The sequence below is a fragment of the Lysinibacillus sp. 10T31 genome (assembly GCF_056394365.1).
This window is the reverse complement of sequence record NZ_JBFTHS010000013.1, coordinates 1-57,671: the sequence shown is the minus strand read 5'-3', so window position 1 is coordinate 57,671 and position 57,671 is coordinate 1. Positions and strand designations below refer to the sequence as shown.

Sequence of the window (57,671 nt, the reverse complement as noted above, 5' to 3'; positions counted from 1 at the left end):
CGGAAAACTGATTAATTTTGAACCGGTTGTTATTTTGGAGCTGGAGGTGACGGAAACCCGTGGCAGCCGTTATACGAAAACGCTCGAAACGCTTGTATCCAAATTACAGGTGCCACGGGCCGGGGATCACATCGGACTCGGACAGCATCCGGCCAATCCGGCGGAACTCATCTATGTTGGCCCCATGACTTGAATCTGACCGAGGAGGGATAATGATGCAAAAAATCTTAACATCACTTGGCATGATTACCGTGCTTGGCGTTTGCTTTTCCCCGCTGCTGGCTAATTGGATATGGGACGATCCCTTTATCATTATAGGTTCTCCTTGGTTTGTGCCAGCCATCTTTTCCGGCATTACCCTGTTGATTCTTCCACCCATATTGAGTAACGTCTTTGGTGTGGGTACCGTCAAGAAGGGGCAGTCAGCAGTGGGACTAATCACGAATATCCAGCAAACCGGAACGGTCATTAACAATAAACCGGAAGTCAAGCTGGAGCTGATGGTAACAAGACAGGGCCACGACAAATACCCGGCCAAGCTGCGGATGATTGTTCCTGTCGCGAATTTACCACAATTTCAGCCTGGATTCATTATTCCCTTACTGGTCTCGGAGAAAAATCCCTACAAGATCGGTTTTGATGCCAAAGGTCATATGCATCAAAATGATCTTCAATCGCTTTTTAATGAACAGCTTGTTAAACAAGGTTTGAGTCCGGACCTAGCGGATATTGCGCAAACCGGGGAGAAAGGTCTAGCTAAAGTAATGGATGTGGTACCACTGGGTATGGCCGCATCCGGAAAAATTCAACTGCAGCTTACTCTCGCCGTTACCAAACTAAACGGGGAAACATTCAAGGTGACGGTACAAAAAGATCTGCTTGTCATGAATGTTGCCCGGGTGCAGCAAGGTCAAATCATCAATGTCATCTATTCCCCGCAGGACCCTGCGAAGCTGACGATCGTGCTGCCGGTCACGGAGCAGGAAATCCGGCAGACGTTCGGTACATAAACATGGAAAAGCGTTAGCCTCCGGGTTGCAGCCAGACCTCTTCATTGTTAACTTTATTTATGGTTGAATGAAACACTAATCAAAAACAACTATGGAAAAATTAGTAAAAACCCAATCGACATGCAAATAGAAACAACCTTTCATTTATGGTACTATACACAAAATATTAGAGAAAGAAGTGAGGAAACTGAATTACGGAAAAACGATGGTTGAATTTTTTTCTAGCGTGGAAGAACTTAAACAGCTTCACAAAATAATTAATGATTACAACTTACCTATTAAAAGTGAAGATACTTTTGAAAAACAAGTGGTGGGGGTTAGTGAATATTTAAATGAACCTACTTTTATCGAAGCTCGGAATAAAAAACGATCTTTAAACATTATCTCGGGTGTTATTGCATTACCAATCGTTGTCTTTATTGTTTATATGATATTAGGAAAGCTAAAAGTAATAGATCGAGAGGACATCTTTAAAAATGTACTTGATTGGTTTTTAGCTTATCCATGGGCGTTTATTCTGTACGCTTTTGTATTTGCTTCTATTGTAATTGCACATAAATTAATAGAAAAGAAAATGTATTATAAAATATATCCTAATTTAAAGTTTAAATTATTGGAACAATTAAACTAAAATATTGAAAAGCAGTTTTTAACTAACTTTCTCTCCAAATCAATTAAAAAATACCTTTAAGGAGATAGGAAAGGGTGAGCGCTCTTTCCTATCTCTCATAATTCCAGTACTTCCTTTTACAAACTCACCATTTAGTGAAATATCTTTTAAGTCTGATTCACACTTAAACCATTCATTTATTTTTGCGTATAATGACCAATGATCATTATTATGATTGGAATGATGGCCAATAGTATTTTAAATCGTTCTGTTCCTGTATCCAAACAAAAGAAAACAGCATAGTTTTCCTTTCCCCAAGTAGCATTTTACATTAAGAGCGTGTTTTAAAACGAAAACTGATTGAACACGCTCAATTGAATTATTCATTTATAACGATGTTTAATAAAAGGCTTTAGGATAAATTAAAAACATAAGATAAGAAAAACAAAATCCCGAATAACGTTCAATATTCGGGATTTTTCTTATTTATAAAGTTAAACCACCATCAACAAGAACTATTGATCCTGTCATATAACTAGCGCGTTCAGATGCTAAGAAAGCAACCATTTCTGCTAACTCTTCTGGTGCTGCATAACGTCCCATTCGCATGTTCGGAAGTTCATCTGGAATATAGCCAGTTGTTTCAAACATTTCTGTAACACTATTTGTTAACGCTGTTTGAACACCGCCTGGACAAATAGCATTAATGCGAATGCCTTTTTTAACGTATTCTAACGAAGCTGATTTAGTCAAACCAACGACAGCATGTTTACTTGCAGAGTATGCAGCCATACTGTGTTCGCTTCGGATACCTGCTGTTGAAGCTGTATTAATGATTGAACCACTACCTTGACCTTCCATTACTTTCAAAACATGTTTTAAGCCAAGGAATACGCCTTTTACATTGATGGACATAATACGATCATATTCAGCATCATCAATCTCAGTAAGTGGTGAAATTTTTTGAATAATCCCAGCATTATTGAAAAATACATCGATACGTCCATATGTTTCAATTGTAGCATTTACATATTTCTGAACATCTTCACTTTTCGAAACATCGGCTTGAACGAAGATACCTTCGCCACCCTGTTCCTTAATCAGGCTTAAAGTTTCTTCACCTGTTTCCTTATTGAAATCGACCACTACAACTTTTGCCCCATTACTAGCAAGTTTAATACTGCTGGCTCTGCCAATACCGCTTCCAGCTCCAGTTACGACTGCAATTTTATTTAAAAGATCCATACTTTATTTCCCCCTTGATATATTTAATTCACTGTCTATTTTATTGCCAAATCAACAATTTTTATTGTATTATTCTACACAAAATAGTATTTTCTCATTGTATTTAGCCAAAAATATTACTACTTTCATGGTGATTATTAAAAATAGAAATGGGGTTAGAAAGATGAAAATCTCCTCAATCGATCTTCAATATATTTGTCAGCTAATTTATGAAACACATAATCTTTCTGTTTTTTATATCAATCAATTTGGAGAAATTACTTTTGAGTACACTTCAAAACATTTCCAAGAAAACTCACATTTTGCTCCTTTAAAAGATCACATTCGAGCATATCCATTTCATACTACTCCAAGTGATTTCCCGATTTTTTTCTCTAAAGGTAAATTAAATTTTTTCTATATTAATTTGAAAATGGATCAGCAATTTTTAGGTTCAATCATAGTGGGACCTTCACTTTCCTCAGAAATGTCTGATGAAAAAATAAATTTCTATGATGGCGATCAACCCATCCCGTCTCTCCATTACCAACAATTTTTATCAATTAGTTTATTCGTTTACTATCTTATTTATCGACAAAAACTAAACAAAACGATGGTTATACATAACAACCAAGCATTAAAGCCGATTATTATCCAGGAAGAAAATACGATTCTTGAACTTTCAAATGCAAGAAGAAACTATATTGTTCATACAAACCTTTATTATGAAAAAATATTGTTAGACTATGTGAAAAACGGGCGTAAGGATAAATTAACTGAGGTGCTGAACTACTCTATCGTCGGAGAAGCTGAACTTGGCGTACTATCTAAACATAGTCGGCTAAGAAGTTTACAGAATCTAATGATAACCGGAATAGCCCTTACTTGTCGTGCAGCCATAGAAGGTGGATTAAATGAAGAAACCGCACTTACATTAAGTGATTTCTATATTCAAAAACTCGAGGAACAAGATAGTTGGCATACAATACTCGCTTTAACAGAGGAAGCCATTTACGACTTTACTAATCGAGTATCTAAAGCAAATAAAGAAATGTTTTCTGCGACAATCACAACTTGTCATCATTATATTGATAATCACATTTATGGTGAAGTTACTTTGGATCAACTTGCAGATATCTGCCACTTAAGTCCCAATTATCTTTCATCTTTATTTAAAAAGGAAGTCGGCATTTCAATCAGTGAATATATTCAACAACAACGTATCGATGAAGCAAAGAGACTATTAACTTTCACAAATTATCCAATCTTAGATATTGGTTCATTGCTAAATTTCACTGATCAAAGCTATTTCATTAAAATCTTTAAAAAATTCACAGGCATCACACCAAAACAGTATAGAAATGAGCACTATAATAAGTAATCGACAGCCAAATTAAAGAGAAGGGGAAATTATCGCTAAGATAACAATTTCACCTTCTCTTTTAAGTTTTTTCAACACATAGCAATAGGCATAGTTTTTTTACGGAAACGGCGTTACTATCCATCCTAAGCCGAAAAAAATGACTGTAAATATCATAATAAATAATTCAATACTTAACCCCCATAGACCTAATGAACGACTTTTTTTAGAAAATAACGCAATAACGCTAAGGGGGGCTGTCAAATAAATAAACAGAAAGAGGTTATTAGACGTTATATCAATATTCGTTAATAGCGTAATATTAAGTAATAGCAGTAGACATAAGCCACTAATGACTCCAAACCATCCAGCTGTGACGAATCCCTTTTCAAATCGTTTTAACGTGACCAGTTCCATAATTTCACCTCACCTACTTTTAAATACCGTACACTATTATTCATTTTTTCTAATGATGCAAGGACCTCTTTTTTCGGTCCTGTTACTACAACCCCATAAGTCTTTACGCCATGTTTATTAATGTAAGCAATACGCTCTGGCAATGCTAAATTTTTCGCGCTAGATATCGCTGTCGCAAGCTCTTCATGGTTCTCCATAGTCTTTAAAATATCTTTAAATACTTCTTCATTTGACGCTGAATCTCGAAATGGTGACCAAGTAGAATTATCACGTTGCACAGGATAGCCAATTGGTGAAACAACGTTGCCATCTTTACTTAAATTTGTTTTTTCTACACCGGTATCGACAGCAGCCCACACGACATCGACATTAGGCATTGCATCTTCAACTTCCTTAACTGTCATAAGATCAAAAAATGAAATATAAGCTTCCACAACTGTTTCATCTGGTAAACCATTAAGCACCCGCAATTCTCGACCCGTATCCATCTTCAAATTCCTGTTTTCAGGATGTATTAGCCAAGGATTAGTTTCTGTTGGGTTTTTTGGAGCTACTTTTTCTAAAGATGTTGTCACTTCTTTTTTAGATAAGCCACCAAGGAAAAAACGTAAATCATACGTGTTCGCTTTATAGTCTTCCTCTCCTATTCGCTTATATTGCTCAAAAGCAAGCTTCATCGAAAATGGCGTAAAGGACATATCAAACTCCATTTCTTCTAATGATGTATTAGGCTCTGTAACATACAACGTTTTACTTGCTACTTCCATTAATGTTGTAGACTTTGTACCGAAGGCGTAATACATTAATGTCAACATAAAACTAATTGGCACAATCAATAATATCATCGTTAAAGTTGCAAAAATCAACTTCGATTTTGACGTAAAAATTGTTCTTTTAATAGCTTTTTGAAATTTACTTTGATCTTTTATATTTGCGATTTCTGCTTTGGAGTTGGCTATTAATTTTTCATAATCATCCATATTGTTGTCTCTCCTTTTCTATTAAAATTCTCATCTTTTTTCGACCACGTAATAAATGGCTTTTGAGCGTATTTAATTTTAAATCTAAAATATTTGACGCTTGCTCATAAGTACAATCGTGCAGATCACACAACATAATTGCCTGCTTTTCATAAGGCGATAGCTGATCGAGTAAAGAAATTAACGAATGGAAGGATTCCTCATATACCGCAATGGTTTCAGGTGTCATATGTGTTGATCGTTCAAGATTATTCGTAAGGTCCACACGGTGCTCTTTTCGTATGTAATCGATATGGGTATAATAAGCTACTTTAAATAACCATGGTTTAATGTCTTGGACCGTATTAGAAAGTAATGTAAGGTGCGCTTTATAAAAAGTATCCTGCATTAAATCCTCTGCTAATGTTGGGTTTTTGCATAAGGAATATAAATACCGATAGATATCGTTTATATAGCGCAAATAAAGCTGTTCAATGTCCATCTCTTCCCACCTTTCAATCTATCCTCGTTTCAGCAATAAGAAAAGTTGCACTAAATTCTTTTTTTTGCAATTTTATCATCTTTTGGTTAGATCTAAGAATTTCTGTGAAATATCTATGTAGTAAACGTATAAGACGATACGAGAAATCGTTTTGCTTACTTTTGCATGCACCGATAAACTTTTCCAATAGTCACAAAAAAGTCATATCGAATTCATAAGGTCGTCATAACAAAGCATTATCTTATGAATTGTTAGCATATAAGTCTTAAAAAAAAGAGGAGAAATAATTATGAAAAAAACAACTAAGCAAGCTTGGATGATTGCATCAGCACTAACAATAGGAATGGCTGTCTTCACACCGTATCAAGCTGGAGCTAAATCAGTAAAAACAACAAACGAAATAACAGTTCAAGCTGAGCAACAAATTAAAGGAACTATTAAAAGCATTGATGGAGACGGACTAAATATTAAAGGTAAAGACGGTAAAAACTACTATATCGGAATTCAGAAATTTTCAGATGCGCAAATAGAAAAAATGAAGTTAGTAGAAGGTCAGGAAATCTCTGTAGAAGGTAGCTTAGTAGAAGATTATTCAGACTTCTATACGTTTGATGTATATAAGAAAAGCTTACCTAAAGAAATAACAAAAGAAGATTTAGCAAAATTAGAAAAAATGTTTAATCAAATGAAAAAGTTAGAGAAAGGAGAGAAATATGATGAAGCAGAAAAAATTAATCTAGCAATGGATAAAATCACAAAGCCGTATATTTTAGCTAGCTGGGTACCTGTATCCTTTGAAGAGTTCATTGAAGAGTATGGATTTGGTGAAAAAAATATAGTTATTAAAGAAAAAGATAAAAAGCAGCTGAAAGATATTTATCAACAGTGGGTAAAACTAGAAAAAGCCGGTAAAGAAGAAAAAGCACAAGAAAAATTCGATGAATTCCAGAAGATTCTTCAACCTTATTTAGATGCACTATATCCACCAGTAACATTTGAAGAATACATTTCAGATATGGAATTAAATATTTCAGCTGAAGCAATGCCAAAACTAAAAACACTTTATAAAGATGCTCAAAAAGCAGATGCAGATAAAAATGATCAATTATCTGAAAAGCTATGGAATGACTTCAATGAAAAGATTAATCCTTACATGAAGCCACTTAGCTTTGAAGAATACTTATCTAACTTTGATTTCGAAATCAAAGCAACAGATAAAAAACAATTAAAAAAACTTTATGAAGAAGCAACAGCTCTTGATAAAAAAGGTGACTCTGAAAAATCTAGTGAAAAATGGGCTGCTTTCGATAAAATTTTAAATCCATATTATGAAGCAAATAAAGAAATTCTAATCTCAGCTTCTAAAGTAACGATAAAAGGCAAGGTATACCAACCATAATATAAAGACTTCTCTCTATAACGTAGGGTTGATTTTTGTTCCGACTAGGCGCTTTCCTTGGGGCTTCCGATGAGTAGATATAAATAATAGAAAGTTTAAGGGAGTTATTCCACAAGTCATGTGGAATAACTCCCTTTCTTTTGTAGTCAAACAATAAGTTCAGGTCAAACTTTTAAATCGATATCCTTCTCCATTAGTCACAAAAAAGTCATAAGGTATTCATAAGGCCATCATAACCAACCATTATCATAGACAACAATTAGAAGAGATGGAGTGGTTCAATGATAGAAATTAGAAATGTTAGTAAAACCTATTATCCCGATAAATCAACCCCAATCCCTGCATTAAAAAATGTAAATTTAATGTTAGATCACGGTGAGTTCGTTGCGATTGTAGGAGCTTCTGGCTCTGGAAAGTCTACACTTCTCAACACACTTGGAGGGCTGGATAAACCCGATTCCGGAGAGGTGTACATAAATAAAACACCTATGTCGACGTTTAACGATCATCAGTATTCTGATTACCGTAAAGATAATGTCGGATTTGTGTTTCAACATTTCCATCTAATTCCTCATCTGACTGTGTTGGAAAATGTAGAATTGGCTTTGGCTATGAGCTCGTATGAGAAAAAGGAAGCTCACCAAAAATGTGTACACGCCCTTCGAGAAGTTGGTCTGGAAAAAGCGATTCACCAAAAGGCTAATGAATTGTCGGGAGGACAGCAGCAAAGAGTTGCGATTGCAAGAGCGTTAGTTAAGTCGCCTAACATCATATTGGCTGATGAACCTACGGGTGCCTTAGATTCCCATACTTCTCAAGAAATAATTGATTTATTGAAAAGTATTTCTGAGCAAGGCCGCTTGGTCGTTGTAGTCACCCACGATGAGGCGGTTGCTGAGCAAGCTTCAAGAATCGTTCGAGTGAAAGACGGAGAGATCATCGAGGACAGGAAACAAAGTAAACGGGATTCTGTTCAAATGGAGATACCAGAAGAACCATCCCGGAAACGTTCTTTTCAACTAAAATCAGCATTTAGACTTTCTTATCACAGGATTAAGGAAAAAAGGTGGCGCTATTTCCTTGTATCCATAGGTATCTCTATCGGGATATGTGGATTTTTACTGGCTCTGGCGTTCGGGAGTGGAATAGACAACTATATACAGTATTCATCTGATAAAGTAATAGACAGTAAAAAGCTAGATTTTAAAAAGGAACAAGATTATATGGTTAGTTCCGATTATTATGAACTCAAGAAAAATGAGCATATCAAATTAGTGCAGCCTGAATTCGAGCTTTCGGCAAGAATTGAGAAAAAAGATATCATCGGCTTTGATGTCAAACCTTTGCATAAAGAAAAAAATAGAAACGATTACGCCTTGCCGAAAGTATTATATGGCCAACTTCCAAAAGATGAGGAGCACGGAATTGCCTTGTCAGAAAGCACAGCCAAAAAATTGCTAAAAGAAGACGGCAAGCTGGAAGATTTAATCGGCAAAGAGATTACTGTTAAATTTTTGTCCATGGATGAAATTACGAGCTATCCCTCTCGATGGGACACGCAAAAGCTGAAGATCTCTGCCATTACGGAACAATCTTTTATCGGAAAAGAATATTCATATATTCCATACGATTTCCACACAGAGGTTGTTAAACGTTCAAGATTTATCGGAAAAGACTCAGAAATAACGACTAACAAGTATGAAGTGTATGTGGATGATAAAAGTTCAATCAAATCCGTTGTCAACCAGTTTAAACAAAGCTATACCATTACAACACCTGAAAACGTATTGAAAGAGTTAACTAAAACATTTAAAAATATAGAGCTTGCTATTACTGGCGTTTCTATGCTAATTCTCTTAATCTCCTCTATTATGGTAGGAATTATTCTTTATATCAGTGTTTTAGAGCGAAGAAAAGAAATTGGTTTGTTCAAAGCAATTGGCGGCAGAAATAGAGAAGTTCGCTGGATCTTCTTTTCGGAAGCGATTTTATTGGGAGGCATGGCTTCTATCAATGGTACAGTGCTGGGCATTGTGGTTCAGGTTATTTTGAACCGTGTACTGGAAGCTAAAATTCATTTCGAGCTGTTACATATAGATGTATTTACAGTCCTGCTAACTATAGGATTTGGCATCATAATTAATGTATTGGCATGTATGATTCCTGCTAACCAAGCAGCAAAGTTAAATCCGATTCAACTACTTAAACAGGATTAATTATTAAAAGAAGGATGATAATTATGTTAAAAACAATACGTTTAATGTTTATGATTTTGATCATCACCATATTAACGGCATGCAACAATAATAATCAGGAACCGACAGAAAAGCCTGAAAACAAGAAGGTTGAAGACTCCCAGAAGACGAACGAAGATTCGATGGACAGCAACCCGATTGAAAATAGTAAAAAAATTAGAGAAATAACACCTGAATTAGTGAAAGATATAAAAAAGATTTTAATAGACGATGCAAGCAAGCTATGGCCATCGTTCAATAATGAGGATAAACAAATATTATTGTTAAATCCTTCAAATAAAATGGCCTATTTAATTAACAACCAGAAAACCGATATTGGACCTAAAGACGAAGTGATTGAGTATAGTACGGATTCCATAAAGGATACCCAATTGTTGGTGACGCCATTCCAACTTACGACATTCAACGGTCACCCTACCTATGTATTTAACCTTGATTTTGCGTCAGACTTGATTTCTGGCGCAGATGAGAAAGCATATGAAAATGTATTTAAGTTTATTGTCCATGAAGGGATTCATATTCTACTACAGTCTGGAGGCACTGTGGAAGGTCTTGGTACAAGAGCTGAAACATATCCCGAAGATATCGACAGTAGATATTACCGAAATGAAATGTACCAATACCTAAAAAAAGCTATTGAATCCAAGAAGAAAGATGAGAAAATCGATCAGATTCAAAAAGCGGTATATTTTTATGAATTATATTTAAATAGTAACAAAAAGAATAAGGACCAAGACGGCTACGATAATATTGAAGGAATGGCTACTTATCTAGAGTCAAAAGCATATCAGATGCTCAAACATCCAGACGCATCTGTAAAAGAATTAAATGAGTTGACTGAACAAAATATTATAGATAATTCTAATCAAGAGCAAGAAGAAGTACTCTTGATGAAGGACCGAGAATTTTATGATATCGGAGCTTTAGCCATTGCTTCTGCAGTTGACTTGAACCTTAATGACAAAACCATATTAACAGCTTCTCCTTTAGGATTGTTGAAATCTGAATTTGGCAGTAAAAAAGCTGAAGGTCATCAAAATATTAAAAAAGCGAACGATGATTATTACAATTCTTATAATAGTAAGCTAAAATCTTATGTAGATGATATAGCATCCAAACAGAAGGATAACCAGTATGCAGCAGTCAGAATCCCTGTGACGATCCAAAACTCCTCAGCTATGTTTGAGGTTATGATGGTGGAATATCAATATAAAGGGATTCCAGCAGAAATACAGACAACGACAAGAGAAATAGTCCTTCCAGATACTCGGATCAAACTTAACAAAATGAAATCTCTTTTCATAGAAGCTCCTATGGAAGGTTTGGAAGATCCGACGAAGATGAATCCAAATACGATAATGGGTTACACGATTGTATATATTCCTAAAAAGGAGATCAAATTCTCTAAAGACAAACTACTTACGATTCAAAGAAATGATTTATTAATCTTTGATGCCAAGTATGAGGAAAAAGACGGAGAATATCAAATATTGATGAAATAACGAACCCATATATTTAGCAGGCATCCTTCTTCTTTACGGTAAATAATTTTACTAAGAAGATGCCTGCTTTATTAAATAAGGAGATTTTAATGAAGCGAACGATTTTAATTATAGAAGATGAACTGAAAATTGCTAATATAATAGCTGACTATTTTACAATGAACGAATACAAAATCCTAATTGCGACGAATGGTAAGGTTGGTCTGCAAATGTTTGAAGAAGAAACAGTCGATTTAATCATTCTCGACATCATGCTACCAGAAATCGACGGATTCTCCGTGTGCAGAAGAATTAGAAAAAAATCAGATATTCCTATCATCATGCTGACAGCACGATCAGAAGTAGAAGATCAGTTGATGGGCTATGAATTTAAAGTGGACGATTATATGACTAAGCCGTTTAATCCTGAGATTCTAGTAGCTAAATCTAAAGTTCTTCTCGATAGAATCTATACTGTTAAAAAAGAAGATAGAGACAAAGAAACCTTGCAGCTAAAAGGAGTCACGATTAACAAACTTACACGTGAAGTATGGATAGATAGCACGTCCATTGAATTAGAGCCAAAACAATTTGATCTTTTACTGTATTTGATGGAAAACAAGCATATTGTCTTGTCCAGAGATCAAATATTAAATGAAGTATGGGGATATGATTATTTCGGAAGCGCAAGAGTAGTTGATGCGCAAGTCAAAAAACTTAGAAAAAACTTACAGCATAAAGCCTACCTTATTAAAACTGTATTTGGTTTAGGGTATAAATTCGAGGTGGAATAATGCGAAAAAGAGGGATTGCCTACAAGCTTTTTTTAATTCATATCTTATTATTTACTGCTATATTTATAGTCCAAATCGTCTTTCAATCGATTTATTTCGAACCTTACTATATCCATAATAAGAAACAAAATATGGAAGAGTTTGCCCATACAATAGAATCAAAGATTAAAAACCATGAGTCGACTGACACAATTAATCAGTATATCACTGAAATGTCAGAGAGTAACAATGCTATTATTTCGGTTATCAATAATCAACTTCAGGCTCATTACGGAGCGTCTTTAAACAATAATTACTCGCAATTCGTGATCAGAACGAAGGACAACAAGGAGTATAAAATCGTAGATGACTTTATGTCTATTGACTATAAAGAAATAAATAAAGAGAACAATATCTCAATCGAGGGTCTGCTATTAGATGATAAGGAATCCTTAGTTCTCCCGAAAAAAATCAAAATTGGTACTCGAATTTTAGAGCCAACCGATGCATCTACGATATTTTTTGAAGGAATCACTATAAGTGACAATGAAATGATGAATGAACAGCCTAAGCCCATTACAATTGAAGGGAAAGTGATTTCTAAACCAACTGAAAGTAAATCCTTCACAGCACAAAAAAATGTCCTCATTCAAGAAATGATTGTCATGACAAATAAAAATGAAGGTCAAACGTTACCTAATCAAATATATCCGGTACGGGACACACAGACAGACATTAATAATTTGATGTTAATTGAAAATGTGGAAGGAACAGATTTGGTAATACTTGCTGTCACTTCTCTTCAATCTGTGGATGAGGTTATTGGCAATTTAAATCAGTACTATATTATTTTATTTGTTTTTACGATGATCATCGTTATTATAATAGCTATTATTTTTTCCAAGACATTATCTAAACCTCTTGTTAAAATGAGCACGATCGCGAATCAGATTGCACATCAAAATTTCAGTGAAAAATATTTTGTCAAGTCCAAAGACGAACTTGGACAAATGGGTGAAGCATTAAACAAAATTTCTACAAACCTAGAACAGAAAATTACGGAATTAGTCCATGCCAATGAAAAACTTGCACAAGATTATGAATTACAGTTGAAGTTGAAGGAAAAAGAAAAAGAGTTTGTTGCCAACGTGTCTCATGAATTAAAGACTCCTTTAACCGTAATAAACGGTTATATTAAAGGCATAAAAAACGGTGTATATGAGCAAAACGACTTAAAATATTGTGATGTTATTTTGGATGAAGTCGATCGAATGACGGAAATGGTACAAGAAATGCTTGATATTTCGAGACTAGAGTCCCCTATTTATCAGCTTACTGAAAGCACCTTTGACTTATGGCATACATTTTTAAAGGTGTACGATAAATTCAAAGCAATGGCTGACGAAAAAGGCTTGCAGGTTCTGTTTGAAATTGATGAGGAAGCTTATGTAAATGGAGATATAAAAAGAATCGAGCAAGTCATTACCAACCTATTTGTCAACGCTGTAAAATATACGCCAAAACATAACCGTATCAACATCAAAATTGTCTATCTAGAGGGTTTAAATAAATATATGTTTAAAATTGAAAATGAAAATATTTTCATTCCCTATGATGAAATCGAACAAATTTGGGATCCATTTTACAGAATAGAAAAATCAAGAAGCAAAGAATTTGGTGGTTCTGGCTTAGGTTTAGCTATTGTAAAACAAATATTGGAACGTCATATATAGTAGCTTCGGCGTAAATAACACTGAAAACGGAGTTGAATTTTACTTTGACTTGAGAGCAGTTAGTACAGATTATTTGGACTACTAAGGAAGAATATTAGAGTTAACGTAGGGATGATATAGGTTCATTGCTAAACTTCACAGATCAAAGCTATTTCCACGCCAAAACAGTATAGAAATGAGCAATATAACAAGTCATACGGTAGCCAAATTAAAGAGAAGGTGAAAATATTTACTAAACAACATTTCACCTTCTCTTTTAAGTTCTTTCAACCCTCATAACTTCATCACTAAAATCCAATGTGCTAATGCGTACTCGTTAGATACTGAAAATAAATCACCTTTCATTTCGATGTATTTCATTTTGTCCCTTCCTTTCCCTACATTTAACCAATTATAATTCCTATCCTTCAATTTAAACATGTAATGTATTTCAAAAAAAACAATTATCTTCATGCTTAAAATTATCATTTAAAAGTTCTTACACTTGAAATGCTTTTCAAAAATCTAATGTATTGTGTAATACCTAGTTGTCCTTTTACATAGTTTATATTAAAACGGAATCATTACAGTTTACAAAGATAATGACTTCAGGGAGGTAAATGTGGAACGTCTTTATATTCCTAAATATCTATTTAATTTTTGGTTCATTTTCATTTTATTTTTATTCTTTATTCAACCATTCTTAATAGTCTACTCAACATTTGAGACTCTCGCTTCGTCCATTATGAATCTTAATACTATATTTATTAGTATTTTAATTGAGGCTCTCCCCTTTGTGCTAATTGGAGTCCTTATTGCAGGATTTATTCAAATTTTTATAACTGAAGATCATATTCAAAAGTGGATTCCTAAAAATAAATTTATGGCAGTTTTAATGAGTTGCATTGTTGGGGCATTATTTCCTGCTTGCGAGTGTGGAATAGTACCTATTGTTAGAAGGCTGATTTCAAAAGGAGTACCTATACATGCCGCAATAGGATTTATGTTAACTGGCCCTCTTATTAATCCGATCGTTATTCTCTCTACCTATATGGCATTTGGCAATGACTTAAAAATAGCAGGCCTACGAATGATTTTAGGCTTCTTCATTGCTATTATCATATCTTTAATAATTAGCTTACTTTTTAAGGGGACACAATTCAAACGAGGGATTCAAACAGATTCATCACGTAAAGACGTAATAAAAACTTCATTCATAAGAAAGTTATTTAATATGTTACAACACTCTATAGATGAATTTTTTGACATGGGAAAATATTTAATAATAGGGGCATTTTTAGCTGCAATTGTACAAACGTATGTGTCGACAAAAACATTAGTCGAAATAGGAAATGATGTATCCTCTTCAATAGTCGTAATGATGGGCTTAGCATTTATTTTATCACTTTGCTCTGAAGCGGATGCATTTATAGGGGCTTCTTTTAGCTCTATTTTCTCCACACCTTCCATTCTAGCATTTTTAATTTTAGGACCTATGATTGATCTGAAAAATACAATTATGTTGATAGGAGTATTTCGCTTTAAGTTTGTAATGTGTTTATTAATATTAATTGCCGCTGTTGTCTATTTTAGTTTATTTATACTTTCAAGTTATATATAAGGGGGAAAACATGAAATTTCACTTTCAACAAGCAGTAAGAGCTATCATTTTATTAGCTTTTTCTGCCATGATTTTCAACCTACATTGGACTGGAGAAATAACAAAATTCATTAATCCAAAATACGAAAATTTAAGTAAAACAGTTGCTATTTTATTCTTACTTTTATTTTTTGTTCAATTGACAAGGATTTTTTCTTTTTCAACTAAAAAACAACATTGTCACAGTACTGAACAAGCTTGTTGTACTCAACACGACCACGGAGATTCACCTATTAATAAAAAAAAGGTATTTTCTTATCTAGTTATCATTACTCCATTACTTACTGGTTTCTTTATGCCTGCGAAAGTACTGGACGCTTCTATAGCTGACAAAAAAGGTGCTTCTTTAATTCTCACTAAACAATCCCAAACATCTAAAATAGAAGACTATATCACTTCAAATAGAACCGTTAACGAAAATATATATGACGAACATGCTCAAGATCCAATGTTGATGGAAGAAAGGCAGGAGATGCCTAAAAAAGAATACGAACATTTAAAGGAACAGCTCTCACAAAATCAAACTATTAAAATGACAGATAAGGATTACACTATTTATTATGAGGATATTAATAAAGATTTATCAAAATATCTAGGGAAAAAGATACAATTGAAAGGTTTTGTTTTAAATGAAGATAGCTTTCCTCAGAATCAATTGGTCATTTCAAGATTTCTCATTACTCACTGTATTGCTGACGCAAGTATAGTAGGCTTTCTAGTAGAATTTCCAGAAAGTAATACTCTAGATAATGATACATGGATTGAAGTAATTGGAACAATCGAAATTACAACATACAATGGAGAAAGCTTACCCGTTATTAAAGTGGATAATTGGGTGAAAATAGAAGAGCCTGAAAAACCTTATCTATATCCAATTGATATTCTCATAAGCTTTTAACATAATATTGACAAAAGGCAATGAGGGATCACCTTCATTGCCTTTTGCCACATATGATAGATTTGAACATTCCAACTCATTCGAAGATACAGACTTTTTTATTTATTGTACACCAATATAGAATGCAATAATTAAACCGATTAAAGCAATAACCATCCAAATCAAAATTAATTTCCAAACGAATTTAACCCATTTGTCATATGGTATACCTGCAATACCAAGGTAGCCCATAAGCGCTGCTGAAGTAGGAATAATTGAGTTACTAATTGCATCACCATATTGGAAGGCAAGAACAGCTAATTGACGAGGCATATCGAGAATATCCGCCAACGGAACCATGATTGGCATCGTTGTTGCAGCTTGACCACTTCCAGATGGTATAAAGAAGTTAGTAAATGTTTGTGCAATGTACATTCCTATGACGCCAAATACAGGTGGCAATTGGCTAATAGTATGTGATAAGCCATAAACGACCGAATCTATAATCGCTCCGTTATCCATTACAACCAAAATTGTACGAGCGAAACCTACTATTAATGCACCAAATGCAACAAGTTTCATCCCTTCAACAAACGCGGCGAATGTTTTATTGACACCTAATTTTCCAACAATCCCTGCTAAAAATCCAATAATCATAAATGATGCGGCTAATTCGTTCAAAAACCAATCCTGCTTGATTACCCCGTACATATTAACGCCAATTCCGCCGAAAAGAATAACTAATACAAGTTTTCGATTCCAAGTAAATTCAGGAATTTCGTTATCATCTGTACGTACAGTACGATCAATTTTTTCTCCATATAGGACAGAAGCTTTAGGATCAGCCTTTACTTTTGCGGCGTATCGCATTACATAAAAAATTGCCGCTGCTAAAATAAAGACATACACACAAGAACGGAATAAGAACCCTGAGAATAGTGGTATTTCTGCAATCCCTTGTGCAACCCCTACTGTAAATGGGTTTAACATACCACCAATGAATCCACTTGCTGCACCTAGTGTAATCATTGCGGTACCAACAATGGCATCATAGCCAAGTGCAATAGCGATACCAATACCAATTGGTACAAAAATAATGTTCTCTTCTGATGTCCCTGTCGTAAAACCAAGAATTGAAAAGATAATCATAATTAAAGGTATAAGTAATTTATCTTTTGATTTTAATTTTGAAACAACTACATTAATCCCAGCATCAATGGCCCCTGTTGTTTTAATAATCCCAAATGCTCCTCCAAGTAGGAAAATGTAGAAAATTATTTGTGATCCAGCTTGCATCCCTGCAGGAATCGAAGTAAATAATTCGAATAATCCGACTGGATTCTGCTCTACCGAATGGTAACTACCATCGACTACGTATAGCTTGCCATCAATCTCTTCTTTGTCATATTTACCAGCTGGTATAATATAAGTTCCGATTGCAGCAATAAGTATGACTATAAATATAATTGCATATGTATGCGGTACTTTCATCATTTTTTTCACAAGCAAATCTCCTCCCTTGTTAATGCGAATAATTATACTATACAGGAATACAGCAGAGAGTTGTATATTGTTTTTTCTCGAAAAAACATTAAAATTATCTTAAAATCACAATTTATCTCTCTGCATAACTATTAAAAGTTGGGAATATATTAGTTTAGAAAACAATAAAATTATATAAAAATATTAATTTCATCGACTGTTAATTGTATTGGAAAGGGGAGATAACAAACAATTATTTACTATTTCGAAAATCTATAATGAATAAAAATAAAAAGTAATTAAATCAAACACTCAGAAAATGCTTCACTTTTTTCTATCCGTACTTTTCTTCATTTGAACTAAATACTATTGATTGGATAAATGTAAATGTCTATTGCCTAGATAATTACTTTCTATCGAGTTTCCCTTTAGCTCGCACATCCTTTCGTCTTTGAATTTTTTCATGTGTTAGTTGTAAAGAGTGTTTTAGTGTCTGTGTCCTCTTAGTTTGTTGCAGTGCAATAATCATTGCTGGAATTAAGCTAGCTTCAGAAACGGGTTTAACTAGATAGCCCATAATATTATCTTGCCTAGACTTTTCTATAAATTCTTTTTGGCTATAAGCAGTAATCAGCAGCACTGGTATATCTAGCTGACGACCAATAACCTCGCTTGCTTTTAAACCATTAATTTTTGGCATTTCAATATCCATTAACACAAGGTCCGGTTTTAACTTAAAAGCGAGTTCAATCGCACGATCCCCATCCCTTGCTTCCCCAACTACCTCATAGCCGTTATGTCGAAGCATCATTTTTAAGTCCATTCTAATAATTGGTTCATCCTCAGCAATCAGAATCCGTTTTTTCATAAAACATCACAACCTTTCTGGACAGGGAGAATACTACATTTATAAATTTCTTTGTTGAGCAAAAGACACTCCTGTACACTTTGCATGAAGCATTTGTTCGATTAAATCAGATAGATAGGCACCCGCTTCAACTGAAGTCAATCCATCTTTATGGATATTTGAAATGACCGTCCGATCCGCTTCAACTGTTTTTTCAGTAGGCCTATAAATCATGTATGCGCTCAAGCTTTCATCTGTATTTAGACCTGGCCTTTCACCAATCAATGAAATGACAAGGTCACAATTAACAATAGCCGCTACTTCGTCTTGCACCCATACACGACCTCGCTTAATAAAAAACGGCTTTGCGACGCTTATATTTTTTAATTTTAGCCCTTGTATTAAAGCAGGCAGTAAATCAACTACATTGGCTTCTACCGCAGAGGAGCTCAATCCATCACAAACAATAATTTGAACTTCTTTGCCCTTATCCCCGTTCTTTTCAAGATACTTAATAGATTCATCCGATAACTTTCGACCAGCATCTAAATCCATTAAGTAAGTTTTCATATCACTAGCTTTCGTCTCCAGCTTATGCAACCCCATATTCTGAAGAAAATTATCACTTACATCTCTTAAAACAGCATCCTGTGCAGCTGCATGATCAATTAAAAATTGTAAATAGCTCGTCGTCAACATACGAGTTCCAGTTCGACCAATACCAATACGGGCAGGTGTAATACTTTGTGCTCGTTCTATAGATGCAGTATTATGCGGCTTGTCTACCCCTTTTATACGATCTTCCGGAAAATATATGATTTCTTCTTTATTTTGATCGGTATCGTTTTTTGGTGAATTCATGTTTTTCTTCACTTCTTCTACTACTCTTTGAACTATTTCTTGAATATCCATTTTGCTCCTCCCTCCTCAATCAAAAATTGATAAATCTCCTGCACGTTTTGTCAACTTTCCATTTTCCATTAGGCCCATATTCTCTAACCATTTTTCAAATTCCCGAAGTGGTCTTAAGCCTAGAATCTCACGCAAACTAGCATCATCGTGATAGCTTGTATCTTGATAATTCAGCATGACATCATCTCCACCTGGTACTCCCATGTAAAAATTCGCTCCTGCTACTGCCGTTATGATACCGGCAACTTCCTGATCATTTTGATCGGCATCCATATGATTTGTGTAAGTTGGGGCAATTCCCATTGGTAATCCATGTAATTTCCCCATAAATCCATCTTCAAGATCTGCTCTAATTAATTGGCGTCCATCATAAAGTGTCTCCGGTCCAATAAAGCCAGAAACGGTATTCACCATGAAAGGCTTCCAGTGACGTGCGAAACCGTAGCTTCTTGATTCAAGAGTTTGCATATCTACACCAAAATCAGCATTTAAAGATACCTCCGAACCTTGTCCTGTTTCAAAATACATAAAGTTTGGACCTGAAGAAGTACCATATCGAGCCATCATCTCATAGCCCTCATCAAGAATTTTTTTAGATATACCGAACGCTTCATTCCCTTTTTGTGTACCTGCTAAACTTTGAAACATAAGAGCGATAGGTGCCCCCTGCTTTAAAGCTTCCATTTGTGTTGTTATATGGGCCAAAACACAATTTTGAGTTGGAATTTGCCATTTCTCAATAAATTCATGAGAAAGTGTTAAAAGTTTTTTGACCGATTCAATCGTATCCACATTCGGATTGATACCAATAACCGCATCACCCGCTCCGTAGGACAACCCTTCCTTTATTGAATACAAAATGCCTTCTGGAACATCATTTGGATGGTTAGGCTGACAACGAAATGCTAAGCGACCGGGCTCTCCAATTGTAGTATTGCAATGTGCTTGATATTTCATTTTCTGTGAAGCAAGAACTAGATCAATGCTTGACATCAGTTTGGCAACAGCTGAAATCATTTCACTTGTTAGTCCCCTTGAAAGTTTCAATAATTGATCTCTACCTGTATCTGATGACAAAATATAATTTCTCAGTTCACCGACAGTCCAACTTTGAATATCTTTGTAAATCGTGTCGCTAATATCATCATAAATCAAGCGTGTTACTTCATCGATCTCATACGGAATAACCGGATTCTCATAAATTTCTTTCAGCTGCATCTCGCTAAGTACTACTTTTGCTGCCATGCGCTCAAGCGATGATTCCGCTGCTACCCGCGCCATCACATCCCCAGATTTCGCTTCACTCGCTTTTGCAAGTACCTCCCTTACCGACGAAAACGTATAATGATTTCCTTTTACTACACAAGACAATTTCATCATTTAACACCCCTTTTTATATGCTAAAGATTGCAATCAAACGAAAAAAAAGCGCTTTCACTTATCCCTGAAGAAATTTTTTCTTCGGGCGTGAAAGGCGCCTTTGCCTCAGTTATATTTTAATTCATTCTACACTACTAGCAAATATTTTGTAAATAGTTTGAAAACAATAACAACATCAAATAAAAGTGTCATTAGTATTCATTAACTTCGGTAGATACTATCGGAAAGGTTATTGAAACTTTTGTCCCTTCCTCAGAAATAGGGAATGAAAAAACTCCTTGTAGCTTCTCTTCAACTAACATTTCTACAAGCTGTAATCCTAAAGACGACAGATCACCTATCGAAAAAGAATCACCAATTCCACATCCATCATCCGTTACTGTAATCGTAACCATTTGCTTTCGTTGCCTCAAATTTATAGCAATTTTCCCGTAATTTCGTGAAGGAAAGGCATGCTTAATGCTATTTTGAACTAACTCATTAACAATCAGTGCTACGGCAGTTGCTTGATCTGAAGGACAGCATACAGATTCCCCTTCTACAGACACAGTAATATGTTGACCTGGAATAATGGACGAGGAAACTAACAAAGTGGAAATTTGTTGTATTAAAAGTTTAATATCTGCTTCATCAATTCCACGCTGAGCCAAATAATCATGCACTAAAGCCATACTAGATATACGAGATATACTGTCATGAAATACCTCAGCCACTTCTTCCAAGTGAGTACGTTGCATTTGTAACCGCAACAAACTTGAAATAACCTGTAAATTATTTTTAACACGATGATGAATTTCCTGAACGACAATAGCTTGAAATACACGTTGCTTGTCTTCACTATTAGTCGCTTTTATAAGCTGCTCTATATTTCTTTCGTTCTGCACTAATTGTGAGATATCTCTTTCCTTAATTAATACCGCAATAGTATCCCCATACTGGTCATTTATAGGAACAATATCTTGTTGCATGATTCCGCGCTCTTCCGTAATGCCTCTCGAACCAAAAAGTGGTTTTCCGGTTTTTAAACTAAATAAAACACCCGGCTCCATTTCTTCAAATGCTATCTGCCCTAGCAAACTTTCTTTATATAAAGATGCTATAGTAGTAGGCTTTGCCTCAGCTACAATTAAAGAGGCGTTATCTTCTTGCAAAAGACAATCTATAAAAATATCTGCTTGAGAAAGGTCAGCTATTATTTGTAGGTTTTGGGCCATACCTAAAATAATTTCACACTGTTCATTTGATAAATTTGTCAATCGTTCTAAATCTAAAATTCCCATCATGATATGCGCTCCCCTCGCCCTAGTTTTCCAAACACTATAGCAAAAATAAAAAGTGTGTTCAATATGATACATAATCTCTATATCTAATTAAGTGATTACAGGACAAGTTGAAATATCAACATATAGAAACAAAAAACAAGTTTTTCTTTGTATTTGAATATGATATATATTACAACCCTAATCGAAAATGAAAATCATTATTAATTATAGAAATGATGACTAAAAAGTATTTACTATTATTCTTCACAATATTTGCAGCGCTATTTGTATTAGCAGCATGTGGAGATAAAGCATCAGACAACAAAGAGGGAGCATATTTTTTCTTTAATAAAAAATATGCTCCCTTTAATATATTATTATAGTTTTATCAAATAGACTTTATTAATATGATAAACTTCCTGCTATAATTAATCCTACCGTAATGCCCACTGCAAATAAACTGAAGCCTACTGCAGTATTTCCTTCTTCCACTTTTTTCTCCAAGCTTGTTTTTGGTGTTAACACGTATTCAATAATCAAATACACAACTACTTGTGTGGCAATACCGATTAACCCCCAAAGAATAGCATCAAGTATATGAACACTTGAAGACCATACTGTATATAATGTGATGCCTAATCCAATCACTTTTCCCCATAGCTTTAACGCAACAGCCATATTGCCTTCTTTAATTAAGTTCCACTCTGAAAATTTTGTTGTAAAAGCAAATGCAACAATACCAATCAAAATGAGAATAAGCCCGGTTCCTGTATATAATAAAAAACTTAAAAAACTATCTAATGAGAAATATCCCATTCCAATACACACTCCTTTTATGGTAGCTTCAGTTTGATTCACTTTGCTCTCTTAAATTCTTACAATTTTCTAATATCCTATTGGTAGAAAATAAGATCCGTTATCTGTAATTTGTCCCCCTGCACGAATACCAATTGCACTTGCCATTCCATTAATATAAAAGCAACCATACATATAATGAGCTCGTTTTGGACCTTGTTCTGTTTGAATCATAGTTTGTGGTAGCTCTATAAATTGTTGATAAACAGGAAGTTCATCTTTATATGTTTTATGAAAATCTTCCGCAATTTTTTTACCTGTATTTGAAAAAATCTCGACTGTGTCTCCTTCGCGACCAAATGTAGGCTTTTTAACAAAACTTTGTCCATGTTGTAAAAAAGCATCTGGATCTAAGTAGGTTGGTAAAAAATATTTATGTATTGCGTTATGTTCTTCAGGCGTATAAAAAGAATGTTGTTCCTCATGTAGCCCCCATATGAGCGCCATTATTGCCTTAGATTGTAGTAAAAAAGCAGAAGGAGGATTCACAATGGCTAATTGTTGTTGTTCCACAAGCTTCATTAACGCTTGACCTACTTTTTCTTTCGTTATGGGATCTACATCATATATTAAATGTTCAATTGGATACGTTTGTCGATATAAAACATCGATTTTTTCTCCGTACATATCATAAAGACCTTGTGATAGGACAACCTCTTCACTTTCTATAATCGGCTCATCTACAAGTTGTAGCTGACTAAAGTCCATATAATGACTTTTTAATCCAGCAAGTTCCTTTAAATACATTGTTGTAAGTTTATCTTCTTCATGTTCTGAGTGTGCTGCGAAAACAATATTGCGAGCTCCAGATCTTCCTCTCAAACGAAGCGAAGACGTTACAGCTTTCAAAATTGCTTGTTTTAACTGGTCTTCGCATCCTTCGTTTGGATTTTCCAGCTCAAACTGTTCACACACTTTTCCATTCACAAAAAAGGTTTCTTTTATAAATGTAGGTGTATCAGCGTTTATTTCAAGCAATTTTACTTGTTCATCTGTTACTACTAAATCTAAACGAGCAATGACACTTTCTACCGGAAGTGTTTGCAAACGAATGAAAGAATGCGTTTCAGTTGGGAATCCAAGACGCAAAAGTGTCTCATCATCTAACATACGAAGCAAAGGAGCAGACTTATAAAAAATATGGCCAATATGTTCGGTTGCTTGGCGAATCTTTTTAATCGTTTCAGCACTTTCTCTCTTAATATCAAATAGAGCATATTCCATACCATATATGTCATGCCAAAAATCCTTGATCTGGCTAAAAAATTGTTGTCGATTCTCACGAAATCGGTTCATCTTTACCCTCCAAAACCGCCTTTTGAACCACTACCTATTCCTGATTTGTAATTCGACGTATAAGTTTTGTAGTCAGCACTTTTTTGTAATGAATTTTTTGAGTTATAATAATTTCCTCCATAATAATAACTCCCGGCATGCGTTGAATGATTATCATCGCAATAATACGTGCCCGTCTCCTTATCCCAATCCCAATCATCGCAATCCGTTCCAGTCGGTTCTGCATATCCCCTTTCTTCCCCACAAGCAGTTAACGTTACCAAAGCCGCAGCTGCTAATGCTCCTGTCATCATCTTCTTTGTTTTCTTCATGCTAAAAATCCCCCTCCCTATGTTGCAAGCGTATAACCTGTTGACGTAACATATAAAACATACACACCTCTATCTTCATCAATTTCAGCAGAGTCACGCTCCCATTCCTTGCCTTCGATATATGTATATATATTGCCGATAACGCTTAAAATATCTAAATGATTCGTCATATATTCAAATGTTATAAGTGGATGATTTTTATAGGCATTTAATTCACGAAATTCAAGTTTTATACCTTCTTGCAAGTGTTCATTAATTTCAATTGGTGTTTCTTCATATAATTTTACATAAATGACGAATAGCTCCCCCTCAATAGCAGAAGACAATTGTTGATAAGTCTTACCTTCTTTAATAAAAAATTCACATTCTCTTCTTGTTAAAATTTGTGGTAAATCAATATTAGTATAATAATATATTGGTTCAAACTTGTCTTTACCATTTTGCAAACGATATTCTAACATCGCACCTTCAAATTTCATAACGCACTTCCCTTTGTAAATATTGATTTTATAATCATCGTAGATTTTTCTATCCATAATCTCCTATTTTTTATACGACTGAGAATTAGAAACAGTTTCATATTATTCTTCTAAACTGCACCTTAGGTATTTTAGTAGAGAGAGAATGAACTGAACCCTGAATAGTGACTTAAAAAAAGTGCCTCTATTAGTGCTTCACCAATAGAGACTTTCTAGTATATTGAAATTCCCTTATCGCCGTAAATCCGTATTTTCCTGACTTTCCCTCTTTACTGTATAAAAAAATTGAACATTTTAATCCTTCTCTTTTTAATTTTAAATTTGAATAGTTGTTATTTTGCTTTGATTTTTACCTTTATTAATGAAAGCCGGTTTTCAAATAAAAAATAAAGGTGGAATTTTAAATGAGCGTAAAAGGTAAATCATTCATTATTGATGCAGGGCATGGCGGTAAATACGATGGAACAACATCAGGTTCTCGAAAAGAAAAAGTAGTGACTTTAAACATGTCTAAAATTCTTGAAAAGAAATTAAAAGCTAAAGGGGCTACTGTTTACATGACTCGTACCACAGACAAAGATTTTGGTGGTTCTAATGCAGATGAGGATGTAAATAAACGTGTAGCGTATATTAATAAAACTTTCCCGAAGGTTAGTGGATTGGCTAGTATTCACGTTAATACTGCTTGGACAGGACGAATTGGCCCATTTTATCAAAAGGATAAAACTACATCCAAGAATTTTTCCCAAGCTATTGCGAGTCGTTACGGAACAGTTCCACACGAAGGAGATTTTGCGATTATACGTGATACTACACGTACAGCAGCTACTACTCTAATCGAGCTCGGCCAGATTAATGAAGGGTGGTTAGACAAAACGGCTAGTCTTGAAAGCACTGCTGATTTCATTATCAAAGGAATGGAAGACTATTTCGCATAATAAATTCAAATAAAAAAACCTAGCTAAATTTAAAGTGTGCCCTTTGTAATGGACATTTTGAAAAAAAGCTAGGCTACCTTTTCCTTTTGAAGCTGCTGTCTGTATTTTGCAGGCGGCAGCTTTTTCAAGTTCCATTGCCCTCGATAATGGTTGTAATACATCATATAACTTTTCACTTCTCATTTTACTTTTTCTAATGTTTCGCACGCTTTCAGATTGGTTTCATCTTTAAAATGACCGAAGAAGGATTCCTGAGGGGCGTTAGTTTATTAAACGTTTTAGTTTATATTTTTGAATCGTTTTACTGATTAATTCAAACTTTAGTCCATTGCGATTGTTATTTCTTCTTTAACATCTGCCTTTCGAGTAGATCGAGTTTTTTTAAAAGTTCATTCTCCGCTTGTAATAATCGATTTTTTGCTTCTAATCGTGCAATTTTTCTTCTAAACTTAATTCCCGTTCCAATGGACAACCTGAATTCGTTTTACGTGTATCTTGTAGACCAGCTACTCCAGTTGTGCGATAAGCTGCACACCAACGCTTTCCCGCTGAACTAATGCGCTTCAAACCAATCAGTTCTACATCTAAACCAGCCTCTTCAAAAATCGTTCTTAGGAGTTTCCCTTTTTCATTTTCTGCAATAAAATGGCGTTTAAACTCCTCAGTATAAGTAATTGCTTTATCACTAATAGCCTGGATATTAGGATTACATTTTAATTGTTCTTGCTCTTTTTTAGTAAATAATCTTTTCGTCATTTATTCCGCTCCGACATCTTTTTTCTCATTATAAACAAAAGTACCCTATAGGATAGACTTTTTTCAAAGTGTCTATCTTATAGGGTACAGTTTAAATGTCCTAGGTTTTTATTCATCTTCAACAAGTCGATTATTTACAGTTTTCAATTCATCGAAATTTTCTATTTCCAATTTAGGCTCTGCACCTTCTTTAGAATTAGGAACGTAGTAAATTTTATAAATAAGAGGAATCATAGTATCAATTTCTGCAATTGCTTTATGGTATTTTTCTTTATCCTGTTCAGTGAATTGTTTGTTTTTATAATATCTATTCTCTAAATCATTCATTATTTTTAATAAATTATTGGCAATAGGACTAAGTAATTCTTGCCCTACAGCTAAGTCAACAACACCCGAACTAACTTCAATCGAAGTCAAATTTTTATCAATTTCTTTTATAGAGTCAATTGATAATTCTTTTGTTGAAAGAATAGCATCATAGTTATCCAACAGTTTAAAAAGAGAGTTACCTACAACACTTTCTAATGTTACTCTTGCTTCTTCTCCCTCTGTTTTGTGGCTGTAAATAATTAATATTGTAATTATCACTAAAATTAAAGCCATAAAAATCATATAAAATTTTTTCATCTCATTCCCCCTCAATATATGGCTAATAAAGAATTTTTGCTTATATAAATAATACATTAGTAATTACAAATAGTGAAATTTTGTTATCTACTCATTTTGAGAAAGAACGTATACAGTAGATAGTAACGAGTCTTTTTGTAAACTTTATTACCTTATAGTTTAATAAAATTTTTTTTTCGTTGTTATAATGTCTTTATTTTTACCTTTATGGTAGGAGGGGTTATATGAGACAAAAACATAGCACGACTCTTTTTGAGCATTATAGACAGGAAATAAAAAGAATTGCTTGAAGATTGCAATACAAAGAAAAGGTAAAGAGAAGAAAAGAAGTATTTGGTGATGATAATTTTTCATTTAAAACATCCAATTTTGCGCCTACTGTAGAAAGTGAAATTTTTCTTTTCCAACTAATAAATACACTACCGTCTGAAACAGGTCGAAATGTTATTAAAGGTATTTATATAGAAGGTAAGACTGAAAAGGAATTAGCGAAAGATTTAAAAATGTCACAGCAAGGGGTGAATAAATGGAAACGAAATATGTTGAAGCAATTATATCAAATGATGAATTAGCAAAGTTAATTATTATGGCTAAAGGTGGTGATAAGGTTGCAATGACTGAAATTATTAATTTGTATCATGAGGAAATCCAAAATAATAGTAAGTATATAAAAATGAGTAAGGAAGATGCTTTTCAAAGTATTATTACTGATTTTATTGAGCTTATAACTAAGGATGATAATGGATTGGAATATCATAATAAGAGGGAGCTTGACGTATGGAAGGAGTAATTCAAGCTATTTCAACCGTGGGATTTCCTATAGTGGCGTTTTTGCTGATCTTTTGGAAGTTTGATAAATCTCTTGGACTTTTAACCGAAGCGGTAAATAACAATACTACCGCTGTTCAGTTATTGCTTCAAAAAGAGAATGAAGATAAAGACAAAAATAAATAACCCCTCATGAATGACCTGTTCGCCTTTTAATAACAAATAGAAAACTCCATTTTGAAAAAAGATTGATCAAAATGGAGTTTCGCGATTGCTTTAAATTGCTGTCTAAATAGAGTGGTATAGTTGTATATATGCCACTACATTTAACAGAGCCTTATAAATAAGTTTAAATGCTTAGAAGTTGATTGAGCTAGCAAGAAAACAACAAACCTTCTAACATTAGACAGCCTGCCGTAATTCTTCTTCCTCTTGTATAACCTGCGGACTCGTGTTTTCTTCTCTACGCTGACATATGTTATTCCAAATAAGAGCTGAAATAACAAGTAGGGTCCCTGCTATATCAAAGATTGTTATTTTATATCCTTGTAACATCATAATGACTAATGTAGTAATTGGCACGAAATTAATAAATAAAATTCCATTAATGGATGATAGGATTTTCACACCATAATTCCAACTAAGCAATGCTACAATACCTGGCAGTGTCATCATAAACAATAAATCATATTTAATAGCGAAAATTGTTTCCATACTTGGGACTGAGACATACCCTTGCATCGTGATGATCATTGTGATGATACCTGTTACAGCAGTGCCAAATACACATGTTAATGTTGAATAGCGGAGAGTAGACCAATCATTAAATGTTTGACCGCCCATTGTATAAATGACCCATCCTACAACTCCAATTAAAATGAAGGCTAGCGGAACTAGATTATGTTTCAGTGTAAGAAAGAAACTCATATCGCCTTTTGTAATAACAAAAATAGCTCCAACAAAAGCAATGATCATGCTGCTAATCATATACTTCTTCGGTTTCACTTGTTTATAACCCCAGAGAATAGCAATCGAAATCATCGGCATGAGTGCTTCCATAATCGATGCTACCATAACGCCAGATTTCCCCATTAACATCTGACCTAAGAAAACAAGCACGTTGTAAACAGTAAATGCCATAATCCCAAAAAAGACGAGTAGCTTACCTTTCCCTTCTAAACGAAACGCTTTTTTACCTTCTCTCATCCATAATAAAATGACTAATACAATCGATACTGCCCCATATCGAATAATAGAAAAATAGAATGGATTTATATATTCAAGTGCATGATCTGCAACTGGAAACATGGCTCCCCATGACATACTTGCAATTAAACATGCCAGCATGCCTACTATTATTTGACTTTTTCTCACTGTTTTTTCCTCGTTTCTATACAACTCTAACAATTATGCCTCGGCATATACCCACTGAAAGAAGTTAAAATTCACAATGAGAATTATAAAAAAGAAAATACATCACGTAAAATGATTGAAAGTGATATTAACTATCATTTATAATGATAGTTTTTAAGGGGGGCTACTCAATGGAACTGCGAGATTTACAGATTTTCAAAAGCGTTGCAAATCATGGGAGCGTCAGCCATGCTGCAAAAGAATTAAATTATGTACAATCCAATGTAACTGCACGTATTAAGCTATTAGAAAAGGAACTCCAAACTCCCCTATTTTATCGCCATAAAAAAGGGATGACATTAAATCCAGAAGGCCGAAAAATGCTTGCTTACGTTAATAAAATTTTGCAAGATGTCGAGGAAATGAAACAAGTATTTTTAGATAGTGATACACCGACAGGTACATTAAAAATCGGTACAGTCGAAACTGTGAGTATATTACCAACCATTCTAGCGTCTTACTATAAGGGGTATCCGAATGTAGACTTAACACTACAAGCTGGTTTAACTGAGGAACTTATTAAAGAAGTAGCAGATCACCAATTAGATGGGGCTTTTATAACTGGACCGATTAAACATCCAGTTTTAGAACAATATGATGTATTCACCGAAAACCTCGTTCTCCTTTCACAAAACAAATCCTTTCGTATCGAGGAATTTATGTCTACACCAATCCTTGTTTCTAATCAAGGTTGCGGATATCGTTCCAAGCTAGAACTCTGGCTCAAAGATGAAGGTTTACTGCCAAAAAGAATCATGGAATTTAATATATTAGAGACAATTTTAAACAGTGTTGCCATTGGTCTTGGCGTTACACTTGTACCGCAATCGGCTGCGGAACATCTTTCTACAACAGGTAAGGTTTATTGTCATCCAATTCCAAAAAAATACGGTACGATTTCAACCGTCTTTATACGACGAAAAGATGCATACATGACAAATTCGATGGAATGTTTTTTAAAAACAATTGCTGAGCATCAGCATTCATAGGATTATTTAGTCCGTAGAAAGCGCCAACTCGGAGTCACTTTGTTATTTTTCTAAAAGCTAAACGCTTGGTTTTAGTCCCAAACGTTCTGTTTCCTATCAATCAAATGAAGGTAAAAATTAAAAGACCTAGGCCGGTACAATACCAACCTCAGGTCTTTTAATGCAGTTAATAAGTCAAATCCATTGAGTGTCTTATGACTATATATTTTATTGTCCTATTATGGATGTTATTTTGCATTTTTGTCGGGTTGATGAATTCCGAATATATTTCCTTCGGTATCAATATAGTATCCTTGCCACGCCATTCCCGGTAGAGCATATTTTGGCATTGCCACCGTGCCGCCATTCTCAAGAATTTTAGCTTCTGTTACATCGTAATTTTCCACACCCATTGTACAAGCAAATCCATTTAAAGCTTGGTTTGGTTCCGGAGAAGCACCTTGACGTTGCATTAAAGCACCATCGATTCCAAGCTCGCCCTCTTTGCCAGTCACTGCCCCAAAGTAAGGCATTCCTGCGTAATCACTCCAGTCTTGAAATGACCATTCAAATACCTCTCCATAAAACTTCTTTGCACGTTCCATGTCACTTACATGAATTTCAAAATGAACTAATCTTCCCATGATACCCTCCTCGTTATAAAGCGAACTTTTACTTGAATTAATCTGAGTTTAACTAAAATTACTTTATAATATTATTATGTGGAAGGGAAATTATTTGTATGCTTTATTGACTAAATAATCACACCTCAACATAAGAACATTTGTTTCCATTCTATCACAACGTCGTAGGTATTGACAATCGTCAGCATCACGAAATATTTCAGACACTCTGCCGGTTATTTTCTGCATGAACAAATCTCTTTAGCTCAAATTATAGGAATCGTGACTGTTACTTAATAAAGGTTAAAGGCTACAAGTGAAAAATTATTTAAAAAAATCGAGAATAAGCAATCTAATGCTTGGTTCCGATTTTTTATTGTTAATTTACAGTGTTTAAATGATCTTTTAAATACTGAATAAATGGATGCTCTTCTAAATCTGATTTGCGTGTACATATAAATAAACTTTGCTGAATATCTGCGTGTTCAACATACACCCTAGCTAGTTTCCCATTGGTTATACTTTCCGTTACACTGTAGGACGGTGCTAAAGTCATACCGTACCCTTCTTCCACTACTTTAATCGATTCATGTAAGCCTTGCATTTGAAGTCCTAATTTCGGTAATGGACCGTTAAATGTGTAAAAAACCGACTCCAATAAATCAAGTGTCGAGCTACCACGTTCCCGATAAATAAAGTCCTCATTCGATAATTTGTAAATGGGGACAGTTTGATTTGCTAAAGAATGTGATGGGTGAACAACAAACCAAAACGGGATATCTACTATTTTTTCAAACTGTAAATCAGGGTGACCAATTTTATTTTGTACGACAAAACCAAAATCTACTTCATAATTAAGAACTTGCTCTTCCACAGATTTCACATTGCCCAACGACACAAAAAATTCAATGTGAGGATTAGCAAGCTTATACGCTGCTATAATAGGCGGGAGTATATAGTTTATTGGTATATAGGAAGAAGCAATATGTATTTTTTCTTCGTTCGCTAAAAATTTACCGAGCTTTTCATCAATTTGTGCTTCTAAATAAAATAAACGCATTCCCTGCTCATACAAAAACTTCCCTTCAGGAGTTAATTGAATGCCACGTCCTTTCCCTTCAATCAATTTTGCCCCTATTTCGCTCTCTAATTTCCGAATTTGAATAGTGACAGCTGGTTGGCTAAGCAGCATTTTATTCGCTGCTGCGGTAATTCCTCCAAGCTTTGCTACATTCGTAAAAATCCTTAATGCATGCAAATTCATTTCATTCACACCTTTCTATCCATAAATCAAATTTATGAATAAGCAATTTTTATATATTTGTTTTATGTATCATTTAGCAGTAATTTAGGTGTAGAGGTGATTTGATGGAAATTTTACTACATGAATGGTTATCAGTAAATGGATTTATTTTATTTACAATCGGCTTACTCGCAGCAGTCATTGGTGTTCTTTTCGGCGCTGCAGGCTTCGTTTTGTTACCCTCAATGTTACTTTTTGGCATTCCGATTCATACAACTGTAGCTGTTAATAAATTCGCAACAGGAATTTCAGCTCTATCAAATGTCGTATCGTTTATAATTAAAGGACATTTATCGTTAAAAAAATCCACATCTTTAATGATGATATCTAGTTTAGGAGGTTTATTTGGCGCATTTTTAGCCACTCGATTATCGGAGCAAGTCATGAATGTTGTAGCTTGTGTATTCTTAATTTTCGCATTTTTCATTGTAATTTGCAGTAATAAATTTATGGTAAAGGATATAAAAGAATCAGAGGAACAACCAATTAATAAACTCATTCCGTTTGCTATTTCCATATATGACGGTGGTTTTGGACCAGGCTCAGCTCTAATGAATGTAACCTATCATCTTAAAAAGCAATATACCTATATAAAAGCCGTTGAGTTAACAAGAATTATTACGTTTTCAAGTTGTACAGGTGCCTTTCTCTTTTACTACTTTACTGGCATTGTTAATTGGGGAATCGCCATTCCTGTTTCAATTGGCTCTATTATTGGCTCGTTCTTAGGTTTAAAGATCATTCCATATATCAAAACAAAGTGGATTCAAATTTCATTACCCATCATTTTTTTCTTGCTAATTGTTCAGGTCGTATCGGATTTATTGATATAACACTAATTGGCTAATATACTTTTTTGGCTAGTACATTTGATGGTGTTCAAATTTATCTTACAAGTAAAGGTACAGAGTTATTTTGGTTGTTACAACAAAAAAGGTTGGGCAGTTAGTTATGATGAAAGAAAATAACTGTCTGGCCTGAACGAATCTTACATTAAATATTTCTATACCACGTTACGGGTCTATGTTAGACATGTAAGCACTACACTAGTTGCTAAGAAAGTGTTCTAATTGCAAGAAAGTAGTCTAAAAAACTGAAGTAAAAAAGCAGATTTGGAAAATGGAATATTCCCCAAATCTACTTTTCTATATATTTTTTCAAGTAATATATATATTGAAAACAGATTATATTTTCAACTCTTTTATCCCAGCTTTTAATGTATCTGCATCTACTTTTAATGTTCCCCAGCTGTCTTTAGCTGATTTTAAATTAGGTAGTAAAAATTTGAATTTATTTTGTTCCGCTTTTTCAGATGCATTCTCAATATGTCTCAGTACGCCCGAATATTGAGAGTCTAAGTCATTCCATTGTGCAGACATAAAAGTAAGAGCATTAATAGCATCATCGAGTGCATTGTACATCTCACTAATATTACTATGTGCAATTCCAACTACACGATTTAATGTTATTTTATAATCAACTGTCTGATTTAATTGTGCTAATAACGGTTCTAATTGACCTAATTGATCTCTTGCTATACCTAACATAATACCACCAGCAATCCACGTAGGTATAGAGGGCACAGATACTGTTATTATTCCATCAGACTCTAATTTTTTATAGTAGTTTACTGATTCTAAAACTTCTTTTAGTCGCTTTTGATCATCCTCCACTGCAACCCCTTGGTTTTTTAAAATCGACTGTAAAAGATCTTTGTTACTGCCAAATGCTCTAACATCTTGTCCAATAGCGTCTCTTAATTTAGTTAATTCTTCTATTAATTGTTGTGTATACTTTTGATTTTGTTGAATTTCTTCTCGTAAATCTGTTATTCCTTCTATTAACGTCTCTGCATCTCCTGTATTAATGGCCTCTACAATTATGTCATAATAATTTTCGAATTTTGTATCGTATTCAATAATACCTGTCAATGTATCTATCAGCTGTTTTTTTACTTTTGTATCCCATGTAAGGGCATGTCCTCTAGCACCCTTTTGATCTTGGATAATTTTACTAGGTAAATCTGGATAGCCATTAATCTTAATTCCTTCAAAGTTGACATCTGGATTCTTAATTAACATATAAGAATAGGCATTCATAGATTTTGCAAAAAGCCCCGCCTTTTGCAAGGTTTCTTTCATCTTCGCTTCGTTTGCTGAAAGAGACGTATCACTATTGTTAGTTTGCTCAATCTTACTTGTTTCTGCAAATGCTGCTACCGGAGTGATTACAGAAGTTGTTGTCAAGGTTAAAAGCGTCGATACAGCGAGCACTTTGTAAAGAGATTTTTTATTCATTTTATATTCCTCCTACTGTATTTCAATTCTTTTCTTCTTGTTTAAAGGCAATGTCTTTTGCAATAAATTCTGCATCTCGATGAATATCATTCCAACTTTGTTTAGTAGCTTTTAAATCATCAGGTATTAAAGAGAGCTTATGTTCTTGCATTTGATCGATATTATCATATAAATCTTTATAATTTGCCCCCATTGTATTCCATTGTTGCTGAATATTCGTCAGTGACATGATCGCTTGATCCACTGTTTGATACAGATATGTCAAAGTGTCTTTAGCGTTAGTAAGTGCAATAACTGCCTGGTTAGCAAAATCGGCTTTCATCGTTAACTCTCCGATTTTATTAGAAATTTCGTTATAGGAGTTCATATGATTAGATGCCGTAACTCCAGCTGCTGTTCCTAAACCAATTCCAGCTGAACCGAGTACTGCAAGGCCTCCTACAACAGCCGGTGTCGCTGTTCCACCAGTCACAACAATGATTACTCCTCCTGCAATAGTTCCAATAACTAAAACAGCTGCTCCCAATCCACCACCAATTGACCATGCTAATACATTGTCAAAATGGGCCTTCTGAGTGGAACGTAGATTCTCAATTTCAGCTTGAAGCTGTGGAATCAATGCTTGTTTTCCCGCTAATATTGCCGTTAATCCACCTTTCCCATCTGGACCACCAATATTACTTTTAAAATCTATAGTATTTGTATACAGTTTTGTTTTGAAAGCTTCTAACATTTTAATGACTTCTGTAACTTCTTTTGAATTTGTATTAATTGTACTGATTAAATCACCTATACCTTCTTTTAATCCTTCCTTATCTTTCTTTTGTACAGTGTCTATTAATGTGTCGTAATAGTTATTAAATTGTTCATCATAATTGACAATATTACGTGCTGTCTTTTGAATTTTTGGCTTCGCCGTATCTAACCAATAATTTGCATTGATTCTAGATAGGTCCTGATTAAGGTGAATATTTTTGATTAATTCTCCCCCTTCTGAACCTAAATCAATATTAGATAGATTTACATTCGGCTGTTTAATCATTGTTTTTGCGTACAAATCCATTACAAGAATATGTGATCCTGTTTCAGCTAACGCTTTTTTCAGTCCTTCAGGTCCTAATGTATAATAATTTCCTATTTTTTGTTCCTGAGTGATTTGTTCTTGTGCAAGTGCTTGAATAGTGCCACTGTTAGTTGCAGTTATAACCGCTGCCAAAGTGGCTACGGTTAATACTTTAAAAGGGAATTTCTTCATATTTATTTCCTCCCAAACTTCGATAGATTTTTATAATTTTAAATTTCAGGATATTAAAATTTATCAGCCTGTTCCTCTAGTTGAGTTATTACATTTTTTAATCGTCTTAATGTATCTTTTTGAGACGGATTGTTAGCAGTATCAACATCAGCACTTAATTTTGTGATACTATTTTTTATTAAATTCAAATCTTCTTTATAGCGGTTTAATAGGTCAAGCTCTACATCTACTTGGCTAGCAAATGTATGCAAATCATGTTGCATAAGAAGAAGCATTGATTTTTGTAAATCTGCTATCGTTAGTTTCGTTGTTAAATCATATAATTTTTGATTTTGTTGCTCTAAATCATTTAATTGTGCTCGTTGTTCTGCCGTTAGATTATTGACTTCAGCGAAGGTACTATATGTTTTTTTGATTTTTTCTGGGTCAATTGCTTTCATAAGGTCATACTCTTTCGCTTTTGTAGCTGCAGCTGCAGCAATTTCACCTTTTTTATTTTTCTCAATTGCTTCACGAGCTTCTTTTTTAGCAGCTTCAATCTCTAATGCAGATTTACCCTTTTCTTTTGCTTCATGCTCTGCTTTTTCCTCTGCTTCTAAAATAGATTTATTAATTTCTTTTCCTTTGTTATACGCTACTGCTGCTGTTTGAGCAGCCGGGTCGATAATATCTTTTGCAAGACTATATATCTCTTGGAATATTTTAAGTCCTTGTACATTTAAAGCACCTGGTAGAAATGCTATTTGCTGCAGATCATTTTGAATTAATTTTTTAGTATCCAGTAATTCGTCTTTTAGCTTGTCTATCTTCCCAGTTCCCTCTAAACTTAGTACTCCCTGAGCTTTTATCACATCTGTATCGAGATCTTTAAGTTTTTTATCAAGCTGGAATTTAAGGTCTGTTAATTCATTAATTTGAAGTTGCACATTTTCTTGATTCGTCATAGCCATTTCTTGAAGGACTTCTAATCTATCCAAAAAACCTTCTTTATCGTCCTTATTATCTACATATCCTTTTAATGCTGAATAATAGTTATTAAATTTAGTGGCAAACCCTTTACTTTTTGAATTTATTAGCATTAACTTTGGATAATGTTCCGATGACCATTCTTTCATATCCTGTTTTATTAGAAATTGCTCTGTGCTTAAAGCTGGTACTTCCTCTAGCTGTACATTAGGGCTTATTAAAGCCTGATCTATATACATTTGAATCAATTTAGACTGTGCACCTAATTTTCTTAAAGATGAGGAAATAGCCATGTTCTCTTCTTGAACTTCCGCCTGAACTAAAGGCGTTGTAAAAGTATGTATAGGAATAGCCCCCGTTGTAACAATGGATGTTATCATTAATCCTGTAATTATTTTCTTTTTCATTTTGTTTACCTCCTTAGATGATATTTTTCTAAATAATTTATGTAATTACTTCTTAAGTCCCCCCAATATTCTTAAGTTTCAGGAAAGATCCTTGCTAAAATGATTTATACTTTCCTGTAATGTAAATTTTAGGCATAGTCACATTTTTTTTGCAAATTGCAGTTAAAATAATCTATTTTATGTGTAAAATAGTTAATTTTCGCTGTAATCTTGATTTTAAAGTAGATTAATATGAACAAAATCAACATGAAAGTGCCATAATATGGTGGGAATCAGCAAATTGAAGTTGCAATAATGACATATTTTTGCCAATGGAATAGAAAATAAATCTTCAACATTTAGACATATTGGTTATTTTAGAAAGGACGTGTTTTATTGTGATAGAAAGGAGAAATGAATTACTTTCGTTGTTATATTTTATCAACGGAAAACTTTCCATTCCTTATTTAGATAGATAACTAAAGAACCAATTGCCGATTAAAGATTGACAATTGGTTCTTTGAGTAGATTTTTGAGTTGTTTAGTAAAAACTGATTAACCCTGACCTGAAAAGGTATAGATTAAGATTGGACTTTCATCCAGCGCGCATTTCTCCCTTTTGAAATAAGTTTGATTTCACCTAATAATTGCAAATCAGTTAAAGCTTTACTAATTGTACTTTCAGCTATATCTGGATAAATACTTCGAATGCATTCTTTTGTAAAAGGTTGTTTTTGGTTATGAATAAAATTCTGAATTCGCTCTACCTTAGTATGTTTACATATAGAAGCCAGTACTCTGCTATGTAGATCTTTATAAGCCTCTAAAATAATAATTAAGAACTCTTTTAACCAGAAGCTAATATTATGCCCATTACAGTACCAATTAACCGATGATTTATAAATGGCTTCATAGTATTCTGATTCTCTGTTTTTTATATATTCATCTAAACAAACATATTTCACAAATGTATGTCCGCTTTTTACTAATAGTAATTGCATGAACATGAGCACTAATCTACCATTCCCTTGACTAAAAGGGACTATGCAATAAAGATTCAATATAAAACGCGCTATCAATATTAGTGTAGATAACTCTTTTTTACAGATTAATAAATTGTACTGGTTACATAATTGTTCTACTGCCTGTGGAATATTTTCAGGTGGAAGAGGACGATAACAAATCGTATGCATCCCTTTTTCGGGAAGTCCTGGGATAGAAAATGGCTTTTGACGCCATTTTGCACCGTCAGAGGTATTATAATGAATTAACTGAAAATGCAATTCTTGTAAAGTATCTGGACTTATAGAAAAAGCACAAGATTTTTTATGTACAAGATTCAAAGTTTCATAATAACAAAATATCGCATCTTCCGAAATTGATTGGGGGATCATATCATCTAAAATAAGTTCTTTTAATCGCTTATTTGTAACTTTTATATCTTCATAAACTGAAATATAGTTTTTTATGTATTGTAGGGGTATAGCTTTTTCAAGGCTAGTGAATATATCTGGTCTTTGCTCTTTATAAGCGCTCAACATTCCTTTATATTCACTAATTTCACTGACCAAGTTTATTAGTTGTTGCTCAATATTTATGTACGGGTCTTCGAAAAAATTTTTCATTTTGTTCCTCCTGTTATTATCTCACAATGCTCTATTACAATAGAGCTTTTACTTTCTAAAGAAAGAGGATAAAATTTTATTCAAACTTTTTTATAAAGTGAATACGGACTTAGAAATTACTTATTTACTTCTAAAAATGGATGTATCGTAAATATAGATGTTAGACATTAGACATTATTAAATATCGGAATATTATCTTTTAAATGTACTGATATTTATTATTTTTTGTGACATTTATTTTTCTTATATTGTAATAACTTTACTAAATGAACATTTACAAAATAATAATCTATGTTACTTAATTTATTGAAGTGTTTAACCACTATGGGGCTTTAAATACTTATATTATTCAACCTTTCTATTAAATCGTAATCATTGAATATAAATTCTTCAAAATCATCACCAACTTTTTTTCTCTTCATATTTATCTAGCTCTTGTTTAAAATGCTCCACACTTTCAAATTCCATTAAGTAGAGAAATTCTCCATCACAGTGCCTGATGAAATAACCGTTTCTAACTTTTATGGTTCACTTCAAATATTGATTACATTGGTTTATATGACTTTACACTATCACCTATCAGAGGTGGTCTAGTTACTTAGCTATTCAACAAATAGAACCACATTACTTTGAATAATAATTTTTATATCACATCGAAATAGAATACATTTTATTTTGCGGAACAATCCAAAATCGTCCTTTGCAAAGACCCAAACCTGTGTCTTAGTCTAAGCAACTTCATTGTTTGAACATAGCCTATACTATAACAATTGAAGGGAGTTAAAAAAAAATGGTATATCCAATGCGTTTTAATGAAGGACGCCGATTTTTCCCAGGCATGAGACCATTTTTTCCAGGCAGGAGACCATTTTTTCCAGGTGTGAGTCCATTTTTCCCAGTCGGGAGCCCGTTTTTCCCAATTGGGAGACCATTTTTCCCTGGTCCGTTTTTACCAGTTGGAAGACCCTTTTTCCCTGGCCCGTTTTTACCAGGCGGGAGACCATTTTTCCCAGGTATGGGCCCGTTCCGTAGATTTTGAAGCCAAATGTTCCCATGTTTCCTAAGATAAGTGGGAATCTTTTTTGAATTACCGCTGATATTGTTAAAACAAACGGCGAAGAGGCAACAACTGAAGTATTGGTTACGAACTGTTTATATCACCAACGTTGTTCATTCGTTTTAACGATAAAGTTGATTGAGGTTTTCCGACAATAGCTGCTACTATCATGGAATAAGTCACTCAAAATGTAGTAAACCCCAAAAGTTAGACCAAATATCTAACGATTGGGGTTCACTATATAAAAGAGTAGATTTTTATAATTAATGTACAATTTCCAATTATACATCAGCATAATTGCGTCCGGAATCGTCTTTGTGCTTGCACAAAGAACTCCCCTTCCACAGCAGTACTAAAATCGCATCATTACCGTCATTCATTTTTAAAACGTAAATCTACACTGCAAACGATTTACTGTAAAATAATAGTTTTAGCTCGATCTTCATTGACAGTATAAAGGAAGAAGTTTAATGTAATATCTTTCTCCTTTATATTTTTAAAGGTTTCTACTTGTTTATGTGTTCTTAACACTCCATCATTAGAACGAGTTTCAGCAAAGATTCTTTTGCCATTCTGATAAATAACATTTTGTGTGATACCACCAAATTGCTCATTCTTACTCTCTGATTCAACAATTAAATCACTACCATTATTATAGTAGGTAACATCAATTGGATATCCGTTTAATTCTGCTTTTATGGTTTGTGGTACATCAGAAATATTTGTAAGCTCTACTTTGTCTTGCTTTTCAGCTTCATAAGAAACTTTCGCATCATTTAATGTAAGAGAAATTTCTTTCTTCGTAATATCCTTTATCAGCCCCTGTGTTTCAAAGGAAACATAATCTTTATCAAAGTATCCCGACAATTCCTGCTCACCAATTCGTAATTTAAGCTGACGATAATTGATATGAACTAGAGAATTAGAATCTATATTTTTTTTATCAAAATAAAGCTTCACCTTACTCGGTGTAATGACAAGCTCTTTAAATTGAAGTTGCTGTGAGCCTAATTCAATTTTTTCGTCTATATCCATAACAAAAGTAGATTTTTTAGCAAGATCATGATTATATTGAAAATCTAGGTTCCATGTTTCTGATTTATAACTTACCGTATCATTATAATTTAAAAATACGCCTAATTTTTCTACCGCGTCTTTTTGTATCTCCAGTAAATCACTTTGTTTAATGACATTTGGTTGTGGACGTTTTTCAGTAACGCCAGAATTCGCAATGGGTTCATTTTCTATGGTATAGGATAAATAGGCGTGTTCTATATTATTGGGTTCCACCAGTTCGATGAGATAATCCAATTTATATTGCCCGTTTTGATAATCATTTGAAATGAAATCTATTTGTGATATTCCATCTTGTTGAATGTTAATCTTGTCAGGATATGTGTTCGATTGAGTCAAATCTTTTAACTCTATACTTTTCAGTTGTATCTCCTTTACACCACCTAGTTGAAGTGTAACATTGCAGTTATGTGGGATTTCCTCATTTGTATGTAGGACCCCTACTAATTTATCCGATTCCTGATTATATACTGCACTAGCTTCCATCTGTATTTCTTTTCCGTCATTTATTTTGAGTAATGCTTGTTCGAAGTCTGCAGCATATATTGGATAATCGTGATCAATATCTAAGCTAAAGTTAATAGTAGTACCATTTTGATCTGAAACTACATTATGGATAGTTAAGACACCAACTTCATTTTCTGCAGTTTTATTTACTTCTTGTCCAAATCCATTTTCTAAAGAAGTAATAATGCCTGTTCTATTCATATTTCTCATCCAGTCCAAGATTTCTGTTGAATATTTAGCAAATACAGTTGTGGATGATAAAACAATTGTAAACAAAATGACGGTTAATATAATTCGGGGTTTATAGCTATGTTTTTTAGTTTTATAATTACGATTTTGTTGTTTACGGATGATTTTGCTCCACATTTCATTCTCATTAGGATAATCTACTTGATCGCACTTCACTTGTTCTTTTATTAAATCGTCCATATTACTCACGATGCCCCCTCCATTCAAGTAACAAATTTTTATCCACTTGTATAAACTTTTCCATTAATTTTTTACCTTTAAAATGCCTCGATTTAACCGTCCCCTCAGGGATTTTTAGAATTTGAGCAATTTCTTTATCTTTACAATCATGCACATATTTCAATACCATTACCTTTCGTATACGAACAGGCAGTTTGTTCATTAAATCGACTAACTCACTTTTATTTTCATTGAGCTGTATTGTTCGCTCAATATTTTGGGTATTGTCAAACAGTTTAGATGATAGGAAATTAAAATTTCCTTTTAATAACAGTCTGTTCTTTTTCTTTAAATAATTTCGAGACATATTCATAGCAATACTAAGTAACCAGGATTTTTGATTTTGTATGGCTCGAAAATCTTCACTCAAAGCTTTCGCAAATACATCCTGACAAAGATCTTCTGCATCGTATTTATTTTGAAGCATGTAATAGCAAGCCCTGAAGACGTCTTTATAATATGTTTGAAACAAAACCCTCTCATCGCTAATTTGTGTCACAATCCCACCTCCTTTTCCGATTTCTATACAAGTAACAATTTAGTATTATTAATAGTTCATTTTTCCGAAAAAATTTTTCACAGGATTTAGACAAGGCTTGGAAAGGCGTTAATAAAGGATGTTAGGCTAACTGACCTGCATCAGGTTGTTGCTGTCGCTTCGCTTTCGCGGAAAAAACATTTGCAGGCCAAAGCACAAAGCCTATTCCGGACGCAATTTTGCCGAGGCATAATTGGCAGCAGATAATCAATTTAAACCGCATCAGCAAGTTTTCCTTCTGCTCTAGCAATCTTTATATTCACCCCTCCTTTATACTTTTTCAATTATGAATACATATTACAATGCTACTTAAGTCGAAATTTTTCAAAACCATCACCAACTTTTTCCCCCTTCATATTCTATAGAATCAGATCGAATATTGAGGGGGAAACGTATGGGGATTGAATTTACTGCTCTCCATTGGATTTATGTTGTTTTTATTGTCCTTATCATTGGCTTTATGGTTAAACGTCGCGATACCACCCTCATTTGTGTACTAGGCATATTCATGTTAGCAATCGTTGCTACAGGCGATATAACTTCGTCCATTAGTGGTGTTTTTAACAGTTTTATTTATGCCATCACTGAGCTTTTGTCGACCATTCTCATTATTTCTATTATCGTAGCCATGAGTCGGGTCATGATGACTTCTGGTATTAATGAGGTCATGATTGCTCCTTTTACGAAAATTATTAAAACACCAGCTTTAGCTTATTGGACGATTGGTCTATTAATGATGTGTATCTCTTGGTTTTTCTGGCCCTCGCCTGCTGTTGCACTTTTAGGGGCAGTTTTGTTACCTGTTGCTCTACGTGCGGGCTTACCAGCACTCGGTGTACCAAACGCCAACAAAGGAATCTTTCTAAATACATAAAATCAATTCTATATTCATAACTTTTCTTTGAAAAACAAAAAGGCTTAGGATTACCTCTTAAGCCTTTTACGGTGGTTCGTTACGTATTCGAATGATTACCTGCTGCGTTTGTCAGATTTACTACTTTGCCGTTGTTCCAAGTAATTGCCCAAATCGTTTTTTGGTTCGCATCTGTAACACGAACTAAATTAGAGCCACCATAGTAATAATTATACGTTGTTGCACCGTCTGTTTTCGATTTTCGTAAGCCATCATCTGGATAGGGGGGGTTCTCAAATCAATAATTGGAAAAACATCACTTCATTATACATAAAAAAGGTTCTCTCGATGCATATCTCTGGTGTACCGAACGACAATAAAAGAATCCAATTATTAACATTTTTATAGTTTACAACAAAAAATAATCCTGAAGTACCTTATAATCTATTAGAATTCCTTTATCTGATTCTAGTAAAAACATACATATTTCTACGAATTCATGTTCAGACAATCCTGCTAAAAATAGCAGGTGCTTTTGTGAGACACCCCTCACAGTACCACCAATTTTTTCCGCTACTTCTAAAGCAATCTTTTTTGAAATAAATAAACCAATAGTTTTCCCCTTAACACAACTATAATTTCCTGTCAGTTCCCCATTTCTTTCTTCCATTATAGTCCAAAATGGTTCACCTACCGAATTTTCATTTGGTAAAAGAACTTCCAGTTTTTTTACCATTACTTTTGATAATAGTGGGAGTTCTCCACCTGATAATAATTCAATATCATAATGTCGTGCATATTCTATTGCTCCGGATTGGAACCCATTTCTTGAAACCATTATTCCTATACAATTTCCCAAATCTTCAATTACTGATTTAAAAGATTGAACCTTTCCCTTTTCTACTTTTCCCCTATAATCTTTACACTCAATAATGACCATATGCTTAATATTATTTAGTTCAAATTCATAGAATACATCAATTTGATGATATACACCTGACTTACCTTTTATTTTTATATTTTGCTTTACTTCAATTCTTTTTCCACTTAAATTTGACAATTGTTGATAAACATATGTTACTAAGTCTTCATAAACCTTACCATTATTCTTCAATTTACATACCACCTTAAATTTTAATAAATAATTTATAATAAGTAGCTCTACATCTTACATCATTTTTCATATTTCGCTCTTTACGGCTCATTTTTAGACATTAATTCACCTTTCTAACTCTTGAATAGCCTTTAAGTTATTATTTTTATCCCTCAATCTATTACATGTGAGTTTTTTTATCAAATCAGAGTATAAATTAAACTCCGTTCCAGGCATTGTGGATAATGATTTGTATTTTTTTCAAAAGAAGTTTATCTTCAAGATACTAAATGTACTCATCCCTATTTTTATTAATCACTTTTCTTCTTCAATAAAATAACAATCAATCACTTGAACTACTTCTCGTTCCATAATTTTATTAAACCGTTTGGTATCAATTTCTAATAAATAATCCAAAACTTCATTTCTATTAAGCTGTTCTGAATCAATTTGTTTGGCGATTTCAAGCGCAGTTGAACGATTAAAGCCTATTCCAATTAATGAAATAACAGTCTTGCTGGAAGCACCTAGCTCTAACCATAACTTTAGCATGTCTGTATCATCTGAATCTGAAACGCTTGAGTTATTTTGTTCTCTTACCAAATTCAAAATATCTTTATAACATGAAACATACTTTATAAATTTAAACCTAGCAAATTCTTCAATATCCTTAAAAGTCTCCCTAATTACTTTTTGTGGGTTTCTACCACCATTTCTATCCCAGTATTGCTGACTTTTAGAGATTAAATAATTTAGCGGCATCCCCTTCATCCAATCAGTTACCAAAAATGCTAAATACCTAGCTCTATTCTCATGGTCGAAGGGAATAACTTTTTGAATAATACGGATGATAAGTGCATATCTATCTGGTGCATTAGAGAGTGCAGGGTTAATAGGTTCCAATTTATCCAATTTATCAAGATGCTTTTGGAAAAAATTTTTTAACTTTTGTTGTGCCAAGGGACTAACTCCATTATTCTTAAAAAGTATTTCATCTGGAACATCTATATCCTTCATCATTATTTCTAATGAACTTTCTAAGACCTTAATTTGATCCTCATCAATCAATTCTAATAAACTTTTAGTAATCAACGATTGATTATTACTATAAATTTTTAATAAATATGAAATAGTATGTTCAAAATCCAAATTGTACATTTCTTCTTCGAAAGCATCTATTGACATATATTCTACTATTTCATCGAATTTTTCTTTAATAATTTTTTTTGTGTAAAATTCGATTTTATACTTCTTTCTCACCTCAGGAGGATTATTCCAAACTGAAGGATTATTAGTATCAATGCACACTATATTCCCTTGGAATTCCAACCCCTGTCTCCCTGCACGACCTGCTAGATTCCAAAACTCCACCTCTGATAATGGAGTAGTATTACCTTTTTTAGGTGTTCTCACAAAAATAGTTTTAGCAGGTAAATTCACACCTTCTACAAGAGTTGAAGTACACATAAGGTATTTAATTTTCCCGGCTTTAAATAATCTTTCAATTTCAGATTTTACAATTAAAGGCATATTTCCATAATGATATGCAATACCTTTGGTTATAAGTTTACATAGACTATACCTAGTTGAAACAACCTCTTGAATTAACTTTTTTAATTCAATTATTTCCACATCTAGGGACTCCTCTTCAGGTAACATTTCGTATAATTTATTAGCTGCTTTCTCAGCATCAGAAGGTATCTTTGTATATACTAAATTACCACCAGATTGATCCCCTAAATGTTTCACTATATAAATTAATCTTTCAATTGTATTATTTGGCTTTGCCTCTAGGTTAATTTTACCAATATCATATGTACCACTTTTAAAACAAAGTTTAATTTCCCATTCTCTAGGCTTTCGGAATATTGCATTAACCCATAATAAATTTTGGTTAACAGGTACAAACTCTTTTTGAACTGTACTCATAGATGAAATTTCATAATTAGGTTGTAAGAATACTTCTGGGTTTTCAGTCAAAGGACTTGAAAAAATTACTTTTATATCTTTATTTTCACAGATTAAATCTTCCACTACATTTTGAAGTATTACCCCACGTGACCCATCACTTACTTTTTGTGCTTCATCGACAATTAAGAAATCAATATGAAAATCTCTTTTTTCATTAATAAGCCAATGTAGGCGCTCCTGTGTCAAAATAAAAATCCTTTTACTATATTCTTCCAAAAGTCTATCCATTATTGGCATTGATGTAATAAAAACATTATGAAATTCAGTTGTTCTTAATTTCTTTCTTATATCTGATTCTACTTGGCTAATAAGTGCTCTTGTAGGTACCACATATACAATTGTTGTGTGATCTTTATTTAAAAGTGTTTCTTTAATAATGTTTAATAATATATATGATTTCCCAGCAGAAGTAGGGGCTGAAATTGAAAGTAATTGGCTATTATAATTTTTTTCTAAAACATCATATTGAAATTTATTAATGTTTATAACCTTATTTTCTGTTTCATCCCATAAAGAATACTTTATATTTCTTCGCACAATATCTAATTTAGATAATAAAGGTAATTGGTCTATGTAATTTTTTCCAATATATCCCTTGCTAATTGCTAATTCAATACTGGGATGATTAGTCATTTTTTCTAAAATTAATGCACTTTTAACAAGTAATTCCTCATCATCCTCTTGTTGAATTCCAAACTGTGCAATACGATACGCTACATCTAAATGCTCTGGCATATTTGAATCTGCTAGAATACCTGCACAGTTTAATAAATATGGCAAATCGATAACCTCATTTTGATTTTTAACCTCAAGAAATTGAGCTTGAATAGATAATTTTAATAATGGCTCAAACATCCTTTGGAATCCATTTAAATTATAGATTCTGGTTGCTAGTTGTGTTATGTCAATCACGATTCAATACCTCCAAAAATGCAGACCTAAATTCACTTACAGATGGAAATGGCAAGATGAATACCTCTACAACCATTTTGTTTAAATCTTGATGACCATCGATAGCTGTTTTTAATTTATAAACCCATCCATCAAGATCCTCTAAAATTTCAGATAAAACTTCTTGTTGTTTTTTTATTCTCTGCTCTTTAGGGTACTTAGTATAATCAAAACCTATTAAACATACACCTTTAAATTCTAATGAATTATATGACGGATGGTCAGGATCAAGATAATTGATTAATGCATTGGCAAATGCCTCATCAAATGTAGATAAATTAGAAGTTAATAAATCTAAATCTCTAACTCGATGTGATCCATTAGAAGCTAAAAAAGGTGCTATGCTTTCAAAGCAATTTTTAATCGCTTCACCATGATTTTGATAGAGCTTTGCTTCACCCCAATAAATGTTCAACTTCTGATTTTCAGAATCATATCCTAAGTGAACTCCATCAGCACCATTGTAATGAAGTTGGCTACTAGTTTTAAGTGACATTTTAGCAATAGCTTGAGGTAGCTTTAAAATGCTTTGTGTCATTAGATACAACAAAACCTCGCCAGGTTCTCCTGTTTTACTTACAGTGGTAAACAAAGCACGAGCTTTTTGATGAAGGGCTGCAATATGTTTTGAAGTATTCATTTCTAAATCTTTCATCTGAGCTTTTCTAATTTCTTGTCTAGGAATGGAATAGTCCAATAAATACTCTATTAATACTTTCCCTAAGTCTTCACTTCTAGGATAATCTTGTCCATTAAAATTTATCATGTAGCATCTTGCCGTAGCATATGTGTCTTCTACAATCTTTTCTTTTTCCACTGCACTTATATATGCATCTAGCTCAGTTCCATCACCTCTTAACATTTTAACTAGATATTCTTTTAAATAATCTTCATGAATAGGAATTTCGGATACCATTCAGTGACCTCCTTAAAAAGACCTCATGAATTACTTCAATTGTGTCTTCTGTATAATTTAAATACTTTTTAAATTGGCTTTATCTTAGAAAAATGGCATATACTACAATTGAAAGTACGCTACTGATACCTTCTTTATATTTAAGACGCACTACACTTAATACACAATTTACCTATATAGTAATTATATCCTATAATCGGAATACAAAAAAGTACTAGCATAAATACAACAAATTACAATTCCTCTTATTTAATATTTGTTCAAGAGCTAGCAAGCTTCACATTATTAGAAATTTATGTTAGCTTGTCCTTTCTTATTGCTCTCAATCAATATCTTCCACTAGTTCGTTAATTTGACGAAGCATATTACCTTTTGGCACGACAATATCGTAAATGGCCATATATGGATTTAAGTTGAAAGTCTCTTGGTTTGAAATCATTGGGAACACCACCTGCATTTAGTCTCTCAATTATAAATTGAAAAGGCGAGGTATTCGATGATTGAATCGTCGAATACCTCGTTAAGTGGAACCAGATAAAGTTTTTCAGTGCCCCCGTAAAATACCGAACTCAAGCCAGCCAATTAGCTGCATAATAAAAACTCTAACTTTGAGGGGTCACTACCGCTCCTGGTCTTTATATTTTTTAAAATTTGTAAATGTATTCTCTAATTATAGGATTCAACAACAAAATGATTATCCCTATTACAACAAAAGTTTCAAAAGGTTTGTCTCTTATTACTTTACTTATTTTAACTATCTCCTTTTCAAATATCTTTAATACGATTCCAGTCACCAAGATATGGATCAATAAACTTAAAACTTTCATATATACTTCTCCCCTTCCAAATTTAAAGGAAATAATTCCTTTACCTAATAAAAGAGAAATTTTCAAAGTTTACCCCCTAAAAAATATTAGAATTTTTATATTACTCCGAATTTAATGTTTATATAATTTATTAAATATGGTAATGTTTTATTAAGTTAATATTTAGTTTTTTACCAAAATTAACCAATAACTATTAGAGAGGAGAAATATAATGAAAAAACAAGGTTTAAGGTATCTTATTTTTACATTTACTGTCACAATAGTTATAATGCTTTTGCTGTTACCTACGTCTTCCGCAAATGCAAAGGAAGGTAGTCTGGGTTTTGAAAAAAAAGTATATTATCAGGAGCAAATTTCTGATGAAAAATTAATCGAAATGGCGAAAAACGGTGAATTAATAAATGAAGAAAATATAACAACCAAGTATCATGATGGTGATGTTTCTATTACAGAAGTTAAGAAAATACTATCAGAAGATTACGTAGATGGTGAACTTATTAAACAAGAAGTAATGAGTCTACAAGAGATTGATATTAATCAAAGTGTAATAGAAACACTAGATGAAAATTCACTAAATGAATTAATCATTAATTCCGTAAATGATAATAATATCATGCCTTTAGCTAGTACTGGTGATAAAGGTGTAGAATCTACAGAAGATTCACTAACAGTAAGAATAAACGTAAGAATGTACTATGATATATATACTGCTAATAATAATGATCATTTCAAAATAAATTATGTTACTTATAAACCAACTCTTCTTGATTCGAGATTTTCTTTAACAGGTATATCTTCAAATATAGCCTATTCTGGTTCTGGATATCTTTACAAGAATGGCACTTACACAAAAACTACGTTTGAGAATGCATCAGTTGATTATTCAAATTCTTCAATAACAAGTGGAAGCACATATACTAAAACTACAGGGTTTTCATTCTATGTAAATGCTACAGATTATTCTGGAGGGGGAGTTAACACTACATTGAAATACAAACGAAATTCAGATAGCAAGGCTTTTAGTATAAATACGCCTCCGTTAAAATTTTAAAATCTAAAAAATGCTTGTGCTCGTTTATCGAGTACAAGCATTTTTAATAAACAAATAAATAACTCATTCATAGGAATATCAAAATATCTTAGTTTTTATTGATATTTAATTCAAATTCTTCTACTTTATCATTCCATTCAATTGAAAAGGGGAGAGTCGTTAGTTCGTTAAAATCAAAACTTATATCCCCCGTATCTTTATACACAATAGACTTACCGGTAGGTAATCCATCATCTCTTTTTTCAGAACGACTTATTTCTGTCAGACCAATCTTAAAAGAGTAATTAATCTTATTTACGGCTTTTAAATCGTCAGTATTATTTTTATATTCAATATTCATTGTGTAATTGTATTGATCTGACTGATCTGTTTTTTTAGCAATAAGTGTAGCTTTCCAATTTTCTTTCTCTCCAATGTAAGTAAACGTTTTTACCTCTTTATTACTTTCTTTAGGAGTGTTATTTGAACAACCCACTAAAATACCCAGCACAAGTAATAATATGACCAATTTCTTCATTTAAATCCCTCCTTTACGTATTGTTCTTAGTATATATTCAAATTCTAGATATTTTAGAAAAAAAAACAATGTTTTTATAAATTCTATAATATTTATTAAGAGTTGATGGTATCATAACTTAATGACATGGTATCACCCTCGTAATTAGTTAGATACTTTGCTTTGTAAAAGATTTCACCAGTTTGAATGTTATTTGATGCAGGCGATTCAAAAGCTTTGTAAGGATCTTCAAATCATCTAAAGATGGCTTGGTAACATGGGAGGGGCTCCATTAACTTTTTAATCCACTATGTGATGCACAATGGATCTCTGCGATACTTATGACGACGTACCCTCCCATGTCTCTTAGCGTCATTCGCGCTTACATTCCTTCGTTCGGTCTATTCATAAGGCAGAGGCCTGCTATGCTGCACCGGAGACTCATAGTCTGAGTTTAGTTATTTTGCTGGCTTCTCCGTGTCATCCTTCTTTTATAGTTCAATGAAAGAATTAATTACGCTGCCTCTGCGAGACAGTAGAGGTCATTCATCATATGTTGCTCGTTAAAAAAGACTTTCTTTTTGCATATGCCATGTAATACCTTCAGTAATTTACCACAGAGTATTACCATTGACTGCTTTCCCCTTAAGGGATTATGTTGTCTTGTTGTGTAATATTCATGAAGCTTTTTAAACGCTTCGTTGTGACGAATAAGCGGGACTATAACCTTGAATAGAGTGTTTCTAAGCTTCTTTCGTCCTCGATTAGAGATATGTTTTTGTCCCTTATGTTGACCAGACGAGCTTTCACGTAATGTTAATCCCGCTAGTTTTATAAGTTGGCGTGGATTTTCATAAAGTGAGAAGCTTGGCTTTCGGTAACTGTGGGGCTCTCATTCCCTTTACCTGTCGGTAAAGAAAGACCAGCTCTTCAGCTGTTTTCTCTTTAATATCTTTTGGTAATGGCGTCATTTCTAGTGTTGCAAGTGCCATCTTCCCGAAATTAGGAAAGACTTGAGTAAACTCCGGAAAGTAGCGATCAAGCCAACGAATGATTCGATTTTTAATACTAGCCAAATCCTCCGTCAATGTTGAACGAAGAGTAGAACCAATCCGAAGCTCAGCTTCAATGTCTTTCAGTATACGTGGATAACTTAAACGTCCATCCTTTAATAAGCGAGCGATGACTAGTGCCTCTTTATTATCGTGCTTTGTCGGTAAGTTATCATCGAGTTCTTTTGAACGTCTTACGTGCATTGGATTCACCATGACAAGCGGGATTCGTATTGATCTAAGAAATAGGCTAAGTTCATCCAGTAGTGGCCTGTAGGCTCAATCCCTATTATTACTTCAGTTTTCTTAGCTTCCTTCATCGTTTGAAGAATCTTTTCATACAAGTATTCGAACCCTTCTTTCGATTGATGTACGGCAAAAGCTTTTTCTATTACTCGCCCGCGTTCATCGATAAAGCATGCGTAATGAATACACTTGGCAATATCCATGCCAACAACGAGTGTATTTTCAGTTACTTGATTAATTTTATTATTCCATTTAAAATGCATAAAGGAGTCCTCCTTGTTTGATGATGGGTCAATGGTCGTTGACACTCATGCATCATACTAGAGGGCTCCTTTTCTTTCAAGACCTCGAACATCCTTCAAACAGGAATGCTGCACCGTTAGTTCAATAAAGAAAAAAAGAGCTGCATATGCAACTCAATGATCTTCAAGAAAAGCTCTCCGTTAGCTTAATAACTATTTTTTATTTTTCAAATTCCTCGATTACAATGTTTGGGCAGTTTATTTCGGATAGCAATTCATTTATGTCAGTTATTTCAAAAGGATAAAATACACCTTTCACATTTTTCCGTTGAGCTATTTTTGCTAAAGAAGCAGTTGCCATTGCTGTTGTATGATAATCAGAAAAGGTGGATAGGGCTAATATTTTTACCTTCTCTTTGTTATCGATTACTCCCTTTACCTCAACAGTAAGAAAAGCATTTTCATTTTTATGAGGCTTATGTTTTACTACCTTAGAAAGGAAATCCTTGTACTTATGAACATTTTTTATGAAGCCAACCTGTCTTAAAAAAGATACCAGCTTATTGAAACCATTAACATTCCAAGAAGTCCAATAATTTATATAGTTAATATCCAGCGTTTCTTTTAAGATAGCTTTTTCTGAATGGTTTATACATCTTACCTCTTTTTCTTTAAGGTGATGAAGGAAATCCATTTTTCTTTTATTAGTAAATCCAGATATAACTTTGTTTTCTAACTTTACTGGTTGAGCAATTATATTTAACATATCCAAAATTCCAGATATTCCAGCTTTAGCATTTGTATTTTGTAATAATCCAACATTTATCTCTTTCACTTCTGAAAAATTTGAAATAGCCTTTTTGACCATTAAGCCTGATAATCCAGGGAAAAATCCAGACATTACAACTGAACCTACATCATTATTTTCTGCATCTTCATTAAGCTCGTTAACTCTCTCTACAAAGTCATAATATGGTGTAACATCTAGACATAATATTTTATTTTCTATACATGCTTTTTGAATATATGGATTTTTCTGTTTCAATACTACAACTACAATATCAATATTTTTTATTGCCTGCTTTACATTTTCTTCTTCATTTGCATCTAAATATTGGAATTGAACATCGGTTTTAAAAGAATTCGCTAATTTTTCTCCACGTTCATTTTTATAGTCTGTCACTATTAACCTTATTTGATTATCAAATATTCTTAATAATTCACTACAGACTAATTGACCAAGAACTCCAGATGCCCCAACAACCATAATTTTTTTCATGATTTTTAATGCCTTCTCCCCTGTATACATAACCGACTTTAATATAATTTATTTTAAACTCTACTGCACCGTTAGCACAATAAGAAAAAAGAGCTGTCTAAAACAGCTCTATGCTCTTCAAGGAAAGCACCTTTTAGTGGAATAAGGAATTTAAGATATTTCTTTGATTTTCGTAACATTTCCTAAACAACAATGCCTTCAGGATTGTTGAACTCACACCCACAATGGTTTTCTTTTATGTTTTCCCGAATATGTTCTTAGGAATTTAAATTCGCTTAAAAACCCACCTTATAAACTCCATTTCACCAGACAGGTCTTAATCTCACTGATAATTTGTCTTCGTTTTCTTTATCAATAAATGTTGATAAATCCTCTTTTAGCATTTGCATTCGTTCAGTGCCAATGTATTCAATCCAACGTGCCTCAATCTCAGTTATTATCTTCTCTTTTGCTTTTACTACTAACCATCCTCGTTCGGTCAAGACAATGATTTTCCCTCTCTTATCAGTAGGGTGAGCTTTGCGCATTACATAACCACTTTTTTCAAGATAATCTACTATATTACTCACAGCTTGCTTCGTAATTCCTAAATATTCGGCTAGTTCTATTCCTGTTGCTCCATTGAGAGTGATGTATTTAAACATAAAACCATGTACAGGTTTAATATCCTCGAATCCCAATTCACTCAATCTGTCATGTAGTTCATTAATTGATGTACTAAAAGATAAAGACAAAAGTGATGTAAGATCCAGTTCATTATCTACTTTATTATTCATATTTACCTCCGTTGTATATAGTCAACTTAGTTGACTATATGATAAATCCATTGTACTATGAGTAAAGTAGTCAATCAAGTTGACTATATTCCGATTATAAGACGTAGTATTCATCGAAAAAAATGAAATAAATTATGGAGGTTTCTCATGGTTAACATCGTTAAAATTAGAGGTTGCGTTTTTGCACCATATGCTTGGTTGAAACCTATTAAAGATCCTACTACAGGAAAGCTTTTTGAATATACTGGTGATGCACGTGATTTTACACCATATGTTGTAAACACAATGCGGTCAAGATTAGAGCAAGAAGTGGTTATTGATTTTTACAAAAGGGAAATCTTCACATGTGCAAATGCTTGTATCGTAACTGTAAAAGTTACAAATCCAGATGGATCTGTTGATTTTAAAAAAGGAAAAACAAGTACAGAAAATATTGGATGTACCAATATTGTATGGGACACTGATGAAGTTTCTTTTGAAATGAGGGCAAGTGCAAGTAATCCTTTAAATGCAGCAGCACCTGCGGCTGATTATTTGTTAACTCTAAATGTTAACATAAATGGTGTTACACAAATTAAAGGTACACATGATGGGTTCCCCTGCTATGAATTTTATAAACAAACAGATTTTGGTCCATTTGAAGTAATATATACACATGATTTTAGAAAAACTGGTGACACTCCAACAGCACTAGCTGGAGAAATGGAATATAGTTTTAAAACGACAATTTAGATATATATAATAAGTAGAAGTTTACAAGCTGAAAATATTAAAAGAAAAGCATTATTTATACGAAAAAAATTGCAATCTGTTTTGCTAAATGGATCAATATGATTATCCAAAATAAAAATTGAAAATTATAGAGGTGTATCTCATGAATACTATCGTTAAATTTAGAGCAAGTGCATTTATTCCAATGTCTTGGACTGAGCCCAAGAAAGATACTCAAACAGGGGACGTAATTCAATACGAAGGTGACTCACGTGAATTTACACCATATGCTGTCAACGCTATGCGTTCCAGAGTTGAACAAGAGGTAGTTGTAGATTTTTATAAAAAAGAAATTTTCACATATGCGAATACTGGCATAACAACAGAAAGAATCACAACCCCTGATGGCTCCGTTAATAAAAGATCAGGAAAAGCTAGTACGGAACGTATTTTGTGCACGGATATTGTATGGGGAGAGGATGGCGATGACGTCACATTTAATATGAGTGCTAGTGCTAGCAATCCATTAAATGTATATGCACCTCCCGCTGATTATCTATTAACTGTACATGTTAAAAAAGATGGTACTGGCGATATTTACGGAAAACATGACGGATTCCCTTGTTATGAAATTTATAAGCAGGTAAATTTTGGTCCGTTTGATAAAATTCATACACATGACTTCAGAGAGACTGGTGATACACCTGAAGCTCTAGGTGGAGATATGGAATATAGTTTTAAAAAGATATTGTAAAGATAATAAGAAATCAAAATACCACAACATAAGAGTTAGCAACAGGAGGAAAAAAGAATGACAACAGTTTTATTTGTAAAAGCAAACAATCGCCCCGCAAGCCAAGCGGTGAGTGTGAAATTATATGAGGCATTTTTAGCAAGCTTTAAAGAATCACACCCAAATGATACGGTGGTTGAGCTTGACTTATACAATGAAGAATTGCCATATGTAGGCGTAAATATGATAAACGGAACATTTAAGGTTGGTAGAGGACTAGAATTAACAGCAGAAGAAGCAAAAGCAGTAGCTGTTGCTGATAAATATTTAGACCAGTTCCTTGCTGTTGATAAAGTCGTGTTTGGTTTCCCATTATGGAACTTAACAATTCCAGCTGTACTACACACATATATTGATTATTTAAACCGAGCGGGCAAAACATTTAAATATACGCCAGAAGGCCCAGTAGGTCTTATTAGAGATAAGAAAATTGCAATATTAAACGCTAGTGGCGGAGTATATTCTGAAGGACCAAAAGCTGAACTAGAAATGGCTGTTAAATATGTAGCAAATATGATGAGCTTCTTCGGTGTAAAAGATATAGAGAGAGTAGTGATTGAAGGTCACAATCAATTCCCAGATAAAACAGAAGAAATTATTGCCTCAGGGCTTGAAAAGGCTGTTAAAGTAGCAAGTACGTTCTAATTAACAAAATGCTTTTCAATTGAATATGGCAGGGCTAACGCTTTTATAGCGGTAGTACTGCTTTTTTATTTGTATATCTCAATACTGTATGGTTAGAACTCACTCAATTAAAGCTTACTTTTCTTTCTTTCTTATCTTATTGAACCGATAGTAAGAAAGAATACATAATAATAGAAGTTTATGGACAAAAACCTTATAAATTTGATTTTCTTATTCAACTAACCTGCCCCGTTAGCCATCCATGTAGCGCAAAAACCAGCGCTACACCACAGAAAATGAAAGATGATTACGTTCTTTCATGGGAGTTCTATAACATTTTGTTGAGCTAACACAAACTGTGAATTGAAAAGTTTTCTACTAGAAAAACAGGATTAGAAATCCATTATTTATAATTAGTAAGCCAGTCAATTAATTGATTATAGTTACTGGAGAACATTACATTGCCTTTAGTATTAGACTTTTCAAGATGAATTAGAATATCCCCTTCTTCTAATAAAAAAGCGACTGCAATAGAGTTCTCTAATATATTATTAGAGAATAATTTATCTTTCCACAATTTTTGTACAGAATAATGCTCTGGTGTATAACCTTTACGATTAACTAACAACTTAAACTTTTTGTCTTGTTTAATAAATGAATAGCACGTTTTTTCAAATGAATTAAACCATGTGTTTACATCAGCAAGAGTTATGTAACCTGTCAAATTAGTAATAATAATATCTTCAAAAATTTTTAACATTCAATTAAAAAACACTCCCTTTTTATCATTATAAGCCAAATAATGTAAGAGGGTATACATTTTAATATTGCACAGTTCGAAGACATTACGCTTGTTAAATTAACCTGCACCGTTAGCACAAGAAGCGATTGCTATAATTGAAGAATCGCACTCGTTACTTTAAGTTGTAAGTAACTCTAAATCAACTTGATGAACTAATATTTTATTTTTCCACGCATTCGGTTTTTTCTTTCATACTACGATGTATCATATTAAATAAAATTGAAGCCAAAACCCCTATCGCTAAAAATATTAACCAACACCCGGAAATATGGTTGAATTTATTTAACCAAGCTCCAAGATAGTTTCCTAAAGAACCTCCAAAAGCCCAACAGGCTTGAAACATTCCGAAATACAAA

At 33.5% G+C, this 57,671-nt stretch carries 54 protein-coding genes and 4 pseudogenes (1 of these 58 running past the window's edge); 22 read left to right on the top strand and 36 right to left on the bottom strand.

Annotation, left to right across the window (positions count from 1 at the left end):
• The 3 genes from AC1DCY_RS09600 to AC1DCY_RS09590 all read left to right on the top strand — a co-directional run.
• A protein-coding gene (locus AC1DCY_RS09600; protein WP_477349555.1) for a hypothetical protein crosses the window boundary here: on the top strand, positions 1-193 show its end. The gene continues 221 nt to the left of window position 1, outside the view; only the last 193 of its 414 coding nucleotides appear in the window; its start codon lies off the left edge, out of view; its stop codon occupies positions 191-193.
• A 22-nt stretch (positions 194-215) separates the two neighbouring features.
• Positions 216-1,010 (top strand): hypothetical protein, encoded by a 795-nt coding sequence (locus tag AC1DCY_RS09595; RefSeq protein WP_477349553.1) that lies wholly within the window; start codon positions 216-218, stop codon positions 1,008-1,010.
• A gap of 178 nt (positions 1,011-1,188) precedes the next feature.
• Complete coding sequence (locus AC1DCY_RS09590) at positions 1,189-1,641, top strand: DUF6097 family protein (RefSeq protein ID WP_477349551.1); 453 nt, start codon at positions 1,189-1,191, stop codon at positions 1,639-1,641.
• Positions 1,642-2,106: 465 nt separating this feature from the next.
• On the opposite strand, the gene AC1DCY_RS09585 is transcribed toward AC1DCY_RS09590, so the two are convergent.
• Positions 2,107-2,865, bottom strand: coding sequence for an SDR family NAD(P)-dependent oxidoreductase (locus AC1DCY_RS09585; RefSeq protein WP_477349549.1), 759 nt, complete (start codon positions 2,863-2,865; stop codon positions 2,107-2,109).
• 163 nt (positions 2,866-3,028) lie between these two features.
• Between AC1DCY_RS09585 and AC1DCY_RS09580 the strand changes: the two genes are divergently transcribed.
• Positions 3,029-4,225 (top strand): AraC family transcriptional regulator, encoded by a 1,197-nt coding sequence (locus AC1DCY_RS09580; RefSeq protein ID WP_477349548.1) that lies wholly within the window; start codon positions 3,029-3,031, stop codon positions 4,223-4,225.
• 99 nt (positions 4,226-4,324) lie between these two features.
• On the opposite strand, the gene AC1DCY_RS09575 is transcribed toward AC1DCY_RS09580, so the two are convergent.
• From AC1DCY_RS09575 to AC1DCY_RS09565, 3 genes are read right to left on the bottom strand one after another with little or no spacing between them, the layout of a single operon-like run.
• The gene (locus AC1DCY_RS09575; protein WP_477349546.1) at positions 4,325-4,621 is read right to left on the bottom strand and encodes a hypothetical protein; all 297 of its coding nucleotides are present in this window, start codon (positions 4,619-4,621) and stop codon (positions 4,325-4,327) included.
• Positions 4,603-5,601, bottom strand: coding sequence for an anti-sigma factor (locus tag AC1DCY_RS09570; RefSeq protein WP_477349544.1), 999 nt, complete (start codon positions 5,599-5,601; stop codon positions 4,603-4,605). Before AC1DCY_RS09570 ends, AC1DCY_RS09575 begins: the two co-directional genes overlap by 19 nt.
• Positions 5,594-6,082, bottom strand: a complete 489-nt coding sequence (locus AC1DCY_RS09565) for a sigma-70 family RNA polymerase sigma factor (RefSeq protein ID WP_477349542.1) — start codon at positions 6,080-6,082, stop codon at positions 5,594-5,596. The genes AC1DCY_RS09570 and AC1DCY_RS09565 overlap by 8 nt, the downstream gene beginning before the upstream one ends.
• Before the next feature lie 289 nt (positions 6,083-6,371).
• Between AC1DCY_RS09565 and AC1DCY_RS09560 the strand changes: the two genes are divergently transcribed.
• The 7 genes from AC1DCY_RS09560 to AC1DCY_RS09530 all read left to right on the top strand — a co-directional run bounded on the left by AC1DCY_RS09560 (position 6,372) and on the right by AC1DCY_RS09530 (position 16,260).
• Positions 6,372-7,481 carry a hypothetical protein gene (locus AC1DCY_RS09560; RefSeq protein WP_477349540.1) on the top strand — a complete coding sequence of 370 codons (1,110 nt, stop codon included), beginning with the start codon at positions 6,372-6,374 and terminating at the stop codon, positions 7,479-7,481.
• Positions 7,482-7,762: 281 nt separating this feature from the next.
• Complete coding sequence (locus tag AC1DCY_RS09555; RefSeq protein WP_477349538.1) at positions 7,763-9,697, top strand: ABC transporter ATP-binding protein/permease; 1,935 nt, start codon at positions 7,763-7,765, stop codon at positions 9,695-9,697.
• Positions 9,698-9,720: 23 nt separating this feature from the next.
• A complete protein-coding gene (locus AC1DCY_RS09550) occupies positions 9,721-11,238 on the top strand; it encodes a hypothetical protein (RefSeq protein WP_477349536.1) in 1,518 nt (505 codons plus the stop codon).
• A gap of 89 nt (positions 11,239-11,327) precedes the next feature.
• Positions 11,328-12,011, top strand: coding sequence for a response regulator transcription factor (locus AC1DCY_RS09545; protein WP_053482651.1), 684 nt, complete (start codon positions 11,328-11,330; stop codon positions 12,009-12,011).
• The gene (locus tag AC1DCY_RS09540) at positions 12,011-13,723 is read left to right on the top strand and encodes a sensor histidine kinase (RefSeq protein ID WP_477349535.1); all 1,713 of its coding nucleotides are present in this window, start codon (positions 12,011-12,013) and stop codon (positions 13,721-13,723) included. The genes AC1DCY_RS09545 and AC1DCY_RS09540 overlap by 1 nt, the downstream gene beginning before the upstream one ends.
• Before the next feature lie 601 nt (positions 13,724-14,324).
• Complete coding sequence (locus AC1DCY_RS09535) at positions 14,325-15,323, top strand: permease (RefSeq protein ID WP_477349533.1); 999 nt, start codon at positions 14,325-14,327, stop codon at positions 15,321-15,323.
• 10 nt (positions 15,324-15,333) lie between these two features.
• A complete protein-coding gene (locus AC1DCY_RS09530) occupies positions 15,334-16,260 on the top strand; it encodes a TIGR03943 family putative permease subunit (RefSeq protein ID WP_477349531.1) in 927 nt (308 codons plus the stop codon).
• Between the two features lie 102 nt (positions 16,261-16,362).
• On the opposite strand, the gene AC1DCY_RS09525 is transcribed toward AC1DCY_RS09530, so the two are convergent.
• From AC1DCY_RS09525 to AC1DCY_RS09485, 9 genes are all read right to left on the bottom strand, one after another.
• Positions 16,363-17,733 carry a YfcC family protein gene (locus AC1DCY_RS09525; RefSeq protein WP_477349631.1) on the bottom strand — a complete coding sequence of 457 codons (1,371 nt, stop codon included), beginning with the start codon at positions 17,731-17,733 and terminating at the stop codon, positions 16,363-16,365.
• A gap of 394 nt (positions 17,734-18,127) precedes the next feature.
• Complete coding sequence (locus tag AC1DCY_RS09520; RefSeq protein ID WP_477349529.1) at positions 18,128-18,589, bottom strand: response regulator; 462 nt, start codon at positions 18,587-18,589, stop codon at positions 18,128-18,130.
• 39 nt (positions 18,590-18,628) lie between these two features.
• The gene (gene eutC / locus AC1DCY_RS09515; RefSeq protein WP_477349527.1) at positions 18,629-19,480 is read right to left on the bottom strand and encodes an ethanolamine ammonia-lyase subunit EutC; all 852 of its coding nucleotides are present in this window, start codon (positions 19,478-19,480) and stop codon (positions 18,629-18,631) included.
• A 15-nt stretch (positions 19,481-19,495) separates the two neighbouring features.
• Positions 19,496-20,857, bottom strand: a complete 1,362-nt coding sequence (locus tag AC1DCY_RS09510) for an ethanolamine ammonia-lyase subunit EutB (protein WP_477349525.1) — start codon at positions 20,855-20,857, stop codon at positions 19,496-19,498.
• A gap of 194 nt (positions 20,858-21,051) precedes the next feature.
• Positions 21,052-22,143 (bottom strand): sensor histidine kinase, encoded by a 1,092-nt coding sequence (locus AC1DCY_RS09505; RefSeq protein ID WP_477349523.1) that lies wholly within the window; start codon positions 22,141-22,143, stop codon positions 21,052-21,054.
• Between the two features lie 381 nt (positions 22,144-22,524).
• On the bottom strand, positions 22,525-22,938 hold the full coding sequence (locus AC1DCY_RS09500) for a DUF350 domain-containing protein (RefSeq protein WP_477349521.1): 414 nt from the start codon (positions 22,936-22,938) through the stop codon (positions 22,525-22,527).
• A gap of 69 nt (positions 22,939-23,007) precedes the next feature.
• On the bottom strand, positions 23,008-24,273 hold the full coding sequence (locus tag AC1DCY_RS09495) for a glutathionylspermidine synthase family protein (RefSeq protein ID WP_477349519.1): 1,266 nt from the start codon (positions 24,271-24,273) through the stop codon (positions 23,008-23,010).
• Between the two features lie 2 nt (positions 24,274-24,275).
• Entirely contained in the window at positions 24,276-24,584 is a 309-nt protein-coding gene (locus tag AC1DCY_RS09490) for a hypothetical protein (protein ID WP_460010799.1), read from the bottom strand.
• A gap of 17 nt (positions 24,585-24,601) precedes the next feature.
• Positions 24,602-25,045 carry a hypothetical protein gene (locus tag AC1DCY_RS09485; protein WP_477349629.1) on the bottom strand — a complete coding sequence of 148 codons (444 nt, stop codon included), beginning with the start codon at positions 25,043-25,045 and terminating at the stop codon, positions 24,602-24,604.
• 422 nt (positions 25,046-25,467) lie between these two features.
• On the opposite strand from AC1DCY_RS09485, the gene AC1DCY_RS09480 reads away from it, so the two are divergent.
• Positions 25,468-26,001: an N-acetylmuramoyl-L-alanine amidase gene (locus AC1DCY_RS09480; RefSeq protein WP_477349517.1), complete on the top strand. Its 534-nt coding sequence runs from the start codon at positions 25,468-25,470 to the stop codon at positions 25,999-26,001.
• 423 nt (positions 26,002-26,424) lie between these two features.
• Here the strand turns inward: AC1DCY_RS09480 and AC1DCY_RS09475 are convergent, their stop codons facing one another.
• Positions 26,425-26,757 (bottom strand): HTH domain-containing protein, encoded by a 333-nt coding sequence (locus AC1DCY_RS09475; protein ID WP_477349515.1) that lies wholly within the window; start codon positions 26,755-26,757, stop codon positions 26,425-26,427.
• Between the two features lie 108 nt (positions 26,758-26,865).
• On the bottom strand, positions 26,866-27,384 hold the full coding sequence (locus tag AC1DCY_RS09470; protein WP_477349513.1) for a hypothetical protein: 519 nt from the start codon (positions 27,382-27,384) through the stop codon (positions 26,866-26,868).
• A gap of 293 nt (positions 27,385-27,677) precedes the next feature.
• Between AC1DCY_RS09470 and AC1DCY_RS09465 the strand changes: the two genes are divergently transcribed.
• From AC1DCY_RS09465 to AC1DCY_RS09455, 3 genes are read left to right on the top strand one after another with little or no spacing between them, the layout of a single operon-like run.
• On the top strand, positions 27,678-27,956 hold the full coding sequence (locus tag AC1DCY_RS09465; protein ID WP_477349511.1) for a hypothetical protein: 279 nt from the start codon (positions 27,678-27,680) through the stop codon (positions 27,954-27,956).
• Positions 27,911-28,174 carry a helix-turn-helix domain-containing protein gene (locus AC1DCY_RS09460; protein WP_477349509.1) on the top strand — a complete coding sequence of 88 codons (264 nt, stop codon included), beginning with the start codon at positions 27,911-27,913 and terminating at the stop codon, positions 28,172-28,174. The genes AC1DCY_RS09465 and AC1DCY_RS09460 overlap by 46 nt, the downstream gene beginning before the upstream one ends.
• Positions 28,162-28,338, top strand: a complete 177-nt coding sequence (locus AC1DCY_RS09455; RefSeq protein WP_477349508.1) for a hypothetical protein — start codon at positions 28,162-28,164, stop codon at positions 28,336-28,338. The genes AC1DCY_RS09460 and AC1DCY_RS09455 overlap by 13 nt, the downstream gene beginning before the upstream one ends.
• Positions 28,339-28,554: 216 nt before the next feature.
• Here the strand turns inward: AC1DCY_RS09455 and AC1DCY_RS09450 are convergent, their stop codons facing one another.
• Positions 28,555-29,526, bottom strand: coding sequence for a DMT family transporter (locus tag AC1DCY_RS09450; protein WP_477349506.1), 972 nt, complete (start codon positions 29,524-29,526; stop codon positions 28,555-28,557).
• Between the two features lie 170 nt (positions 29,527-29,696).
• On the opposite strand from AC1DCY_RS09450, the gene AC1DCY_RS09445 reads away from it, so the two are divergent.
• Entirely contained in the window at positions 29,697-30,554 is an 858-nt protein-coding gene (locus tag AC1DCY_RS09445) for a LysR family transcriptional regulator (protein ID WP_477349504.1), read from the top strand.
• A 227-nt stretch (positions 30,555-30,781) separates the two neighbouring features.
• Here AC1DCY_RS09445 and AC1DCY_RS09440 read toward each other — a convergent pair whose 3' ends face one another.
• Positions 30,782-31,177 carry a VOC family protein gene (locus tag AC1DCY_RS09440; protein ID WP_477349502.1) on the bottom strand — a complete coding sequence of 132 codons (396 nt, stop codon included), beginning with the start codon at positions 31,175-31,177 and terminating at the stop codon, positions 30,782-30,784.
• Positions 31,178-31,535: 358 nt separating this feature from the next.
• Positions 31,536-32,420, bottom strand: a complete 885-nt coding sequence (locus tag AC1DCY_RS09435; protein WP_477349500.1) for a LysR family transcriptional regulator — start codon at positions 32,418-32,420, stop codon at positions 31,536-31,538.
• 104 nt (positions 32,421-32,524) lie between these two features.
• Here AC1DCY_RS09435 and AC1DCY_RS09430 point away from each other — a divergent pair, with 104 nt between their 5' ends.
• The gene (locus tag AC1DCY_RS09430; protein WP_477349498.1) at positions 32,525-33,292 is read left to right on the top strand and encodes a sulfite exporter TauE/SafE family protein; all 768 of its coding nucleotides are present in this window, start codon (positions 32,525-32,527) and stop codon (positions 33,290-33,292) included.
• 351 nt (positions 33,293-33,643) lie between these two features.
• On the opposite strand, the gene hblA is transcribed toward AC1DCY_RS09430, so the two are convergent.
• The 7 genes from hblA to AC1DCY_RS09395 form a co-directional block, all read right to left on the bottom strand.
• Complete coding sequence (gene hblA / locus AC1DCY_RS09425) at positions 33,644-34,756, bottom strand: hemolysin BL binding component B (RefSeq protein WP_477349496.1); 1,113 nt, start codon at positions 34,754-34,756, stop codon at positions 33,644-33,646.
• Positions 34,757-34,778: 22 nt separating this feature from the next.
• Complete coding sequence (gene hblD / locus AC1DCY_RS09420) at positions 34,779-36,011, bottom strand: hemolysin BL lytic component L1 (protein ID WP_477349494.1); 1,233 nt, start codon at positions 36,009-36,011, stop codon at positions 34,779-34,781.
• A gap of 53 nt (positions 36,012-36,064) precedes the next feature.
• The gene (gene hblC, locus AC1DCY_RS09415) at positions 36,065-37,384 is read right to left on the bottom strand and encodes a hemolysin BL lytic component L2 (protein WP_477349492.1); all 1,320 of its coding nucleotides are present in this window, start codon (positions 37,382-37,384) and stop codon (positions 36,065-36,067) included.
• A 560-nt stretch (positions 37,385-37,944) separates the two neighbouring features.
• Positions 37,945-38,988 carry a Fic family protein gene (locus AC1DCY_RS09410; RefSeq protein ID WP_477349490.1) on the bottom strand — a complete coding sequence of 348 codons (1,044 nt, stop codon included), beginning with the start codon at positions 38,986-38,988 and terminating at the stop codon, positions 37,945-37,947.
• A gap of 1,468 nt (positions 38,989-40,456) precedes the next feature.
• Entirely contained in the window at positions 40,457-42,055 is a 1,599-nt protein-coding gene (locus AC1DCY_RS09405) for a DUF4179 domain-containing protein (RefSeq protein WP_477349627.1), read from the bottom strand.
• 1 nt (position 42,056) lies between these two features.
• On the bottom strand, positions 42,057-42,593 hold the full coding sequence (locus AC1DCY_RS09400) for an RNA polymerase sigma factor (RefSeq protein WP_477349488.1): 537 nt from the start codon (positions 42,591-42,593) through the stop codon (positions 42,057-42,059).
• A 121-nt stretch (positions 42,594-42,714) separates the two neighbouring features.
• A complete protein-coding gene (locus AC1DCY_RS09395; protein WP_477349486.1) occupies positions 42,715-42,882 on the bottom strand; it encodes a hypothetical protein in 168 nt (55 codons plus the stop codon).
• A gap of 144 nt (positions 42,883-43,026) precedes the next feature.
• On the opposite strand from AC1DCY_RS09395, the pseudogene AC1DCY_RS09390 reads away from it, so the two are divergent.
• Positions 43,027-43,479: pseudogene (locus AC1DCY_RS09390) on the top strand (hypothetical protein); the annotation flags it as partial.
• 415 nt (positions 43,480-43,894) lie between these two features.
• Here the strand turns inward: AC1DCY_RS09390 and AC1DCY_RS09385 are convergent.
• The 4 genes from AC1DCY_RS09385 to AC1DCY_RS09370 all read right to left on the bottom strand — a co-directional run bounded on the left by AC1DCY_RS09385 (position 43,895) and on the right by AC1DCY_RS09370 (position 49,309).
• Positions 43,895-44,599 carry a restriction endonuclease gene (locus tag AC1DCY_RS09385; protein WP_477349484.1) on the bottom strand — a complete coding sequence of 235 codons (705 nt, stop codon included), beginning with the start codon at positions 44,597-44,599 and terminating at the stop codon, positions 43,895-43,897.
• 294 nt (positions 44,600-44,893) lie between these two features.
• Entirely contained in the window at positions 44,894-47,461 is a 2,568-nt protein-coding gene (locus AC1DCY_RS09380) for a DEAD/DEAH box helicase (RefSeq protein WP_477349482.1), read from the bottom strand.
• Complete coding sequence (locus AC1DCY_RS09375; RefSeq protein ID WP_477349480.1) at positions 47,454-48,416, bottom strand: HamA C-terminal domain-containing protein; 963 nt, start codon at positions 48,414-48,416, stop codon at positions 47,454-47,456. The genes AC1DCY_RS09380 and AC1DCY_RS09375 overlap by 8 nt, the downstream gene beginning before the upstream one ends.
• 644 nt (positions 48,417-49,060) lie before the next feature.
• Positions 49,061-49,309, bottom strand: a complete 249-nt coding sequence (locus AC1DCY_RS09370; RefSeq protein ID WP_477349478.1) for a hypothetical protein — start codon at positions 49,307-49,309, stop codon at positions 49,061-49,063.
• Positions 49,310-49,454: 145 nt separating this feature from the next.
• Between AC1DCY_RS09370 and AC1DCY_RS09365 the strand changes: the two genes are divergently transcribed.
• A complete protein-coding gene (locus AC1DCY_RS09365; protein ID WP_477349476.1) occupies positions 49,455-50,294 on the top strand; it encodes a hypothetical protein in 840 nt (279 codons plus the stop codon).
• A gap of 88 nt (positions 50,295-50,382) precedes the next feature.
• Here AC1DCY_RS09365 and AC1DCY_RS09360 read toward each other — a convergent pair whose 3' ends face one another.
• The 5 genes and pseudogenes from AC1DCY_RS09360 to AC1DCY_RS09340 all read right to left on the bottom strand — a co-directional run bounded on the left by AC1DCY_RS09360 (position 50,383) and on the right by AC1DCY_RS09340 (position 54,385).
• A complete protein-coding gene (locus AC1DCY_RS09360) occupies positions 50,383-50,811 on the bottom strand; it encodes a hypothetical protein (protein ID WP_477349474.1) in 429 nt (142 codons plus the stop codon).
• Between the two features lie 493 nt (positions 50,812-51,304).
• A pseudogene (locus AC1DCY_RS09355) lies at positions 51,305-52,351 on the bottom strand (IS110 family transposase).
• 199 nt (positions 52,352-52,550) lie between these two features.
• Complete coding sequence (locus tag AC1DCY_RS09350) at positions 52,551-53,609, bottom strand: saccharopine dehydrogenase family protein (protein ID WP_477349472.1); 1,059 nt, start codon at positions 53,607-53,609, stop codon at positions 52,551-52,553.
• 150 nt (positions 53,610-53,759) lie between these two features.
• Positions 53,760-53,866, bottom strand: a pseudogene (locus AC1DCY_RS09345) (bacterioferritin-associated ferredoxin); the annotation flags it as partial.
• Positions 53,867-53,911: 45 nt separating this feature from the next.
• Complete coding sequence (locus tag AC1DCY_RS09340; RefSeq protein ID WP_477349470.1) at positions 53,912-54,385, bottom strand: MarR family winged helix-turn-helix transcriptional regulator; 474 nt, start codon at positions 54,383-54,385, stop codon at positions 53,912-53,914.
• Positions 54,386-54,532: 147 nt separating this feature from the next.
• Here AC1DCY_RS09340 and AC1DCY_RS09335 point away from each other — a divergent pair, with 147 nt between their 5' ends.
• The 3 genes from AC1DCY_RS09335 to AC1DCY_RS09325 all read left to right on the top strand — a co-directional run bounded on the left by AC1DCY_RS09335 (position 54,533) and on the right by AC1DCY_RS09325 (position 56,534).
• Positions 54,533-55,117: a DUF3238 domain-containing protein gene (locus tag AC1DCY_RS09335; protein ID WP_477349468.1), complete on the top strand. Its 585-nt coding sequence runs from the start codon at positions 54,533-54,535 to the stop codon at positions 55,115-55,117.
• 142 nt (positions 55,118-55,259) lie between these two features.
• Positions 55,260-55,850 carry a DUF3238 domain-containing protein gene (locus AC1DCY_RS09330; protein ID WP_477349466.1) on the top strand — a complete coding sequence of 197 codons (591 nt, stop codon included), beginning with the start codon at positions 55,260-55,262 and terminating at the stop codon, positions 55,848-55,850.
• A gap of 57 nt (positions 55,851-55,907) precedes the next feature.
• Positions 55,908-56,534 carry an FMN-dependent NADH-azoreductase gene (locus AC1DCY_RS09325; RefSeq protein ID WP_477349464.1) on the top strand — a complete coding sequence of 209 codons (627 nt, stop codon included), beginning with the start codon at positions 55,908-55,910 and terminating at the stop codon, positions 56,532-56,534.
• Positions 56,535-56,916: 382 nt separating this feature from the next.
• Here AC1DCY_RS09325 and AC1DCY_RS09320 read toward each other — a convergent pair whose 3' ends face one another.
• Positions 56,917-57,273: an STAS/SEC14 domain-containing protein gene (locus AC1DCY_RS09320; protein WP_477349461.1), complete on the bottom strand. Its 357-nt coding sequence runs from the start codon at positions 57,271-57,273 to the stop codon at positions 56,917-56,919.
• Between the two features lie 202 nt (positions 57,274-57,475).
• A pseudogene (locus tag AC1DCY_RS09315) lies at positions 57,476-57,671 on the bottom strand (MFS transporter); the annotation flags it as partial.

Bases quoted from the DNA above. Each gene is read 5' to 3' on its own strand.
- AC1DCY_RS09475 (WP_477349515.1), bottom strand. From the start codon at position 26,757: ATGACGAAAAGATTATTTACTAAAAAAGAGCAAGAACAATTAAAATGT.
- AC1DCY_RS09430 (WP_477349498.1), top strand. From the start codon at position 32,525: ATGGAAATTTTACTACATGAATGGTTATCAGTAAATGGATTTATTTTA.
- AC1DCY_RS09375 (WP_477349480.1), bottom strand. From the start codon at position 48,416: ATGGTATCCGAAATTCCTATTCATGAAGATTATTTAAAAGAATATCTA.
- AC1DCY_RS09480 (WP_477349517.1), top strand. From the start codon at position 25,468: ATGAGCGTAAAAGGTAAATCATTCATTATTGATGCAGGGCATGGCGGT.
- AC1DCY_RS09495 (WP_477349519.1), bottom strand. From the start codon at position 24,273: ATGAACCGATTTCGTGAGAATCGACAACAATTTTTTAGCCAGATCAAG.
- AC1DCY_RS09330 (WP_477349466.1), top strand. From the start codon at position 55,260: ATGAATACTATCGTTAAATTTAGAGCAAGTGCATTTATTCCAATGTCT.
- AC1DCY_RS09585 (WP_477349549.1), bottom strand. From the start codon at position 2,865: ATGGATCTTTTAAATAAAATTGCAGTCGTAACTGGAGCTGGAAGCGGT.
- AC1DCY_RS09460 (WP_477349509.1), top strand. From the start codon at position 27,911: ATGGAAACGAAATATGTTGAAGCAATTATATCAAATGATGAATTAGCA.
- AC1DCY_RS09500 (WP_477349521.1), bottom strand. From the start codon at position 22,938: ATGGGATATTTCTCATTAGATAGTTTTTTAAGTTTTTTATTATATACA.
- AC1DCY_RS09570 (WP_477349544.1), bottom strand. From the start codon at position 5,601: ATGGATGATTATGAAAAATTAATAGCCAACTCCAAAGCAGAAATCGCA.
- AC1DCY_RS09350 (WP_477349472.1), bottom strand. From the start codon at position 53,609: ATGAAAAAAATTATGGTTGTTGGGGCATCTGGAGTTCTTGGTCAATTA.
- AC1DCY_RS09555 (WP_477349538.1), top strand. From the start codon at position 7,763: ATGATAGAAATTAGAAATGTTAGTAAAACCTATTATCCCGATAAATCA.
- AC1DCY_RS09445 (WP_477349504.1), top strand. From the start codon at position 29,697: ATGGAACTGCGAGATTTACAGATTTTCAAAAGCGTTGCAAATCATGGG.
- AC1DCY_RS09435 (WP_477349500.1), bottom strand. From the start codon at position 32,420: ATGAATTTGCATGCATTAAGGATTTTTACGAATGTAGCAAAGCTTGGA.
- AC1DCY_RS09560 (WP_477349540.1), top strand. From the start codon at position 6,372: ATGAAAAAAACAACTAAGCAAGCTTGGATGATTGCATCAGCACTAACA.
- AC1DCY_RS09530 (WP_477349531.1), top strand. From the start codon at position 15,334: ATGAAATTTCACTTTCAACAAGCAGTAAGAGCTATCATTTTATTAGCT.
- AC1DCY_RS09440 (WP_477349502.1), bottom strand. From the start codon at position 31,177: ATGGGAAGATTAGTTCATTTTGAAATTCATGTAAGTGACATGGAACGT.
- hblC (WP_477349492.1), bottom strand. From the start codon at position 37,384: ATGAAAAAGAAAATAATTACAGGATTAATGATAACATCCATTGTTACA.
- AC1DCY_RS09505 (WP_477349523.1), bottom strand. From the start codon at position 22,143: ATGATGGGAATTTTAGATTTAGAACGATTGACAAATTTATCAAATGAA.
- AC1DCY_RS09405 (WP_477349627.1), bottom strand. From the start codon at position 42,055: ATGGACGATTTAATAAAAGAACAAGTGAAGTGCGATCAAGTAGATTAT.
- AC1DCY_RS09470 (WP_477349513.1), bottom strand. From the start codon at position 27,384: ATGAAAAAATTTTATATGATTTTTATGGCTTTAATTTTAGTGATAATT.
- AC1DCY_RS09580 (WP_477349548.1), top strand. From the start codon at position 3,029: ATGAAAATCTCCTCAATCGATCTTCAATATATTTGTCAGCTAATTTAT.
- AC1DCY_RS09520 (WP_477349529.1), bottom strand. From the start codon at position 18,589: ATGAAAAAACGGATTCTGATTGCTGAGGATGAACCAATTATTAGAATG.
- AC1DCY_RS09485 (WP_477349629.1), bottom strand. From the start codon at position 25,045: ATGTTAGAATATCGTTTGCAAAATGGTAAAGACAAGTTTGAACCAATA.
- AC1DCY_RS09575 (WP_477349546.1), bottom strand. From the start codon at position 4,621: ATGGAACTGGTCACGTTAAAACGATTTGAAAAGGGATTCGTCACAGCT.
- AC1DCY_RS09510 (WP_477349525.1), bottom strand. From the start codon at position 20,857: ATGAAATTGTCTTGTGTAGTAAAAGGAAATCATTATACGTTTTCGTCG.
- AC1DCY_RS09320 (WP_477349461.1), bottom strand. From the start codon at position 57,273: ATGTTAAAAATTTTTGAAGATATTATTATTACTAATTTGACAGGTTAC.
- AC1DCY_RS09595 (WP_477349553.1), top strand. From the start codon at position 216: ATGCAAAAAATCTTAACATCACTTGGCATGATTACCGTGCTTGGCGTT.
- AC1DCY_RS09365 (WP_477349476.1), top strand. From the start codon at position 49,455: ATGAAAAAACAAGGTTTAAGGTATCTTATTTTTACATTTACTGTCACA.
- AC1DCY_RS09410 (WP_477349490.1), bottom strand. From the start codon at position 38,988: ATGAAAAATTTTTTCGAAGACCCGTACATAAATATTGAGCAACAACTA.
- AC1DCY_RS09325 (WP_477349464.1), top strand. From the start codon at position 55,908: ATGACAACAGTTTTATTTGTAAAAGCAAACAATCGCCCCGCAAGCCAA.
- AC1DCY_RS09360 (WP_477349474.1), bottom strand. From the start codon at position 50,811: ATGAAGAAATTGGTCATATTATTACTTGTGCTGGGTATTTTAGTGGGT.
- eutC (WP_477349527.1), bottom strand. From the start codon at position 19,480: ATGGATATTCAAGAAATAGTTCAAAGAGTAGTAGAAGAAGTGAAGAAA.
- hblD (WP_477349494.1), bottom strand. From the start codon at position 36,011: ATGAAGAAATTCCCTTTTAAAGTATTAACCGTAGCCACTTTGGCAGCG.
- AC1DCY_RS09335 (WP_477349468.1), top strand. From the start codon at position 54,533: ATGGTTAACATCGTTAAAATTAGAGGTTGCGTTTTTGCACCATATGCT.
- AC1DCY_RS09490 (WP_460010799.1), bottom strand. From the start codon at position 24,584: ATGAAGAAAACAAAGAAGATGATGACAGGAGCATTAGCAGCTGCGGCT.
- AC1DCY_RS09550 (WP_477349536.1), top strand. From the start codon at position 9,721: ATGTTAAAAACAATACGTTTAATGTTTATGATTTTGATCATCACCATA.
- AC1DCY_RS09540 (WP_477349535.1), top strand. From the start codon at position 12,011: ATGCGAAAAAGAGGGATTGCCTACAAGCTTTTTTTAATTCATATCTTA.
- hblA (WP_477349496.1), bottom strand. From the start codon at position 34,756: ATGAATAAAAAATCTCTTTACAAAGTGCTCGCTGTATCGACGCTTTTA.
- AC1DCY_RS09340 (WP_477349470.1), bottom strand. From the start codon at position 54,385: ATGAATAATAAAGTAGATAATGAACTGGATCTTACATCACTTTTGTCT.
- AC1DCY_RS09525 (WP_477349631.1), bottom strand. From the start codon at position 17,733: ATGATGAAAGTACCGCATACATATGCAATTATATTTATAGTCATACTT.
- AC1DCY_RS09565 (WP_477349542.1), bottom strand. From the start codon at position 6,082: ATGGACATTGAACAGCTTTATTTGCGCTATATAAACGATATCTATCGG.
- AC1DCY_RS09455 (WP_477349508.1), top strand. From the start codon at position 28,162: ATGGAAGGAGTAATTCAAGCTATTTCAACCGTGGGATTTCCTATAGTG.
- AC1DCY_RS09545 (WP_053482651.1), top strand. From the start codon at position 11,328: ATGAAGCGAACGATTTTAATTATAGAAGATGAACTGAAAATTGCTAAT.